The sequence below is a fragment of the Kribbella sp. NPDC048928 genome, assembly GCF_043197975.1.
Lineage (GTDB): Bacteria > Actinomycetota > Actinomycetes > Propionibacteriales > Kribbellaceae > Kribbella.
In genome coordinates, this window is the sequence record NZ_JBICUC010000012.1 from 218623 (window position 1) to 274166 (window position 55544).

Annotated in this window: 53 protein-coding genes (2 of these 53 only partly in view); 38 read left to right on the top strand and 15 right to left on the bottom strand. The window is 69.4% G+C overall.

What is annotated here, in order from left to right; translation table 11 throughout:
* Positions 1-358: the 3' portion of a helix-turn-helix transcriptional regulator gene (locus ACGFI6_RS39330; RefSeq protein WP_393127777.1), read on the top strand. 608 nt of this gene lie to the left of the window's left edge; 358 of the gene's 966 nt are visible here — the last part of the coding sequence; its start codon lies beyond the left edge, outside the window; it ends in the stop codon at positions 356-358.
* On the opposite strand, the gene ACGFI6_RS39335 is transcribed toward ACGFI6_RS39330, so the two are convergent.
* Positions 349-831 carry a MarR family transcriptional regulator gene (locus tag ACGFI6_RS39335; protein ID WP_393127778.1) on the bottom strand — a complete coding sequence of 161 codons (483 nt, stop codon included), beginning with the start codon at positions 829-831 and terminating at the stop codon, positions 349-351. The two genes, ACGFI6_RS39330 and ACGFI6_RS39335, sit on opposite strands and share 10 nt — an antisense overlap.
* A 66-nt stretch (positions 832-897) precedes the next feature.
* On the opposite strand from ACGFI6_RS39335, the gene ACGFI6_RS39340 reads away from it, so the two are divergent.
* The gene (locus ACGFI6_RS39340) at positions 898-1536 is read left to right on the top strand and encodes an NAD(P)-dependent oxidoreductase (protein WP_393127779.1); all 639 of its coding nucleotides are present in this window, start codon (positions 898-900) and stop codon (positions 1534-1536) included.
* Positions 1536-2060, top strand: a complete 525-nt coding sequence (locus ACGFI6_RS39345) for an anthrone oxygenase family protein (RefSeq protein WP_393127780.1) — start codon at positions 1536-1538, stop codon at positions 2058-2060. The genes ACGFI6_RS39340 and ACGFI6_RS39345 overlap by 1 nt, the downstream gene beginning before the upstream one ends.
* On the opposite strand, the gene ACGFI6_RS39350 is transcribed toward ACGFI6_RS39345, so the two are convergent.
* Positions 1965-2942: a P1 family peptidase gene (locus ACGFI6_RS39350; RefSeq protein ID WP_393127781.1), complete on the bottom strand. Its 978-nt coding sequence runs from the start codon at positions 2940-2942 to the stop codon at positions 1965-1967. The genes ACGFI6_RS39345 and ACGFI6_RS39350 overlap by 96 nt on opposite strands.
* Between ACGFI6_RS39350 and ACGFI6_RS39355 the strand changes: the two genes are divergently transcribed.
* Genes ACGFI6_RS39355 through ACGFI6_RS39370 form a run of 4 tightly spaced genes read left to right on the top strand, consistent with a single transcriptional unit; the run spans position 2943 to position 5318 of the window.
* On the top strand, positions 2943-3629 hold the full coding sequence (locus tag ACGFI6_RS39355; RefSeq protein WP_393127782.1) for an MBL fold metallo-hydrolase: 687 nt from the start codon (positions 2943-2945) through the stop codon (positions 3627-3629).
* 49 nt (positions 3630-3678) lie between these two features.
* Positions 3679-3942, top strand: a complete 264-nt coding sequence (locus tag ACGFI6_RS39360; RefSeq protein WP_393127783.1) for a phosphoribosyl-ATP diphosphatase — start codon at positions 3679-3681, stop codon at positions 3940-3942.
* Positions 3943-3990: 48 nt separating this feature from the next.
* Positions 3991-4839, top strand: coding sequence for an ATP phosphoribosyltransferase (gene hisG, locus ACGFI6_RS39365; protein WP_393127785.1), 849 nt, complete (start codon positions 3991-3993; stop codon positions 4837-4839).
* Between the two features lie 14 nt (positions 4840-4853).
* Complete coding sequence (locus ACGFI6_RS39370; protein ID WP_393127786.1) at positions 4854-5318, top strand: PH domain-containing protein; 465 nt, start codon at positions 4854-4856, stop codon at positions 5316-5318.
* Here the strand turns inward: ACGFI6_RS39370 and ACGFI6_RS39375 are convergent.
* Positions 5296-6183, bottom strand: a complete 888-nt coding sequence (locus tag ACGFI6_RS39375; protein WP_393127787.1) for an aldose 1-epimerase family protein — start codon at positions 6181-6183, stop codon at positions 5296-5298. The two genes, ACGFI6_RS39370 and ACGFI6_RS39375, sit on opposite strands and share 23 nt — an antisense overlap.
* Positions 6184-6362: 179 nt before the next feature.
* On the opposite strand from ACGFI6_RS39375, the gene ACGFI6_RS39380 reads away from it, so the two are divergent.
* Positions 6363-6716: a YciI family protein gene (locus tag ACGFI6_RS39380; protein ID WP_393127788.1), complete on the top strand. Its 354-nt coding sequence runs from the start codon at positions 6363-6365 to the stop codon at positions 6714-6716.
* An 11-nt stretch (positions 6717-6727) separates the two neighbouring features.
* A complete protein-coding gene (locus ACGFI6_RS39385) occupies positions 6728-8395 on the top strand; it encodes a DUF6596 domain-containing protein (RefSeq protein ID WP_393127789.1) in 1668 nt (555 codons plus the stop codon).
* Here the strand turns inward: ACGFI6_RS39385 and ACGFI6_RS39390 are convergent.
* Both ACGFI6_RS39390 and ACGFI6_RS39395 read right to left on the bottom strand, forming a co-directional pair.
* Positions 8374-9045 (bottom strand): uridine kinase, encoded by a 672-nt coding sequence (locus tag ACGFI6_RS39390; protein WP_393127790.1) that lies wholly within the window; start codon positions 9043-9045, stop codon positions 8374-8376. The two genes, ACGFI6_RS39385 and ACGFI6_RS39390, sit on opposite strands and share 22 nt — an antisense overlap.
* Complete coding sequence (locus tag ACGFI6_RS39395) at positions 9032-9526, bottom strand: hypothetical protein (protein WP_393127792.1); 495 nt, start codon at positions 9524-9526, stop codon at positions 9032-9034. Before ACGFI6_RS39395 ends, ACGFI6_RS39390 begins: the two co-directional genes overlap by 14 nt.
* Before the next feature lie 176 nt (positions 9527-9702).
* On the opposite strand from ACGFI6_RS39395, the gene ACGFI6_RS39400 reads away from it, so the two are divergent.
* Positions 9703-10200 carry an SseB family protein gene (locus ACGFI6_RS39400; protein WP_393127793.1) on the top strand — a complete coding sequence of 166 codons (498 nt, stop codon included), beginning with the start codon at positions 9703-9705 and terminating at the stop codon, positions 10198-10200.
* Here the strand turns inward: ACGFI6_RS39400 and ACGFI6_RS39405 are convergent.
* The 3 genes from ACGFI6_RS39405 to ACGFI6_RS39415 are packed head-to-tail and all read right to left on the bottom strand — an operon-like array spanning position 10186 to position 13832.
* Complete coding sequence (locus ACGFI6_RS39405) at positions 10186-12657, bottom strand: FtsX-like permease family protein (protein WP_393127794.1); 2472 nt, start codon at positions 12655-12657, stop codon at positions 10186-10188. The genes ACGFI6_RS39400 and ACGFI6_RS39405 overlap by 15 nt on opposite strands.
* Positions 12658-12660: 3 nt before the next feature.
* Complete coding sequence (locus tag ACGFI6_RS39410; protein ID WP_393127795.1) at positions 12661-13410, bottom strand: ABC transporter ATP-binding protein; 750 nt, start codon at positions 13408-13410, stop codon at positions 12661-12663.
* A complete protein-coding gene (locus ACGFI6_RS39415; RefSeq protein ID WP_393127796.1) occupies positions 13407-13832 on the bottom strand; it encodes a DUF1707 domain-containing protein in 426 nt (141 codons plus the stop codon). The genes ACGFI6_RS39410 and ACGFI6_RS39415 overlap by 4 nt, the downstream gene beginning before the upstream one ends.
* A gap of 165 nt (positions 13833-13997) precedes the next feature.
* Here ACGFI6_RS39415 and ACGFI6_RS39420 point away from each other — a divergent pair, with 165 nt between their 5' ends.
* On the top strand, positions 13998-14714 hold the full coding sequence (locus ACGFI6_RS39420; RefSeq protein WP_393127797.1) for a TetR/AcrR family transcriptional regulator: 717 nt from the start codon (positions 13998-14000) through the stop codon (positions 14712-14714).
* Here the strand turns inward: ACGFI6_RS39420 and ACGFI6_RS39425 are convergent.
* Together ACGFI6_RS39425 and ACGFI6_RS39430 are read right to left on the bottom strand one after the other, a co-directional pair.
* Positions 14711-15880: a glycosyl hydrolase gene (locus ACGFI6_RS39425; RefSeq protein WP_393127798.1), complete on the bottom strand. Its 1170-nt coding sequence runs from the start codon at positions 15878-15880 to the stop codon at positions 14711-14713. The two genes, ACGFI6_RS39420 and ACGFI6_RS39425, sit on opposite strands and share 4 nt — an antisense overlap.
* 61 nt (positions 15881-15941) lie before the next feature.
* Entirely contained in the window at positions 15942-16958 is a 1017-nt protein-coding gene (locus tag ACGFI6_RS39430; protein WP_393127799.1) for a LacI family DNA-binding transcriptional regulator, read from the bottom strand.
* Between the two features lie 86 nt (positions 16959-17044).
* On the opposite strand from ACGFI6_RS39430, the gene ACGFI6_RS39435 reads away from it, so the two are divergent.
* The 3 genes from ACGFI6_RS39435 to ACGFI6_RS39445 all read left to right on the top strand — a co-directional run bounded on the left by ACGFI6_RS39435 (position 17045) and on the right by ACGFI6_RS39445 (position 20264).
* Entirely contained in the window at positions 17045-18337 is a 1293-nt protein-coding gene (locus ACGFI6_RS39435; protein WP_393127800.1) for an ABC transporter substrate-binding protein, read from the top strand.
* 15 nt (positions 18338-18352) lie between these two features.
* Positions 18353-19231 (top strand): carbohydrate ABC transporter permease, encoded by an 879-nt coding sequence (locus tag ACGFI6_RS39440; RefSeq protein WP_393127801.1) that lies wholly within the window; start codon positions 18353-18355, stop codon positions 19229-19231.
* A gap of 118 nt (positions 19232-19349) precedes the next feature.
* Entirely contained in the window at positions 19350-20264 is a 915-nt protein-coding gene (locus ACGFI6_RS39445; RefSeq protein ID WP_393127802.1) for a carbohydrate ABC transporter permease, read from the top strand.
* 42 nt (positions 20265-20306) lie between these two features.
* Here ACGFI6_RS39445 and ACGFI6_RS39450 read toward each other — a convergent pair whose 3' ends face one another.
* Positions 20307-20681, bottom strand: a complete 375-nt coding sequence (locus ACGFI6_RS39450; RefSeq protein ID WP_393127803.1) for a hypothetical protein — start codon at positions 20679-20681, stop codon at positions 20307-20309.
* Positions 20682-20803: 122 nt separating this feature from the next.
* A complete protein-coding gene (locus ACGFI6_RS39455) occupies positions 20804-21442 on the bottom strand; it encodes a TetR/AcrR family transcriptional regulator (protein WP_393127804.1) in 639 nt (212 codons plus the stop codon).
* 110 nt (positions 21443-21552) lie between these two features.
* Between ACGFI6_RS39455 and ACGFI6_RS39460 the strand changes: the two genes are divergently transcribed.
* Entirely contained in the window at positions 21553-22548 is a 996-nt protein-coding gene (locus ACGFI6_RS39460; RefSeq protein WP_393127806.1) for a hypothetical protein, read from the top strand.
* Positions 22549-22551: 3 nt separating this feature from the next.
* Here the strand turns inward: ACGFI6_RS39460 and ACGFI6_RS39465 are convergent, their stop codons facing one another.
* Positions 22552-23418, bottom strand: a complete 867-nt coding sequence (locus ACGFI6_RS39465; RefSeq protein ID WP_393127807.1) for a phosphotransferase — start codon at positions 23416-23418, stop codon at positions 22552-22554.
* An 87-nt stretch (positions 23419-23505) separates the two neighbouring features.
* Here ACGFI6_RS39465 and ACGFI6_RS39470 point away from each other — a divergent pair, with 87 nt between their 5' ends.
* The 5 genes from ACGFI6_RS39470 to ACGFI6_RS39490 all read left to right on the top strand — a co-directional run bounded on the left by ACGFI6_RS39470 (position 23506) and on the right by ACGFI6_RS39490 (position 29104).
* Positions 23506-24186: a TetR/AcrR family transcriptional regulator gene (locus tag ACGFI6_RS39470; RefSeq protein WP_393127808.1), complete on the top strand. Its 681-nt coding sequence runs from the start codon at positions 23506-23508 to the stop codon at positions 24184-24186.
* Positions 24183-25238, top strand: coding sequence for an FAD-dependent oxidoreductase (locus tag ACGFI6_RS39475; RefSeq protein WP_393127809.1), 1056 nt, complete (start codon positions 24183-24185; stop codon positions 25236-25238). Before ACGFI6_RS39470 ends, ACGFI6_RS39475 begins: the two co-directional genes overlap by 4 nt.
* 77 nt (positions 25239-25315) lie before the next feature.
* Positions 25316-27817, top strand: coding sequence for an FtsX-like permease family protein (locus ACGFI6_RS39480; RefSeq protein WP_393127810.1), 2502 nt, complete (start codon positions 25316-25318; stop codon positions 27815-27817).
* Positions 27807-28262 (top strand): hypothetical protein, encoded by a 456-nt coding sequence (locus tag ACGFI6_RS39485; protein ID WP_393127811.1) that lies wholly within the window; start codon positions 27807-27809, stop codon positions 28260-28262. Before ACGFI6_RS39480 ends, ACGFI6_RS39485 begins: the two co-directional genes overlap by 11 nt.
* Entirely contained in the window at positions 28259-29104 is an 846-nt protein-coding gene (locus ACGFI6_RS39490; RefSeq protein WP_393127812.1) for a hypothetical protein, read from the top strand. Before ACGFI6_RS39485 ends, ACGFI6_RS39490 begins: the two co-directional genes overlap by 4 nt.
* Here the strand turns inward: ACGFI6_RS39490 and ACGFI6_RS39495 are convergent.
* A complete protein-coding gene (locus tag ACGFI6_RS39495; RefSeq protein ID WP_393127813.1) occupies positions 29083-29475 on the bottom strand; it encodes a DUF1844 domain-containing protein in 393 nt (130 codons plus the stop codon). The genes ACGFI6_RS39490 and ACGFI6_RS39495 overlap by 22 nt on opposite strands.
* 334 nt (positions 29476-29809) lie before the next feature.
* Between ACGFI6_RS39495 and infC the strand changes: the two genes are divergently transcribed.
* The 8 genes from infC to ACGFI6_RS39535 all read left to right on the top strand — a co-directional run bounded on the left by infC (position 29810) and on the right by ACGFI6_RS39535 (position 36394).
* On the top strand, positions 29810-30487 hold the full coding sequence (gene infC / locus ACGFI6_RS39500; RefSeq protein ID WP_393127815.1) for a translation initiation factor IF-3: 678 nt from the start codon (positions 29810-29812) through the stop codon (positions 30485-30487).
* A 92-nt stretch (positions 30488-30579) separates the two neighbouring features.
* Positions 30580-30774: a 50S ribosomal protein L35 gene (gene rpmI, locus ACGFI6_RS39505; protein ID WP_130383713.1), complete on the top strand. Its 195-nt coding sequence runs from the start codon at positions 30580-30582 to the stop codon at positions 30772-30774.
* 74 nt (positions 30775-30848) lie between these two features.
* Entirely contained in the window at positions 30849-31241 is a 393-nt protein-coding gene (gene rplT, locus ACGFI6_RS39510; protein WP_131367113.1) for a 50S ribosomal protein L20, read from the top strand.
* A gap of 35 nt (positions 31242-31276) precedes the next feature.
* Entirely contained in the window at positions 31277-32077 is an 801-nt protein-coding gene (locus ACGFI6_RS39515) for a TrmH family RNA methyltransferase (protein WP_393127817.1), read from the top strand.
* Positions 32074-32982: a CehA/McbA family metallohydrolase gene (locus tag ACGFI6_RS39520; protein ID WP_393127818.1), complete on the top strand. Its 909-nt coding sequence runs from the start codon at positions 32074-32076 to the stop codon at positions 32980-32982. The genes ACGFI6_RS39515 and ACGFI6_RS39520 overlap by 4 nt, the downstream gene beginning before the upstream one ends.
* 55 nt (positions 32983-33037) lie before the next feature.
* Entirely contained in the window at positions 33038-33613 is a 576-nt protein-coding gene (locus ACGFI6_RS39525) for a hypothetical protein (protein WP_393127819.1), read from the top strand.
* Between the two features lies 1 nt (position 33614).
* The gene (locus tag ACGFI6_RS39530; protein ID WP_393127820.1) at positions 33615-35492 is read left to right on the top strand and encodes a hypothetical protein; all 1878 of its coding nucleotides are present in this window, start codon (positions 33615-33617) and stop codon (positions 35490-35492) included.
* Between the two features lie 188 nt (positions 35493-35680).
* Positions 35681-36394 carry a hypothetical protein gene (locus tag ACGFI6_RS39535; protein WP_393127821.1) on the top strand — a complete coding sequence of 238 codons (714 nt, stop codon included), beginning with the start codon at positions 35681-35683 and terminating at the stop codon, positions 36392-36394.
* On the opposite strand, the gene ACGFI6_RS39540 is transcribed toward ACGFI6_RS39535, so the two are convergent.
* Positions 36384-37091 carry a TetR/AcrR family transcriptional regulator C-terminal domain-containing protein gene (locus ACGFI6_RS39540; RefSeq protein ID WP_393127822.1) on the bottom strand — a complete coding sequence of 236 codons (708 nt, stop codon included), beginning with the start codon at positions 37089-37091 and terminating at the stop codon, positions 36384-36386. The genes ACGFI6_RS39535 and ACGFI6_RS39540 overlap by 11 nt on opposite strands.
* 55 nt (positions 37092-37146) lie before the next feature.
* Here ACGFI6_RS39540 and ACGFI6_RS39545 point away from each other — a divergent pair, with 55 nt between their 5' ends.
* The 10 genes from ACGFI6_RS39545 to ACGFI6_RS39590 form a co-directional block, all read left to right on the top strand.
* On the top strand, positions 37147-38670 hold the full coding sequence (locus ACGFI6_RS39545) for an MFS transporter (RefSeq protein WP_393127823.1): 1524 nt from the start codon (positions 37147-37149) through the stop codon (positions 38668-38670).
* A gap of 25 nt (positions 38671-38695) precedes the next feature.
* Entirely contained in the window at positions 38696-39622 is a 927-nt protein-coding gene (locus ACGFI6_RS39550) for a hypothetical protein (protein ID WP_393127824.1), read from the top strand.
* Entirely contained in the window at positions 39615-39959 is a 345-nt protein-coding gene (locus tag ACGFI6_RS39555; RefSeq protein ID WP_393127825.1) for a hypothetical protein, read from the top strand. Before ACGFI6_RS39550 ends, ACGFI6_RS39555 begins: the two co-directional genes overlap by 8 nt.
* Positions 39960-40073: 114 nt before the next feature.
* Positions 40074-41039, top strand: a complete 966-nt coding sequence (locus ACGFI6_RS39560) for a hypothetical protein (protein WP_393127826.1) — start codon at positions 40074-40076, stop codon at positions 41037-41039.
* Positions 41040-41212: 173 nt separating this feature from the next.
* Positions 41213-42322, top strand: a complete 1110-nt coding sequence (gene pheS / locus ACGFI6_RS39565) for a phenylalanine--tRNA ligase subunit alpha (RefSeq protein WP_393127827.1) — start codon at positions 41213-41215, stop codon at positions 42320-42322.
* A complete protein-coding gene (locus ACGFI6_RS39570; RefSeq protein ID WP_393127828.1) occupies positions 42322-44895 on the top strand; it encodes a phenylalanine--tRNA ligase subunit beta in 2574 nt (857 codons plus the stop codon). The genes pheS and ACGFI6_RS39570 overlap by 1 nt, the downstream gene beginning before the upstream one ends.
* 5 nt (positions 44896-44900) lie before the next feature.
* Positions 44901-46442 (top strand): gamma-glutamyltransferase, encoded by a 1542-nt coding sequence (locus tag ACGFI6_RS39575; RefSeq protein ID WP_393127829.1) that lies wholly within the window; start codon positions 44901-44903, stop codon positions 46440-46442.
* A 47-nt stretch (positions 46443-46489) separates the two neighbouring features.
* Complete coding sequence (locus ACGFI6_RS39580; RefSeq protein ID WP_393127830.1) at positions 46490-47512, top strand: glycosyltransferase family 2 protein; 1023 nt, start codon at positions 46490-46492, stop codon at positions 47510-47512.
* Positions 47509-49719 carry a hypothetical protein gene (locus ACGFI6_RS39585; protein WP_393127831.1) on the top strand — a complete coding sequence of 737 codons (2211 nt, stop codon included), beginning with the start codon at positions 47509-47511 and terminating at the stop codon, positions 49717-49719. Before ACGFI6_RS39580 ends, ACGFI6_RS39585 begins: the two co-directional genes overlap by 4 nt.
* Positions 49720-49868: 149 nt before the next feature.
* Positions 49869-55544: the 5' portion of an Ig-like domain-containing protein gene (locus ACGFI6_RS39590; protein ID WP_393127832.1), read on the top strand. Its footprint extends 24 nt past the window's final position; the window shows 5676 of its 5700 coding nt (coding positions 1-5676); its start codon is at positions 49869-49871; its stop codon lies off the right edge, out of view.

Here is a 55544-nt window from a genome sequence, read left to right on the forward strand (position 1 = left end):
ACTGACGCCGACCGATGAGGAGTTCGAGCGCGACGCCGACTTCAGCCTCGCGCAGTTCTGGCAGGACCATCTCGAGGGGTTCGACCGGATCCGCTACACCGGCGAGGCTGTCCTCAAGGTCTCGCCCCGCCTCGCAATGAAGATGTACGACGTCTCGTTCCCCGCTCTGGTGAAGGCGGTCGCGGCCGCCGTACCGGAGCCCGGCGGCAGTGTCGTCGTGACGATCCCGATCGAGTCGGTCGCGAACGCGGCGACCACTCTGAGCCGTTTCGGCGACGCAATCGAAGTACTGGAACCCGAAGAGCTGCGCACCGAGCTGAGAGACCTCGGCCAGAGGATCCGCGACCTCTACTCCTGAGCCAGTTCCCCGTTGGCCTGCTCGCCGGCCTCGGTACTGCGGCGCAGGAACTCGGCGATCAGCGCGAGCTCCGCCTCGCTGTAGTCCGCGAGGACGCCGTCCATCGCGCCGATCATCGGCTGGTACAGCCGGATCACCTCGGTCCCACGCTCCGGCAGCACCCGGATCGTCACGCTGCGGCGATCGGCCCGCGCGCGGTCCCGCGCGACCCAGCCGCCGCGCTCCAGCCGGTCGAGGATCCCGGTCAGCGTGGCCGGGTGCAGGCCGGCCTGGCGGGCCAGGGCGCTCGGCGTCAGCGGTCCGCTGCGGGCGAGGACGTCGAGGCAGTCCAGGTCGACGTCCTTCAGCGCCAGCTTGCCGCCGATCTGGTGGTTCATCAGTGCGAGCTGGATCCGCAGGTCGCGGAGCGCGGCCTTGATCTCGTTCCCACTCCGGCGACGGTGGCGCGCGTCACCCAATTCTGTCTGTTCCATATCTTATGATTTCCGTACTATATGAGTTGCAGAGCAGATTCAGAGTAGCGCACAGGAGGGGTTCCGATGAGGATCACGGTGTTCGGCGCGACCGGTGGGATCGGCGGTCAGGTCGTACGGCAGGCGCTCGACGCGGGCCAGAAGGTGACGGCGGTCGTCCGTACGTCGTCCGCGTTCGAGCTGGAGCATCCGTCGCTGGAAGTGGTCCGGGTGCCCGGGCTGGACGCGGCGGACCCGCTGCGCGAGGCGATCGACGGCAGTACGGCGGTGATCTCCGGCGTCGGCGCCCGCGGTCGCAAGGTCGGTCCGGTCGCGTCCAGCAGTACGAAATCGATCTTGGCGGCGATGGACGCGGCCGGGGTACGGAGGTTTGTCGCGGTCAGTGCTGCGCCGCTCGGACCGGTACCGCCGGACGAGAGCGTCCTGAACCGGCGCATCGTGCACCCGATGATCAACGCGTTCGCGGCCGATGTGTACGCGGACCTGCGGCTGATGGAGGCGGAGATCATGAGCAGCGCCGCGGACTGGACGATCGTGCGGCCGCCGAAACTGAACAGCAAAGCGCTGACCGGTAAGTACCGGACGGAGGTCGGCGGAACCGTGACCAGGGGGTATCTGGTGTCGCGCGCGGACGTCGCGCATCTGATGCTCAAGGTCCTCGACGAGCCGTCGACGATCTGCCAGCCGGTGGGTGTGGCGTACTGATGACACGGATCGTGCGTGGTGTGAGCCTGGTGTTCAGCGGGCTGTTCGCCGGATTCCTGCTGTGCGTGCTCGTACTGGAGCACTCGTTGCGCGCGTTCGACGCCTCGGTCTACACGCAGGTACGGCTGGTGGAGCTCGACTCGCTGGACAAGCTGGCGTCGGTGACATTGATCCCGGCGATCATCACCACCGTCCTGCTGGCGATTCGCAGCCGGGGGACCGGCCGGCGGGTCGTGGTGGCGGCCGTGGTGCTGCTCGCGGTGGTGTTCGTGACGACGTTCGTGGTCAACCTGCCGATCAACTCGGACCAGGCCGCGTGGTCGGTGCAGCAGCCGCCGCCGGACTGGGCTGCCGTACGGGATCGCTGGCAGGTGGCGCATCTGGTCCGGACCGTGGCTGCGATGTTCGCTTTCGGGGTGCTGGTCTGGTCAGCTGGGCGGACGGATCCGGTCGTGCGGGACGGCGTACGCGGTGTGCCCGTTGAAGCCGGTCGTGGTCTCGGCGGCCGTGAGCGAGTTCAGTAGGGCTTCTTCGACCGATTCCATGACGGCCTGGAACGGTGCGCGGAGGTCGCGGTCGGCGTAGCCCGCCGTACGGCTGGTGGTGAAGGCGATCGCGTAGTCGCCGCTACCGGGTGCGTAGTCGGAGCCGACGCGGGCCATCGCGAAGATCGCGCGCCGTGCCAGCCGGCTGAGCTGGCGGGAGTCGAGCGGGAGATCGGTGGCGACCACGATCATGCACGAGTTGCCGTCGGCATCGATCGGCTCGGCGGGGATCGGTCGCCCCAGCACGGTCAGCAGGCCGGAGAAGTTCGCCTGCACGAGCGCACCGACGGTTCCTTGGTCGAGAGCGCGGGACGCCGTACCGATGCCGGCTTTGAAGCCCAGGGCGGCGGTGCCGGTGCCTGCCCCGCAGCAGCCCTCCGCCGGGAGATCGGCGGAGGCTGTGTCCAGGGCGTCGTGGACGTGGGCGGGTGTGATCGGCCGGCGGCGGATGTCCGAGAGATGGCCGTCGTTGGTCTCGCCCACAATCGGATTGAGGCTGGTGGCGCTCGGATTGCGGTCGAGGATCCAGGTGATCAAGGCGTCGGCCACGCGGAACGTGCTGAGCGTCCCGGTCAGCAGGATCGGCGTCTCGATCACCCCGACCTCGTCCACCTGCGTACTCCCGACCAGCTTCCCGTATCCGTTGCCAACAGCAACTGCTGCCGGCAAGGCCGACTCCCAGCCGTCCGGGACGATCGCGGTCACCCCGGTGTTCAGCCCGTCGCCGGTGAGCGTGGTGTGCCCGACGCGTACGCCCGGAACGTCGGTGATCGCGTTCAGCGGCCCGGTCGGCAGGCTTCCGACGACGACGCCCAGCTCGCGAACTCTCGCAGGACTTTGCTCCCGGCTATCGTCGGCCACATGCTCCAGCATCTCACCGGCCGGGTATTCATCTACCCGCATGACCCCGATCCGGACGCGATCCGCCCGTCCGTCGCTCTCATCGCGGACGATCGCGGCAGCGTCCTCGTCGACGCCGGCAACAGCCCCGAGCACGCGAGATCCATCCGTACAGCGATCAACGCCGCCGGACTGCCCGCGCCGAAATGGCTGGTCTACACACATCACCACTGGGACCACACCTGGGGCGCCTGCGCCTGGCCCGACGTCACGGTCGTCGCGCACTCCTCAGCCGTCGACCATCTCGCACCCGACACGCCGTGGAGCCACCGCTACCTCCACGACCAGGTCGAGGCGAACCCGAAACTCGGTCCAAGCTTCCGCGCCCGAGCCCTCGCCGTCCCGGACTGGACCGACTTCCGCGTCGTCGTACCGCACCAGACCTTCGACGACACCCTCACGCTCCCGACCGGCGTCGAACTACGCCATGTCGGCGGCAACCACGCCCCGGACTCTCTGATCGCAATCGCAGACGGCGTGGCACTCCTCGGCGACGCCTTCTACCCACCGCCGTACCACCTCCGCACCCCCGAAGACACCGCCGACCTCGCGATGATCAAGCGCCTCCTGTCCGAGCGCCACCCCTGGTACGTCGACGCCCACTCCCCGCCGCGCCGCCTCGCGGACGCCGTCCGAGAGTCCGGGTAGCGGACCTGGGGATCGATCTGCCCGCCGGGCCCCGTAGGCTGGGCGCGCGATGAAGACTTTTGACGAGCTGTTCGCCGAGCTGGGTGAGAAGGCGCGGACGCGGCCGGAGGGTTCCGGGACCGTGGCGGCGCTGGATGCCGGCGTGCACTCGATCGGCAAGAAGCTGGTCGAGGAAGCCGCCGAGTCCTGGATGGCCGCCGAGCACGAGGGCAAGGAGCGGGCCGCGGAAGAGATTTCGCAGCTGCTGTACCACGCCCAGGTGATGATGCATGCGCTCGGACTGGACCTCGACGACGTGTACCGACATCTGTAGGAGCCCCTGCACAGATCACCGGTTCACCTCATTCGAAAGGGCAGTGCCATGCTGCGCGTCGCAGTACCGAACAAAGGCTCGCTGAGCGAAGCCGCCACCGAGATGCTCACCGAGGCCGGCTACAAGCAGCGCCGGAGCACCAAGGACCTCACGCTCACCGACTCGGCCAACGAGGTCGAGTTCTACTACCTCCGCCCGCGGGACATCGCCGTGTACGTCGGTGAGGGCACGCTCGACGCCGGGATCTCCGGCCGCGACCTGGTGCTCGACTCGCACGCCGATGCCGACGTGGTGATGAGCCTCGGGTTCGGCTCGTCCACGTTCCGGTTCGCCGGCCGTCCCGGCGTCGCGAACTCGGTCAAGGACCTCGCCGGCCAGCGGATCGCCACCTCGTACGCCGGCGTCCTCCAGGACCACCTCGCCGAGAACGGCGTCGATGCCTCCGTCGTACGCCTGGACGGAGCGGTCGAGTCGGCCGTCCAACTGGGCGTGGCGGACGTGATCGCGGACGTCGTCGAGACCGGTACGACGCTGCGCCAGGCGGGGCTCGAGGTGTTCGGCGAGCCGATCCTCAAGTCCGAGGCGGTGCTGATCAAGCGGCACGGTGCGGAAATCCCACCGAACGGCCTGCACCAGCTGATCCGCCGGCTCGAGGGCGTCCTGATCGCGCGCAACTACGTGATGATGGACTACGACATCCGCGCCGAGGCCGTCGACGCGGCCACCGCCGTCGCACCGGGGCTGGAGTCGCCGACGATCTCGCCGCTGCACCGTCAGGGCTGGGTCGCCGTCCGGGTGATGGTCCAGCGGGCCGAGGCGCAGCGGCTGATGGACCAGCTCTGGGAGGTCGGGGCGCGGGCGATCCTGACCACGGACATCCACGCGTGCCGGATCTGAGCCCGGGAGTTGCGATGGCCGCCCGGGACCGCCTGCTGACGTTCCATCCGCGGATCGTGTCCGCGATGTCCGCAGGGATGGGGCTGTCGCTGATCGCCGTGTTCGGGGTGGTCTGGTTCCGGTTCACGCCCGAGACCCGCGATCAGTTCGACTTGTTCCAGCGGCTCACGCTGCTGGCGTTCTTCGGTGCGGTGCTGTGGATCCTTTACCGGATGGCGACGCTGCGCGTGACGGCGTACGCGGACCGGATCCGGATCCGGAACGTGTTCAAGTCGTACACGCTGCAATGGTCCGAGATCAGCGCGCTCCGGTTCCGGCCGGGCGACGCCTGGCTGCAGCTGTTCGATGCCGAGGACAACAGGATCGGGATCCTTGCGGTACAGGCTTCAGAGGGCTCACGGGCGAGCCGCGCCGCGAAGGAGCTGGCGGCGGTCGCCCGCGAGCACGGGGCCGGTCCTAAACGGAGACGTGAAAAGTAGTCGTGTGTGACTCGCCCGGCTTCAGGACGATCAGGTCCTGACCGGTGCGGAACGCGTCCGGCGGGCAGGTCATCGGCTCGACGGCGAGTGCCGTACGGCCGACTGCCTCGCCGGTGAACAGTTGCATCCAGGGGGTGTTGCTGGTCAGCGTTGAGCGGGCGCCGCTGTCGGGGTCGGTGAGGGAGACCGACCATTCGCCGTTCAGGCCGGTGAAGGCGTTGTCGATGGTGGTGTCGCCGATCGCGCGTGCTGTGCTGAAGTCGTACTGCGATCCGGCGACCGGGGTGAGGCCGGTCGGGGTCAGGCGGTCGGGTGAGACCTCCAAGCGGTGGTCCGCGGTGAATTCGAGGACGCATTCGTCGATCGGGCGGCCGACGCTGAGGTACGGATGTGCTCCGTAGCCGTACGGCGCCGAGGACTTGCCGATATTGGTCGCAGTTGCCGTGACCGTCAGTTGGGTGGCGGTGAGGTGGTAGGTCAGGTTGAGGTCGAGTTGGTGCGGGTAGCCGGGTTGGCCGTGCAGGCGGTGGGTGGCGGTGAGGGTCGACTCGTCGGAGCCGTCGTCCGCACGCTCCCAGTTCGCCCAGCGGGTGAGGCCGTGGATCGCGTTCCGCCGGGCCGGCTCGGTCAGGTACAGCTGCTGATCGACGCCGTCGTACGTGTACTCGCCGTCCGTGATCCGGTTCGGCCACGGGAACAGGTGCTGCCCGATCCCGGCATGCGCCGACTCGTCCTCGCCGTACGCCAGCAGCACCGGCCGCCCCTCGTACGAGAGGCCGCGCAACCCACCACCAACACTCACCACGGTCGCCTCGTACCCCTCGGCACGGATGGTCCACTGCTCTCCGGATGGCAACACAGTCATGTCCCTATCCTCACCGATGCACCGCTAACGACAGGAGGTAGTCCACGCCGAGGCCGCGGTGCCCGCCTGGATGCTCCGGCAATCGCCGCTGATTTCCGACTACGTCCTGTCGTTAGCGCTGTCCATCGGCGCCGGACCCGTTCGTGGTGATGGTGTAGACACGCTGACAGGAGGAACCGATGAAGTACATGCTGCTGATCAACGCCGGTGAGCTGGACACTGCGAACGCGCCCGTGGGCTGCGAGCCGGAGGACTGGATGCGGTTCGACAAGGAGATCCAGGACGCCGGGGTGGTCGTCGCGTCCGAGTCGCTCGCCGATCTGGTCGCCGCGACCCGTGTCCAGGTGGCGGGAGACGGCCGGCGGACGGTCGTCGACGGGCCGTTCGCGGAGACCCGGGAGGTGCTCGGCGGGTTCTACGTGATCGACGTACCGGACCTCGACGTCGCGCTCGACTGGGCCGCGAAGTGCCCGGGCTCGCGGGCCGGGGGCTCGGTCGACGTCCGGCCGGTCGCGGAGTTCCCCGGAGCCTGAGGGTGGATCAGGTGGGGGAGGTGTTCCGGGAGGAGCGCGGCCGGCTGCTGGCCGCGCTCGCCCGGCGCTTCGGCGACCTCGATCTCGCCGAGGAGGTGACATCGGAGGCGATCGAGACAGCGCTCATCCGCTGGCCCACCGACGGCGTACCGCCGAACCCCGGCGGCTGGCTGATGACCACCGCCCGCCGCAAGGCGGTCGACCGGCTCCGGCGCGACCAGGTGTACGCCGCCAAGCTCGCGATCCTGCAGGTCGAGTCGGATCGCCCCGTACCGCAGGCCGCCGGGGACGAACTGCCCGACGAGCGGCTGCAACTGTTCTTCACCTGCGCGCATCCCGCGCTCGCGCCCGAGGACCGCGGCGCGCTGACACTGCGCTGCCTGGCCGGGCTGACGACGCCGGAGGTCGCGCGGGCGTTCCTGGTGCCGACAGCGACGATGGCGAAGCGGATCGTCCGTGCGAAGAAGAGGCTCCGCGAGGCACGGATCCCGTTCCGCGTCCCCGGTCCGGACGAGCTGCCAGACCGACTGCCCGGTGTACTGCAGGTGATCTACTCGGTCTTCACCGAGGGGTACGCCGCCAGCTCGGGCCCGTACTTGCAACGCCTCGACCTCGCCGAGGAGGCGATCCGGCTGGCGCGCATCCTGCATCGGCTGCTCCCGGACGCGCGCGAGGCAACCGGCCTGCTGGCGCTGATGCTGCTGATCCACGCGCGCGGCGACGCCCGTACCGGGCCGGACGGCGAGATCGTCCTGCTCGAGGACCAGGACCGCAGCCGCTGGGACCACGTGATGATCGCGGAAGGTCGCGCCCTGGTGGTAGCCGCGCTCACGGGCGGGCCCTCCGGACCGTACGCCGTGCAGGCCGCGATCAACGCCGTCCACGACGAGGCGCCGCGCTTCGCGAGCACCGACTGGCCGCAGATCGTCCAGCTGTACGACGTACTGCTGGAGCTCGATCCGTCGCCCGTGATCGCGCTCAACCGGGCCGCCGCGATCGCGTTCCGCGACGGCCCCGAGGCAGGGCTGGCGCTCCTCGACGAGCTCGCTACGGAGCCGCGGCTGCAGGACTACCATCCGTACGCTGTCGCGCGGGGCGATCTGCTGCGCCGGCTCGGCCGTTTGCCGGAGGCAATCACCGCGTACGAATGCGCCCTGACGCTCGCGGGGTCCGAACCGGAACGTGTGCACGACCGTGACCAGCTCGCCGAGATGCGGCAGACTGCCGATATGGAGACCGTTTACGAGGCGGCGGGTGGGGCTGAAGGAATGCTGCGGCTGGCGGCTGCCTGGCACGAGCTGGTGATGGCCGATCCGGTCGTCAGCCACGCGTTCCACGGTGGGGCGAAGCCCGATCACACGGAACGGCTGGCGGCGTACTGGGGTGAGGCGCTCGGCGGGCCGTCCGCGTACACCTCGACGTACGGCACCGAGGCAGAGGTCCAGCGACTGCATGCCGGGAACGGTGAGCACGACGAGATGAACCGGCGGGCGATCGACTGCTTCGACCAGGCGATGACGAACGCGGACCTGACCGATCCGCGGGTCCGTGGGGTCCTGCACGACTACTTCGCCTGGGCGACGTTCAACACCATGTACCGGCATCGCACCGACGACATCGACGACGGGCCGATCCCGCAGTGGTCGTGGGACGGGCGTCAGGACGCAGCGGAGTCGTGAGGCGGTAGCGCCACCGACGTCGTGACCAGCTCGAGCGCCGCGTCGAACGGAGTCACCGGGTCGCCGTCGACGATCACGTGGGCGCGTGAACGGGTCGCCTGTTCGGCGAAATGATCGCGCTCCCAGCGCATCCACTCGAGCCAGTGGTCACGGAGCGCCTCGCCGTCACGCTCGATGCCGCGATCCAGGCGGACCTGGTTCGACGTCTCGACCCACAGTCGCAGCGACTGCCAGTGCGCCGCGTCCCGGTCGCAGGCGGTGACACCCTCGACGATCAGCAGCTCCACGGTGCTCGGTACGACGTGCAGCTCGTCGTACGCACCCTTGTACCAGTCGTAGCGGCGATAGCGTCCCTCACGGCCGTCGGCCAGCCGTTGCAGGACGTGGTCGCGAAGCAGGGCGAATCCACGCTCGGCTCCGGCCCAGCCGTCGTACAGGTCGTCCATGTGGATGACGTACGTGTTCAGGTCGCGCAGCTTCGCGCGGGCTTCGAGGCGGGCGGCGACGGTGGTCTTGCCGGAACCGGCAGGCCCGTCGATACCGATCAGTCGCGTCCGGCCCAGTTGAGGCGAGCCGGCCTGGACGTTGTCCAGGAGCGAGTCGATGGTCAGGGGGGAACCGTGGTCAGCGGTCTTCTCAGTTGATTCCATGGCGTTTCAGGATGTCCTCGATCTCGTCGAACTCCGACGATTCCGGCTGCTTCGCCTTCCCCTTTGACGGCTTGGCAGCTTTAGCGGTGGTGGCTGAGGCCGGCTCGGGGCCGGTCTGAGTCAGCTCTCCCGCGGGCGAGGCGGGTTGTTTCTTGGGTGCCTTCTTCTCGTTCCCACCACGGCCCCGGGCTACACCCGCGACGACGTACAGCACGACGGAGACGCCGAACAGGGCGAAGCCGGACCACACGGTCGGCGAGAAGATCAGGTGCGTGACCCAGCTCACGGCGGAGCGGACGACGTCCCAGACCAGCTCCAGCAGACCGGTCAGGTACAGCGAGACCGGCAGCAGCGACCAGGCCACGCCGCGGGTGCCGGCGGCGATCCCGCGGCGGCGCCAGGCGAACCACGAGCCGATCAGGCCGAGCAGCGTGAGGCCTACGCAGAACGGCAGCAGCGTCAAATCGTTGAAGTCAGGCACATACCCAGGCTCGCACAGTCCCGGCCGGAACCAAGCGGGGAAGAGCCCTGAAGGCACCCTGAAAACGAGAGGCGGATCCCCAGGCCATCACAATCCCGGGCGGCGTGGCCGCCTGAGCGGGGACCGGGTGCAGGCGGGGTGATTGTGATGGCCTGGGGATCCGGGACAATGGGACCGTGCAACCAGAGCGGCGTTTGGCGTTTACCGGGTTCGACAACGACGACGGGGCGGCGGATCCGGCGCTCGCGGCGGCGCTGGCCGCGGGGGACGACGGTGCGGTGCTCGCGGCGCTCACCAAGGCGCGGCTGCTGGTGCCGGTGGTCGCGATGCTCGGTGAGGTGGAGCTCGACGAGAACGGCCTCGCGCACGACAAAACGTCCGACATGGCCGTTGCGCTGCTCCAGGGTCAGGACGGGCGGAACGCGCTGCTCGCCTTCAGCGGCACCGAGAGCCTGGCCCGCTGGAGCCCGGAGGCGCGCCCGATGCCGGCGCAGACCCAGTTGGTCGCCGCCGCGGCGATCCAGGAGGGCGCCGCCGCGATCGTGCTCGACGTCGCCGGCCCGGCCCCGAGCGTCATCGAGACCGACGACGTACAGCGCCTGGCCGCCGGCCTCCAGGTGGTGCGCCTGGAAGACGGCGGCTACGCGTGGGTCGAGACCTCAGCCGACCGGTGAGCTGAGCGCGTCCATCGGCTTGGAGCGCATCGCGATCCGTCCGGTGATCGCGGTGGTCGGCAGGACCAGGAGCAGTACGACGGCCACCCAGCCGAGCAGGATCCACGCCGGGCCTGACGGCAGCGGCCAGCCGCGGGTCGCCAGCGCGATCGGGAACACGGTGAACGCGGCCGTGACCAGCCCGGTCACCATTCCGAGCGCGGCGATCAGCAGACCCTCGAGCGTCAGCATCCGTGACACCTCGCGCCGCGTCGACCCGGTCAGCCGCTGCAGCCCGAACTCACGTCGCCGGTCCAGTACAGCAACCGCGATCGTGTTGATCGAGGCAATTGCCGTGTACGCGACCGCGATCGCCGCGAGCAGATAGGCGATCCATGCGTCCACCCCGAGCCCGGTGTCCAGTCCGTCGGCGAGCAGGTCGCGCCCGCCGATCGACGTACCGGGCCACTTGGACAGATCCGTCTTCAGGGCGGCCTTCTTGTTCGTCGTCTTCAGCACGAGCTGGCTGGGGAGCCCGGTGGTCGTGTGGGCGGCGAGCAGGCGCGCCGGCAGCAGGAGGGATTCGTACCCGGACGGTCCTTCGGCGAGGGCGACCACCTTGACCTTGACCAGGGCGTCATCGCCGAGCCGTACGCCGATCTCCGAGCCGACGCCGACCTTGAGCTTCTTCGCGGTACCGGGCGGGAGCGCCACGGTGTCGCCGGTGAGGTCGTCGAGCGATCCCTTCTTCACCTTGCCTTTGTAGATCGGGCCGCTGACGCCGAGCACCGGCCAGGCGTCGCTCGTGTGTGACTTGTCGTACGGCTGCTCGATCCAGCCCTTGCTGCGAACCAGCTCGGAGACCGCCGTCACGCCGGGCATCGAACGCGCCGCCTCGGTGAGGGACGCCGGGACACCGCCCGCGGTGGACGTGATCACGACGTCGCCGGCCAGGTTCTGGGTGAACGCCTCGACGGCGGCCTTCTGCTGCGTGCTCTGCGAGTAGATGTTGCCCATGGCAATCGCGGTGGCGATCGTGATCGGGACCAGGATCGCTCCGAACTGGACCGCGCGGACCCGGAGGTTGATGACCGCGAGCGTCCCGGCGGTCCCGCGCTGCTCGACCAGCCGCGTGATGCGGGGGATCAGTGCGCGCTGGATCACCAGCGGGGCGAGGACCGCGACGGCGATCGAGCCGGTCAGCCCGGCCGGTCCACCGATCGCTGCGGCGTTGGTCGGGCCCATGAACGGCGTGGAGAGCGCGATCGCGACCGTCGCACCGGCGAAGACCAGGCCGATGAGGATCCGGATCCGGCTCAGCGCGACGTTCGGCACGGCGGCCTCGGCGAGCGCCTGGATCGGGCGGATCTGGGCGGCGCGGCCGGCGGCGAGACCGACGGTGATCCGCAGGACGGCGAAGGTCAGGAGGGTTGCGCCGGCGAACGGCAGCGGGCCCTGGTCGAAGCGGAGCTGCGGCGGCACGACCCCGCCGTCGGCCAGCAGCCCGAAGATCCGGGTACCGGCGAACCGGCCGCAGAGCAGGCCGAGCACGAGCCCGAGGACGCCGACCACCATCGTCTCGGCGATGACCATCTTGCCGACCTGGCCCGGGGTCGCGCCGCTGGCGCGGAGCAGGGCGAGTTCGCGGCGGCGTTGCCGGACCGAGAGGCCGATCGTGGCCGAGACCACGAGCGCCATCACCACGGCCACCATCCCACCGAAGACGCCGGACATGATGATCAAGGGCAGGCTGGTGGCGATTCCGGAGAATTCCGCGACACCGCGCTCGTCGCCGGTGTAGGCCTTGATGCCGGTCGGGAGGTCGAGGCGCTTCGCGAGGTCGCGTACCGACGTACCGTCCGCTGGGAAGACTCCGATCGCGTCCACGCCGGCCGGGACGTCCGCGGCGGCGAAGAAGATCGGCGGTACGTCGACCTGGTGCCGGGCGGTCGCGATACCGGCGAGGGTGAAGGTCCGCGGCTCGCCGCTGACGGTGACGCTCAGGCTGTCGCCGGGCTTGGCGGTTCCGGCGAGACGCTGGTCAAGGACCACCTCGCCGGTACGGGGCGCGCGGCCGGCGGTCAACGTGTACGGGGTGAGCGACGCGGACGTCCAAGCATGGCCGGCCAGCCCGTTACCTCCTGCTTCGGCAGCGTTGATGATGGCGGGGAAGGAACGGTCGGGGACAGCGTTGGCGACGCCTGGGGTGCTGGTGAGTTTGGTGACCAGGGCCGGGTCGACGCGGTGGCGTTCGGGGAAGGCGGCGGAGCCGCTGCCGTTGGGCGGGTGGTACGCCGGGTCGCCGGTGACCACGATCGGGGCCGCGGAGAGTCGTTGAGGTGGAGCGTTCAGGCGCAGCCCGGTCTCGAGCAGACCGCCGGCGGCGCTCAGCAGGGCCCCGCCGAGCAGGACCGCGACGAAGATCGCGAGGAACGCGGCGGTCCGGTAGCGCAGGGTGGTGGCGGCGAGGCGCAACATGAGTCAGATCCCTCTCGGGGCGAGCCGGCCGGCGCTCAGGTGTGCGAGCTCTGCTGCGACGGTGTCGGCGGTGGGGTGGGTGGCTTCGGAGACGATCCGGCCGTCGACGAGGAAGACGACGCGATCGGCGTACGAGGCGGCGACCGGGTCGTGGGTGACCATCACGATGGTCTGACCGAGCTGGCGGGACTGGTCGCGGAGCAGCGTGAGGACATCGAGGGCGGTGGTGGTGTCGAGTGCGCCGGTCGGTTCGTCGGCGAACGTGATCGCGGTCCGGCCGGCGAGCGCGCGGGCGATCGCCACCCGCTGCTGCTGACCGCCGGACAGTTCGCTCGGGCGGTGCTTGATGCGTTCGCCGAGACCGACGCGGCCGATCACCTCGGTCACCCAGGCGTCGTCCGGCTGCTTCCCGGCGAGCGTCATCGGGAGGACGACGTTCTGCCGGACCGTGAGCGCGGGCATCAGGTTGAACGACTGGAAGACGAAGGCGACGTGCTCACGGCGGAGCTCGGTCAGCGCGGTCTCGTCGAGGCCCCGCAGCGACCGGCCGGTCAGTTGGACCTCGCCGGAGGTCGGGGTGTCGAGCCCGGCCGCGCAGTGCAGCAGCGTGCTCTTGCCGGATCCGGACGGCCCCATCACCGCGGTGAAACTGCCGGCGGCGAAGCCGTAGGTGACACCGGCCAGCGCGTCGACCGCGCCGGGCCCGGTGCCGTACACCTTGCGGACGTCGGTGAGCTGGACCGGCGTGTTCATGCGACGACCAGCACATCGTTCTTGCGGTGGTACGACTCGTTCGTCCACCACAGGATCGCGACGATCGCGCCGAGACCGAGGTCCGACCAGAGCCACCACGGGCCGTCGAAGTGACCGAAGACCGCCAGGGCCAGCCAGACGACGAACTGGACGACACAGGCGACCAGCCAGACACCGGTGAAGGCGCTCAGGGCCACCGTCAGTCCCCGCGGCGGCGCGGCGTTCGGGACGCCGGACAGGGCGGTGCGGAGCTCGCCACGGGTACGGGCCGCGAGCACCTGCAGCTGACGGTCGGAGGCCTGCGACGGGGCGAGTGCTGCCTGCCGTACGGCGCTGTCGAGCTTGGCGATCGCGGCGGACCGGTCGGCGTCGGTGAGCTGGACCTGGTCGGGGGTCAGGAGCGGTGCGAGCAGCGTGTGCATGATCGTCTTCTTTCGGGGAGATCCGGGTCTTGCTGACACCAAAAAGCGTAGGGGTTGAACAGTTTCTTCTGCGCGGTGTCCAGGACCCGTTTCGGGGGTGGTGCTAGCACCCCTCTTCGTGCCGTTCGGCCCGATCTACGTCCGGCGTACGTCAGGATGGGAACCATGACCGAGGACCGCGGAGACCTGCCGCCGGGTCTCGCCCTGTCGTGGGGCGTGCTGCCGGTGCAGCGCCGCGGGCCGAAGCCGGCGCTGACGGTCGAGCAGATCGTGGCCACCGGCATCGAGTTCGGCGACCGGTACGGGTTCGAGGCGATCTCGCTGCAGCGGATCGCGGCGCATCTGGGCGTCACCACCAACGCGATGTACCGCTACGTACGGTCCAAGGAAGAGCTGATCGTGCTCGTCCACGACAAGGCGATGGGTGCGCCGCCAGAGCTACCGGCGGGCTGGCGCGCGGCCGCGATCGCGTGGGTCGACGCGCAGGTCAAGCAGTACGCCGAACGCCCGTGGATGCTCGACGTGCCGATCCGTGGCGCGCCCGTGACACCGCGCGTGCTGCGCTGGGCCGAGGCGATGCTCGCGGCCCTCGCGGAGACCGGGCTGAGCCAGCACGACAACCTCGGCTGCCTGCTGCTGCTCGACGGGTACACGCGCAACTATGCCGACCTCGCGCGGCAGCTCGGTCGCAGCGAGAACACCCCGGTGCAGGCCGAGCAGGTCGGCCGCTTCCTCGTCCCGCGCCTGGTCGAGGGCGGCTACCCGACCCTCGCCTCGCTCTACCTCAACTCCGAGTACGAGGACGAGCTCGACGACGACCTGGAGTTCGGCCTCGCCCGGATCCTCGACGGCATCGAAGCCCTGATCGCCAAGCTGCCCTAGGGCTGGACGATCCGGACCGGGCCCTCGGCGCGGGCCTCGACCCATTGCCGGTGGAAGGCGCTGCCGGGGGCTACCTCTGGGCGGCCGGACGGGTTGGTGCGGAGGTTGATCGGTGCGGTCAGGGTGGCGGTCGACGGTTGCTGCGGTACGCCGTTGGCGCGGACGTCGGCGATCACGTCGGCGAGCGCCTGGGCGGCCGGTTTGCGCTGGTGGTCGACCGTGAACAGGCCGAGGTCGTACTCACGGTCGGGGAAGTCGAGTAGCTTGCGGTCGATGTCGTGCGACGACCACCACGTCACGCCGTACAGGGCCGGGTTCGTCAGTACGGTGCCGACCGTACGGCGGGCGAACTCGGCCTGCAGGTCGACGGGAATGTCCGGCCCGGGGACGCCGATCTCCTGCAGCCAGACGGGTCGCGCCGGGTCGAGGGAGGTCGCCTTCGCGAGCTCGATCAGGTAGTCGGCGTGTGTGAGCGTCGCCGGGCCCAGCGGACCGTCCACTCGTGAGACCCCGTTGAAAACCCACGAGTGGACAGTCGTCAGGTCACCCAGGTCGACGGCGTCGACGGGGTGGAACGGGTGGTCGGCCTTGTACCAGGCGTCGTCGAAGACCGAGTGCAGGGCGAGGACGTCGGGCGCGGCCTTCTTCAGCGTGGTCAGCAGCTCCTGCGCCCACGCGGTCGACGCCTCCGGCGTGGTCGGGCTGTCCGGCCAGAGGTTGTTGACCTCGTTGCCGAGTGTGATCGCGAAGACGTTCGGCTTGGTCGCGACCGCGCGCGCAACGGTGTCGACGTACGTCGCGAGGCCGTCGCGGACCGTCGGGTCCTCGAAGAGACTCGCTCGGTGCCAGGTCAGCACCCACGACGGCAGGAAGTCGAAGCTGGACAGGTGTCCCTGCAGCAGATCGACCGCGACCGTCAGGCCGTGCTCCGCGGCGGCGTCGATGGTGTCCAGCAGGTCCGCGATCGCCCGCTCGCGGAGGATCGCGCGGTTCGGCTGGATCCACGGCCAGACACCGAACACCCGTACGTGGTCCAGACCCATCCCGGCCAGGTCGGCGAAATCCCGCCGGACGGCGGCCGGGTCGTAGTCGAGCCAGCTGTAGAACCATCCCGCCGAGGGAACGTAGTTCGCACCGAACCGGGGCGTGACGGTCTGCAAAGCCATGCGGAGGATGCTAAATCGGTTTAGGCCGTCAGGGCAACACTAAGCCAGCATCGGCGCCGCGTCAGGCCGGCGGCGCGGTCGATTCGCGGACCGTCAGCACCGGGTCGGCAGTGCGCCGGTTGATCACCGTGCCCGGGTCGGCGATCGTCTCGAGCAGCACCTCGGCGGCCTGCCGCCCGAACTCGAACGTGTCCCGCGACAGCGCGGTCAGCGCCGGATGCATGAGCTGGGTGAGGATCGAGTCGTCGAACGCCACGATCGACAGCTCCGCCGGAACCGCGACGCCCATCTCCATCGCGACGCCCAGCCCCGCGACCGCCATCACGTCGCTGTCGTAGACGATCGCGGTCGGGCGACCCGACTGGGAGAGCAGCTTGCGGGTGATGGCCGCGCCCTCCGCGTCGCTGAAGTCCGTGGGTAGCGACGGGGCGTCGAGCAGCCCGAGCCGTGGTGCCGCATCGCGGACCGCGCGGATCCGGCGCTGGGTGTGCTGGAAGTTCGGCGTACCGGCGACGTGGGCGATCCGGCGATGGCCGAGCGCGGCCAGGTACTCGACGATGGCCAGCATGGCGTCCCGGTCGTCGGCCCAGACCGAGGCGAGCGCGCCCTTGCCGCCACGGCCGCCGATCACCACGGCCGGCAGCTCGAGCGCCTTGAGCGCGTCGACCCGCGGATCCTTCACGGTCAGGTCGACCAGGATCACGCCGTCCACGCGGTGCTCCGAGGCCCACCGCCGGTACACCTCGATCTCGGCCGCGGTGTCCTCGACGATCAGCAGCTGCAGCGAGATCGACTCCGCCGAGAGGCCGGACTGGACGCCGGACAGCAGATGCGCGAAGAACGGCTCGACGCCGAGCGTCCGGGCCGGCCGGGCGATCACCATGCCGACCGAGTCCACCCGGGAAGCGCCGAGCGCCCGCGCCGCGCTGTGCGGCCGCCAGCTCATCTGCTCGGCGATCTTCAGGATCCGCTCCCGGGTCGCGTCGCTGACACCGGGCCGTCCGTTCAGCGCGAACGACACCGCGCCCTTGGACACCCCGGCCCTGGTTGCGATGTCCGCGATCGTCGGTCTGGCCACGAGCCACCTCCCTTCACCCTTGACAGCGGATTCTACGATGTGGATAGTTCGGGAGCTATACCGGTTTATCAATTCCAGGAGATCCCATGCGTAGACGCCGTCCGGCGATCGTGGCAGTTCTTGCCGCCGCCGCCCTCACCCTCGCCGGCTGCGGCCTCGGTTCGGAGGATTCCGGCAGCAGCGACGCGAAGCCGACCGTGGACGCGAACGCCCAGGTCACCGGTGAGGTCAGCTTCCAGACCTGGGCGCTGAAGCCCAAGTTCACGTCGTACGTCGAAGGCGTGATCAAGGCGTTCGAGGCGAAGTACCCCGGTACGCATGTCACCTGGCTCGACCAGCCCGGCGACGGTTACGACAAGAAGGTGCTCAGCCAGGCCTCGGCCGGCCAGCTCCCGGACGTGACGAACCTGCCGCCGGACTTCGCGCTGTCGCTGGCCAAGCAGAACATGCTGCTCGACGTCGCGGCCGCCGACCCGAAGATCAAGGACGAGTACGTCGAGGGCGGCGTGCAGGCGTACCAGTACCAGGGGCTGAACGGAACGTTCGGCTACCCGTGGTACCTGAACACCGACATCGACTACTGGAACGCGACCAAGTTCGCCGCGGCCGGCCTGGATGTGAAGAACCCGCCGAAGACCTTCGACGAACTGCTCGCGGCCGCGAAGGTGATGCACGACAAGACCGGCGGCAAGGAGTACCTGATGAGCCGGCTGCCGGGCATCGGCGACTTCACCAACGCCGGGATCAAGATCCTCTCCGACGACGGCAAGAAGTTCACCTTCAACACCCCCGAGGCCGCGGCGCTGCTGGACAAGTACCGCGACGCCTACAAGGCCGGGTACATGCCGCGCGACATCCTGACCAACGAGTACCTGGGCAACTCGAAGCTGTTCACCCAGGGCAAGGTGGCCTGGACCACCGGCGGTGGCAACGCGATCCAGGACTTCAACAAGGACAACCCGTCGCTGAAGGGCAAGGTCGTCCCGTCGCCGGCGCTGGACACCCCGCCGCTGTACGTCCAGGGGCTGTCGGTCTCGGCGAAGACCAAGAACCAGGCCGCGGCGATCGCGCTCGCGCGGTTCGTCACGAACGCCGAGAACCAGGCCGCGTTCGCGAAGATCGTGAACATCTTCCCGTCCACCAAGGCCTCGGCCTCCGACCCGTACTTCTCGAAGTCCGACGGTACGCCGGAGAGTGACGCGAAGGTGCTGGCGTTCCAGTCGCTGGCGAAGGCGAAGAACCTGCAGCCGCCGGTGATCAGTGGCGCGACCAACGACTTCATCGGGCAGCAGATCTCGCTGGCGATCGCCGGCAAGATCTCGTCGAAGGCAGCCCTCGACGCCGCGGTGGCCAAGGCCGACCAGCTGCTGACTTCCTGAATGAAACGGCACAGCATGCGTTACAACCGTTGGTTCACCCCGTGGGTGCTGGTGATTCCAGCACTCGCGTGGTTGCTGGTGTTCAACCTGTGGCCGTCGATCAACACCGTCATCCTGTCGTTCACCAACGCCAGGCCGATCGGCGGCGGCCACTACGTCGGGCTGAAGAACTTCGAGACCCTGCTGCACGACGAGCAGTTGCGCTGGGCCCTGCTCAACAGCCTCATCTACATGGTGGTCTGCCTGCCGTTCCTGACGGTCTTCCCGCTGCTGCTCGCCGTACTGGTGGAGAAGAAGCTGCCCGGGATCACGTTCTTCCGGACGGCGTTCTACACGCCGGTGGTCGCGTCCGCGGTCGTGGTGGCGCTGATCTGGCAGTGGATCCTGGACGACCGGGGCCTGGTGAACGGGCTGGCCGAGAAGCTCGGCGTGATCTCCGGGCCGCTGCCGTTCCTGTCCGACCAGTGGCTGCTGTTGCTGAGCGCGATCAGCCTGACGATCTGGAAGGGCCTCGGGTACTACATGATCATCTACCTGGCCGCCCTCGGGAACGTCGGGCGGGAGCTGCACGAGGCGGCCGCCGTCGACGGCGCCGGGCCGATGCGCCGGTTCATCCACGTGACGATCCCCGGCGTCCGCGGCACGATGATCCTGATCTCGATCCTGATCTCGGTGTCGGCGTTGCGGGTCTTCTCGGAGCTGTTCATCCTCAGCGGCGGCAAGGGCGGTCCGGGCGGCCGCGACAACTCCGTGGTGATGCTGATCCAGCAGTACAGCCAGGGTTTCGAGGGCAATCTCGGGTACGCGTCCGCCCTGTCGATCGTGCTGTTCTTCGTCACGGTCGTACCGATGCTCGTCCTGGCCCGGCTGAACCGTCGAGGGGCGGAAGCATGAGCTGTATTGAATTGCCGCGACTCCGTCGCGGCGGGTCATGGGGCTGGAACTCCCGGTCTTCCCTCGTCGCTCCGGTCGCTTCGCTCCCTCCGCTCCTCAGTCCAGACCGGGAGGCCCCATGACCACGGTGACCGACCCCGCCCGTCCGGCGGTCTCCCCGGAGGCGCCGAGCAAGCCGCCGCGGAAGAAGGGATCGTTCGGGTTCAACAGCGTTTCGCCGCGCGAGAAGGTCGTGCGGTACGCGCTGCTGGTGTTCGTCCTGCTGATCACCATCGGGCCGTTCCTGTGGCAGCTGTCGACGTCGCTGAAGGGCACGGGGGAGGACATCTACACCCGGATCCCGCGGCTGCTGCCCGCGCAGCCGACGTTCAGCCACTACAAGGAGGTCACCGACACGATCCCGGTCTGGGACTACGCGCGGAACTCGCTGGTGGTCGCCGTACTGGTTGTCGGAGGCAACATCATCGGTGCGTCGCTGGCCGGGTTCGCGATCTCCCGGCTGCAGTTCCGCGGCCGCAAGATCGTCCTCGGGCTGTTCCTCGCGACGCTCGTGCTGCCCGGCGAGGTGACGATCATCTCGCAGTACGTGACGGTGCGGGAGTTCGGCCTGGCGAACACGCTGTTCGGGGTCGCGCTGCCCGGCATGATCGGCGCGCTGAACGTACTGCTGATGTACAACGCGTTCCGTTCGCTGCCCATCGAGGTGGACCAGGCAGCGGTCGTGGACGGCGCGAACGCGTGGCAGCGGTTCATCTACATCGGCCTGCCGTCGGTGCGCGGGACGATCAGCGTGATCGCGATCTTCGCGTTCATCGGCGCCTGGGACGACTTCCTCTGGCCGCTGATCGTGCTCACCGATCCGAACAAGTACACGCTGACGGTCGGCCTGCAATACCTGTCCGGCACCTTCAGCAACAACCCGCGGCTGATCGCGGCCGGCACCATGATCGCGTTCATCCCGATCGTGATCGTCTTCGCCAGCCTGCAGCGGTTCTTCTTCAAGGGCGTCGAGGAAGGCGCGGTCAAGGGATAGCGACAACCCGCTCCGGCCGGAGCCGGAGCGGGTTCTGCCGGACTACTTCACGAGCACGATCGAGTTGATCTTGGTGAAGTCGTGGTTCGGGTACGCGCCGGTGTAGCGGTAGACCGGGCCACAGTTCGTGCCGCCGTAGTTCAGGCACATCTTGAAGCCCGCACCGCCGGTCTGGGCGTTGATCAGTACCTTGTAGCCGATCACGTTCGACAGGTTGTGCGCGCCGTAGCTGTACCAGATGTTCTTGCTCAGGATGCTGCCGTTCGGCTCCCGCAGACAGACGGCGCCGGACGGGCAGGCCGTCGCCGTCACGGCGTCCGTCGTGTTCGTCGCTGCGCTGGCGCTCGGCGCCATCGCCACCCCGGTACCGACCACGGCGGCCGCGATCCCAGCAGCAGTCATCGCAAACTTGCGCATCGTTTCATCCCCTCCGAGTGGTGGCCCCCGATCGAAGGCCTCACCGTCGAAACTAGGCGCGTCCAGCCTGTGTGGGCAGGGGGTTCAGGCAGGTTTCGGCCTGCACCGAATGGGGTTGCCCGCTATCGGTCGAGCAGCATCCGCAGTGCGTCGACGAACCCGTCGGTGTCGGTGAGTTCGAACGCCGCGCACTGCAGGACGTAGCCGTGCAGCAGCGCCATCAGGACGCGGGCCGCGTTCTCGGGATCCAGGTCCGCGGGCACCGATCCGGATGCCTGGCCTTGGCGGAGGCCTTCCGCGATCCGGCCGCGTACCGCGTCGAAACCGGCCAGCGCGCGGGCACGCATGTCGTCGTGGCGCATCAGCTCGGCCCAGCTCTCGATCCCGCAGCGGATCAGCTCCTCGACCGGCACGTCCGCGCCGTCGATGCGCCGGACGGCGTCCCGTGAGAACCGCTCGGCGGCCGCCGCCGCGAACCCCGCCGGACTGATCGGCCCGGGCTCCCCGGCGGCCGCGTCGGCTGATTCGTCGGCTGATTCGTCGGCACCGAACAAGGCCTGGAATGCCTGGCCGGAGATCTCCAGCACCAGGTCCTCCTTGCCGGCGAAGTGCCGGTACGCCGCCCCGACCGACAGGCCGGCCTCCGCGGCGATGTTCGCCATCGAGGTCTGGTGAAAACCGTCCCGGGCGAAACATCGCCGGGCGGCGGCGACGATCTCGGTACGGCGGGCCACCCGGCGGGCTTCGGTCAGTCGTGGCATCGGTCCTCCAGCGCTCTCCCGAACCAGCATAGTGAATACTCGTTCGCGTTGACAACCGGCTCCTGGCGTCGTTACATGGTGAACGATCATTCGCTATGAGGAGGTTGCTGATGACCGTGAAGGTGTGCTGCTACCGCTACGACACCACACAGGCGCTGCTCGACGGCACCGTCGGGATCGACGGGTACGACACGACGTTCGAGGCCGCGCCGACGCTGGTCGACGTGTTCGAGCGGACCCTGCGCACGCGGGAGTTCGACGTCTCCGAGCTGGGACTGACGTATCTGCTGCGCGCGCTCGAGAGCGACGTCCCGCCGTTCGTCGCGCTGCCCGTCTTCCCGAACCGGATCTTCCGGCACAGCTGCATCTTCGTGAACCGGCACAGCGGGATCCGCGGGCCGGCGGACCTGACCGGCAAGACGATCGGCGAGTTCGGTCTGTACGGGCAGGACTCGGGAATCTGGGCGAAGGGCGCCCTCGCCGACGACTACGGGTTCGACCCGGCCGCGAACCGCTGGGTGATCGGCGGACTGAACGAGCCGATGCCGCCGTTCGCGTTCACGTCGCATCCGCGGCCGGACGGTATGGAGATCCGCGACGCCGGTCCGGACGAGGCCCTCGACGCGATGCTCGAGGACGGCCGGATCGACGCCCTGTTCACCGCGAACGTCCCGCAGAACGTGCTCGACGGTACGGCGGACAACATCGTCCGGCTGTTCGACGACTATCCGGCCGTCGAGCGGGAGTACTACCGGCGGACGCAGATCTTCCCGATGATGCACACGATCGTGATGCCGCGCGAGGTGGCCGACGAGCATCCGGAGCTGGTGCGGGCGACGTACGACGCTTTCGCCCGGTCCCGTGAGGTGGTGATGGAGCGGTATGCCACGGATCGCAGGGTCTTCGAGGTGAGCACGATGATCCCGTGGGTCGCGGAGTTGTTCGAGACGAACCGCGAGCTGTTCGGCCCGGACGACTGGTGGCCGCAGTACGGGCTCGAGGCGAACGAGCTCGTGCTGGACACGTTCCTGCGGTACTCCCACGAGCAGGGCCTGACCAAGCGGCGCTGGACGCCTGAGGAGATCTTCTTGCCTCTCGGCAGCTGACCCTCAGTCGATCCGCGTTTCCACGAAGGTCAGCCAGTAGTCGGTGTCGGCGGGGGTGTGGTGGCGGATCGACCAGTCGACCTGGCGGAGCGTCATGTGGGCCCAGTAGAGCCGCAGGACGGCGGGGGAGAGGACGCTCTCGAGCAGCTCGTCGAACCATGCGAGGTCCGTGCCGGCCAGCCGGACGCTCGCGTCGAAGCGCAAGGTGACCAGGCCGAACAGCCGATCGCCGCGGCCGATGCCGTCCCAGTCGACGATGCCGGTGATCGCGCCGGTCTCGTCGACCAGCACGTTGCCGGTGTGGAAGTCGAGGTGGACGAGATCGTCGCCGGTCATCCCGGCGGGCTCGCTGTGCCCGACCTCGTGGATCCACCTCAGCAGTCTCCGGGTGCGGTCGTCGTACCGTTCGAGCGACTCGTGCAGGCAGAAGCCGGGGCCGCTCTCGAGCAGGTACATCGACGGGACCGGCAGATCGGTGCGGTCGGCAACGATTCCGGCGAACCGTGCGTTCAGGTCGATCATCGCCTCGAGCAGCTTGCGGTCGAACACGGCCGGCTCGTTTCCAGGCAGCCGTTCCTGGACGACGCCGACGTCGCCGGGCAGTTCGGCGAGCAGGTCGTATCGCGGAACCGGTAGCCCGAGAGTGCGAGCCGCCTCCAGTACCTCCGCCGTCCGCCGGAGGTCCTGGACCGATCCGAAGCCGCGGGTGAGGACGCCGTCGCGCCCGTCGGGCCAGCGGACGAACGCGGCACCGACCTGGCCCGCTGCCGCCTGAGCGACGAATTCCAGCCCGGCACCGGTGGTGCGGTTCACCTCGCGGAGGAGCTCGCGGGCGTCGAGCTTCGGGACGGGCGGCGGCAGATCGGTCATAGCGCCCGACCGTACCGGCCGGGGTGCCGTCGGCCGAGTGGATATCACGAACTTGTTCGTAACGAACATGTTCGTTACGCTGTCGAGGTGACAGAGGAACCCAGGAGCAGACGGGAACGGCCGGCCAAGGCGCCGTTGACGCGGCGCGGCATCGTGGCGGCCGCGGTGCAGGTGATGCGGTCCGAGGGGATGGACCGGGTGACGATGCGACGGCTGGCGAAGGAGTTGGACACCGGTCCGGCCTCGCTCTATGTGTACTTCCGGAACACGGCCGTCCTGCACGGCGCCGTGCTCGACGATCTGCTGGCGGCGGTGGACCTGGGCCCGGTCGGCGCCGCGGGCGACTGGCGGCTGCGGATCGAGGCGGTGCTCGCGTCGTACATGGACGTCCTGTTCGAGTATCCGAGCCTTGCGCAGTCGGCCGTGTCGGCGCGACCCGCGGGTGAGAACTACTTGCGCCTCCTCGAGGGCCTGCTGGCGTTGCTGGATGAGGGTGGCGTGCCGGCGGATCAGGCCGCGTGGGGCGTCGACATTCTCTTGCAGCTGGCGACGGCTGCGGCTGCTGAGCACGCGGGCGGTGACGACCCGGAGGCGTGGGGCGCCGCACGCGCCGCGCTGCTCGCGGTGAGCCCGGACACCCATCCGCGGATCGCTGCCCTCGGCGAGGGCCTGTTCAGCGGATCGGGGGAGGAGCGGCAGTCCTGGGGGATCCGCGTACTGATCAACGGGGTGCTCGGCACTCCACGCACAGGAGGTGAATCGGCATGATCGCAATCATCGGTGCCGGGCTCGGTGGACTGATGCTGGCCCGGATTCTGCATGTCAACGGCGTCGAGGTCGTTGTCCACGAGGCGGAGGCGTCGCCGACCGCACGCACGCAGGGCGGGATGCTCGACATCCACGAGGACTCCGGTCAGGTGGCGCTGCGCGCGGCCGGGCTGTACGACGACTTTCTGTCGCTCGTGATGCCGGGTGGCGAGGCGATGAAGATCTACGACAAGCACGCCGTGCTGCGGCACGCGGACGACGGCGGCAGCGGACGGCCCGAGGTGCAGCGCCGGGCGCTGCGGGACCTGCTCGTCAACAGCCTGCCCGACGGCACGATCCGCTGGGGGTCGAAGGTCGTCGATGTCACAGGCGGGCTCCGCCTTGCCGACGGGAGCACGGTCTCCGCGGACCTCGTGGTCGGTGCCGACGGCGCCTGGTCGAAGGTGCGGTCACTGGTGTCGGACGCGGTGCCGCAGTACGCCGGGATCTCGTTCGCGGAGCTCGACCTGCTCGATCCGTACGTACGGCATCCGCAGAGTTCCGAGCTGATCGGTGGCGGATCGATGTTCGCGCTGTCGGAGGGCCGCGGGCTGCTGGCGCACCGGGAGCCCGATCGGCTGCACGTGTACGCGGCCTACCGCGCGGAGGAGGGCCGGCCGATCACGCGGGAGGTGCTCGAGGCGGAGTTCGCCGGATGGGACGAGTCGCTGCTGCGGTTGATCCGGGAGGCCGACGGGGAGCTGACGCCGCGACCGATCTACGCGCTGCCGATCGGGCACCGGTGGGAGCGGGTCCCGGGCGTGACGCTGCTCGGCGACGCGGCCCACCTGATGTCGCCGTTCGCCGGCGAGGGCGCCAACCTGGCGCTGCACGACGCCGCCGAGCTCGCCGCCGCCCTGCTCGCCGATCCTCTCGAGACGGCCCTGGCCCGCTACGAGTCGGCGATGTTCCCGCGCGCCGAGGAGTCCGCTCAAGGATCCGCAGATAACCAGGAGGTCCTGTTCGCCCCGGATGCGCCGGACACCCTGGTCAGCTTCTTCGCCGGGGTCTAGCGCTCCCGGGGAGGCGTATTAGCTGCCGGAGCAGCTGAGTTTGCGCGATGGATACCGGGTATGCATACTCAGTATCTATGTCGATCAAGCACTGGGTTCTTGCGCTGCGGCTCGCGCGGCGTACGGCCCGCCGCACGCTCGGGCGCACCGTCCTGATCGCGGCACTGGTCGGACTGCCCGTGCTCGCGGGCAGCTGGTTCAGCGTCGTGCACCGCGCCACCCATCCGACCGGCGAGGTGCTCGCGCGCACCGTGCTCGGCTCCGCCGACGCCCGGCTGACCGTCCCGTCGGCGCGGACCGACGTACGGCGCGTCTTGCCGAGCGGTTCGCAGTACGTCAGGGCTCAGGCGCCGGTCGGCGATATCGAGCTGCGCGGGGCCGGTGCCGATCTGACTGCCGCGCTCGTCACGGGTGACTTCACGAGCGCGTTGGCCGCCGGTACGTACCGGCTCGACGACGGGCGGATGCCGGTCGAGCCGACCGAGGTAGCGCTCTCGCCCGCGCTGGCTGATCATCTGGGGCTGCATTCGGGTGGAGTGCTGACGGCCGCGAACGGTACGGCGTACCGGATCGTGGGGATTGCTCGCACGCCCGACTTCGCGACGGGCCGGGAGGTGTTCGCAACGCCGTCGGTGGGGGATCCCGATGCGCAGGCGGAGTACCTCGTCGATCTGCCGGACGGGACGGACGTCGACGGTCTGGCGGACAAGCTCAGCAAGCAGGAGATGACGCTGGTATCGCGGGCGGCCGTCATCGATCCGCCGCCCACGCCACGCGATCCGGTCGGCGCAACTGCGGCACGAGTGCTCGTGGTCGGCTTCGCCGTACTGGAGCTGGTGCTGCTCGCGGGTACGGCGTTCGCGGTCGTGGCTCGGCGGCAGACCCGTGAGCTCGGCCTGGTCACAGCTGTCGGTGGTACGACGGCCGACGTACGGCGGTTCGTGCTGGCGCAGGGGCTGTACGCCGGACTGCTCGGCACCGGGGGTGGACTCGGGATCGGAGTCGCGGCCGCGCTGCTCGGGAAGTCCTGGTGGGAGAACGCGACCTCGACGTTGATCACCCAGTGGCAGCTGCCGTGGTTGCAGCTGCTCGGAGTAGTTGCAATCGGACTAGTTGCAGGTCTGGCGGCGGCGCTGATTCCGGCGATCGGGGCCGCTCAACGCCCTCCGCTCGCGGCCCTGGCCGGCCGGTTCACCGCCGTTGCGGGCGCCGTTCGGCTTCAGCGCGTGGCATTGACACTAGTTGCATTCGGCCTAGTTCTGTCGGTCGTCGGCAACCTCCAGCTCGCGGCTGCCCTCGACACAGCCCGCGCGGAGCGATCCGCTGCCGACCCGACCCAGCTCTCGCGCGTCGCCTCGGCCTCGCCGACGCTGCCGGTCGCCGTGGTCGTCGTCGGCATCACGCTGGTCGTGGCCGGCCTGGTCTGGATGCTCCCCGGCCTGGTGGGCAAGGTCGCCGGGAGTGTGCGCAATCTGCCGCTCAGTCTGCGGCTGGCGCTGCGGGACGCGGCACGGCACCGCCATCGCACCGGTCCGGTCACGGCGGCGATCATGATCGCGGTCGCGGGGACGACAGCGCTCGCCTTCGCGGTGGTGAACGAGTCGGCCGCGAAGGCCCAGAACTACGAGCCGGCCGGGCGGATCGGTGACGCGGTACTGCAGTTCCGCGGCGACATCCCGTACTCGCCCGGCCTGGTCGACCGGGTCCAGAACCTGCTCCCGGCGGCGCACCGCTACGAGCTGAGCCGGGTCGCGTTCCGGACGACCAAGAGCGAGCAGGGCTACACACCCGGGATCAGCGTCTACTCGACGGGCTACTCACTGCTTGCGGTTGACCCGGCGTACATCGCCCGCTTCGGCGACTGGGGACAGCGGGCCGCGGCCGCACTACAGCGCGGCCAGGTCGTCGTACCGCTGCCGACGATGCTGCACGACGGCCAGGTGAAGCTGGCCGGCGGCGACGACCTGGACGGCCGGAAGGCTTTCCTGCGCCCAGCCGCGGTCGTGACCTCGCCGCCGCGGATCGGCCTGCTGCCCCGGTCCGGGTTGATCAGTACGGACGCCGCTCGCCGCCTCGGCAACGTCACGGTGAACGAGGTGCACTTCAGCCTGCGCGAGCAGCCCACTGCGCCTCAGCTGTCCGCGGTGGCGAAGCTGCTCGGCCATGAGGACGAACTGAAAGTCGAGCACGGGTATCAAAGTCCGGTACGGAGGGCGTCCATCGGCCTGCTGGTCCTGGGGGCGACGGCGACGTTGCTCGGTGTCGCGATGTCGGTCGCCCTGTCGATGTCCGAAGGGCGCGCGGACTTCGCGACGCTCGCCGCGGTCGGTGCGCCGCCGCGTCTGCGTCGCGCGCTCGCGGCCGCACAGGGATGGTTCCTCGGGCAGTTGGGCTGCGTGCTCGGGCTGGTGGTCGGTGCCCTGTACGGGTTCACCGCGCACACCGTCGTCGGTTCGCCGACAGTCGTCGTGCCGTGGGCGGTGCTTGCCGGCATCGCCGTACTCGTGCCGCTGTTCGCCGGCGCGGTGCCTTATGTGGTGACTCGTTCGCGGATGGAGATGGTGCGTCGTGCCGACTGAACGCAGGCTGGGTCGTCCCGGCCGTTGGGTACGGGTCGCGGTCGCGGTGATCGGGATCGTGTTGCTGGTCAACGGGTCGGTACGGGGCAGCGACGACCTGTGGCCGTTCGGCCCGATGTCGCAGTACTCGATGGTGGTCGCCGACGACGAGTCGATCGTCTTCACCCGGATCAGCGCGGTCACGGACGCCGGTACGACGGTCGACGTACCGCTGAACATCGAAGGCGCCGGCGTCGCGCGGGCCGAGATCGAAGCGCGCGCCGGGGAGATCGTCAAGGACCCGTCCTTGCTGCAGCAGGTCGCCGACGGGTGGGCGCGCAAGCATCCGGACCAGCCGAAGTACGTCGGCCTCGAGCTGATCCAGGACACCACGACGCTGGTCGGCGGACGCGTGTCCGGACCGCCGACCCCACGAGTATTGACCACCTGGAAGGTGCGCCCATGAGCTGGTTCACGCCGTCGATCGCGCTGGGGCGGATCGCCTGGCTGCGAACGGTCCTGTACTTGTTCGTGATCCTCGACATGCATGCGTTCGTCCGCGACACGTTGCTCAAGGGACAGCACCCCGGGCTGTACCAGCCGCTGCTCCTCGCCCGGCTCTTCGACCTCCCGAAGCCGACGGTCGCGAACACGACCACTCTGTACGTCGTCCTGATCGCGGCCTGTCTGCTCGGCGCGACGAACTACCTCCCGCGCGTGGCCGGCTGGATCGTCGCCCCGGCGTTCACGTGGTGGGTGCTGATCGGGATGAGTGACGGCAAGGTCGACCACGACCACCTCGCGCTGGTGATCGCCTTGTGGGTACTGCCAACGGTCCCGGCCGGCAGGCGGGGCCTCGCGGCGTACGGCGACCAGACCCGGTCGGACGCGGCCGGCTGGGCGATCCGGTGCATCCAGCTCTGCGTGATCGCGACGTACTTCCTGTCCGCGCTCGCCAAACTGCGCAGCGGCCACTGGACGCTCGCGTGGCCGAGCAGCGCCGTACTGACCTGGGCGATCGTGCGGCGGCCGCATCTGGTCGGGGAGTGGCTGCTGCAGCATCCGTGGATGCTGCACGTCATGCAGTGGGTCGGGATCGTGGCCGAGTTCTGCTCGCCGGTGATCCTCTGGCTGAAGGGGCGGTGGCAGCTGTTCGGAGCCCTGTTCTTCCTCGGGTTTCATGCGGCCACCACTGCGATCCTGCTGATTCACTTCCTGCCGACGGTCGTCTGCTGGCTCGCGTTCGCGCCGCTGGAACGGATCCGGAGCCGCAGGTCGCGCTCGGACTACTTGCTCGCCGCGGGGTAGACGGCGCCGGTGTACTTCTCGCCGGGGGCCTGGCCGGGCTCGTCCTGGATCGTGCTGGCCTCGCGGAACGCCAACTGGAGGGAGCGCAGACCGTCCTTCAGTGGGGCGGCGTGGTGGTGGCCGAGGGAGGGCGCGGCGGCATCCATCAGGCCGGCCAGCGAGTCGATCAGCGAGCGGGCCTCGTCGAGGTCCTTGTGCTCGGGCAGGTCGGCGGCCAGTCCGAGGTTGACCGCGGCCGCGCTCATCAGGTGAAGTGCCGCGGTGGAGATGATCTCCACGGCGGGGACCTCGGCGATGTCGCGGGACGCGGTCGAGAGCGGATCAGGCTGCGCGGCGTCGTCTGGCTGCGAAGTGGCATCTACGTCGGTCATGCTGCTACTCTTGCATGGCGACCGACCCGGTCCGTTGGTGACCCCTGAGTGGAATACTCGAGGGCCCCCGGTGGTTCGAGTCTAAGCGGAGGGCCACCTCCCACCCAGTCGATGAACAGTCGGCGGGTCCCGGTCACGCTGAGAGATTCTGGAGGACATCCGGAAGATCACAGCGACAGTACGACGTACCAGCCGCAAGGTTGGCCCGGCGTACATCTGGGAATTGGGCCTTCGTGTGATCGCACGAGGGCCTTTTTGTGTTTCCACGGCCCGCGGCGGATCGCGAGGTGGCATCCAGTACTAGTTCAACCCAGGAGGACCCATCACCACTGATTTGCGCGTCAACGAGCGCATCCGCGTTCCCGAGGTGCGGCTGGTCGGACCGAACGGTGAGCAGGTAGGCATCGTCCGGATCGAAGACGCACTTCGGCTGGCCCAGGAAGCCGATCTCGACCTGGTCGAGGTCGCCGCGACCGCCCGGCCTCCGGTCTGCAAGTTGATGGATTTCGGCAAGTACAAGTACGAGACCGCGCAGAAGGCGCGCGAGTCCCGCCGGAACCAGACCAACACCATCATCAAAGAGATGAAGCTGCGGCCGAAGATCGACCCGCACGACTACGAGACCAAGAAGGGTCACGTGGTGCGGTTCCTGAAGGCCGGGGACAAGGTCAAGATCACCATCATGTTCCGTGGACGTGAGCAGTCCCGGCCCGAGCTCGGGTTCCGGTTGCTGCAGCGGCTGGCCGAGGACGTGACCGAGCTCGGCTTCGTCGAGTCCTCGCCGCGTCAGGACGGCCGGAACATGATCATGGTGCTCGGACCGCACAAGAAGAAGTCCGAAGCGCGCGTGGACGTGGAAGCCGAGAAGGCGCAGCGGAAGGCCGAGCGGGAGGCCGACGAGGAAGCGGAGCGCGTGGAACGCGCCGAGCAGGTCCAGGCTCACGAGGCCGAGCGCGCCGCCGGTGTCACCAAGAAGCCGAAGGGTCCGGCCGACAACCTCGACCCGGAGTGACGAACCGCTCCGGCCGCGAACTGAACCACCGGCGGCCGGAGCCGTCACACCGACGATCGAGTCAACGAAGAAAACTCAGGAGCAGAACTGCCATGCCGAAGATGAAGACCCACTCGGGGATGAAGAAGCGGGTCCGGGTCACCGGGTCGGGCAAGATCCGTCGTGAGCAGACGGGTGTCCGCCACCTCGCCGAGGCCAAGTCCTCGAAGCGCAAGCGCCGGCTGTCCGGCACCGTCGAGGTCGCCCCGGCGTACGTGAAGAAGGCCAAGAAGCTTCTCGGCATCTGAGCCCCTCCCACCCGAACATCCCCCGCTGTGGGCCCTTGCGGTCCGTGGCGCAGAAATACAAGGAGTAACACCTCATGGCACGCGTGAAGCGGGCAGTCAACGCCCACAAGAAGCGCCGGGTCGTACTCGAGCAGGCCAGCGGTTACCGCGGCCAGCGCTCGCGGCTGTACCGCAAGGCCAAGGAGCAGGTCACCCACTCGCTCGTGTACGCCTACCGTGACCGCAAGGCGCGCAAGGGCGACTTCCGCAAGCTGTGGATCCAGCGCATCAACGCCGCGGTCCGCGCCGAGGACCTGACGTACAACCGCTTCATCCAGGGCCTGCGGCTGGCCGAGGTCGAGGTCGACCGGAAGATCCTCGCCGACCTGGCCGTCAACGACCCGGCCGCGTTCTCCGCGCTCGTGCAGGTGGCCAAGGCCGCCCTGCCGGCGGACGTGAACGCGCCGAAGAGCGACGCCGCGGCCTGAGCCGCCGTACCTGTCGAAAAGTAGTAAGCACCCGAGTGGCGAGTCCTGGTCTGCTGACCGCGCAATCCGCGCGGATCAAGCAGGCGCGGCGGCTCGCCACTCGTGCGTTCCGGCGCAAGGCCGGCCGCTTCCTGGTCGAAGGCCCACAGGCCGTCCGCGAGGCGCTGGAGCATCGTGAACTGGTCGTCGAGGTATACGCCGAACCGGCCGTCGCCACCCGGCACCGCGATCTGCACGACCTGGCCGCGGCGGCCGGCGTCCCGTGGTTCGAGGTCGACCGCGCCGCGATCGAGGCGCTGAGCGAGACCGTCACCTCCCAGGGCGTCGTCGCCGTCTGCTCCCTGGTGACCGTGCCGCTCGGCAGCACCGGCAAGCTGATCGCGGCCGGCGTCCAGGTCCGCGACCCGGGCAACGTCGGCACCTTGATCCGGACGGCGGACGCAGCCGGAGCGGATGCCGTCGTACTGTCGGCCGAATCCGTCGACCCGCACAACCCGAAGGCGGTCCGCGCCAGCGTCGGCAGCATCTTCCACGTGCCGATCAGCACCGACGTCGAGATCGTCACCGCCGTCCAGGCCTGGCGTGCGCAGGGCCTGCAGGTGCTCGCCGCGGACGGGTACGGCGCCACCGACCTGGACACCTGCATCGACGACGGCACCCTCGCGAAACCGACCGTCTGGCTGTTCGGCAACGAGGCGCACGGCCTCCCCGACGAGATCAACGCCGTCGTCGACCACTCCGTCAAGGTGCCGATCTACGGACGCGCCGAGTCGCTCAACCTGGCCACCGCCGCGGCCATCTGCCTGTACGCATCCGCCCGGGAGCAACGACGATGATCTTCGACCTGCCGGGCCGGTTCTGGCGCGGGAACCTGCACACCCACTCGAACCTGTCCGACGGGTACCTGTCCCCGGCCGGGACCGCGCAGGTGTACCGCGACGCCGGGTACGACTTCGTGGCGATCACCGACCACTTCCGCGGTGAGTACGGGTTCCCGATGACGGACACGCGGGACCTGCGGACGGACGGCTTCAGCACGCTGATCGGTGCCGAGCTGCACGCACCGCTCACCGAGGCCGGACAGGAGTGGCACATCATCGCGGCCGGGCTGCCGCTGGACTTCGCGCCGCCGTCGGCGGGGGAGACCGGACCCGAGCTCGCCCGCCGCGCCCGGGCCGCGGGTGCGTTCGTCGGCATGGCCCATCCGGCCGCGTCGCTGCTGACCGCGGTCGACGCCGAGAGCCTGGACGCGGCGCATTCGATCGAGGTCTACAACGCACTCTCCGACCGCGAGGACCGTGGCGACAGCTGGCACCTCACCGACGTCCTGCTGAACCGCGGTCATCGCATGACGACGTACGCCGCCGACGACGCGCACCTGCAGCCGCAGGACCCGCCGCCGTGCAAGGCCTGGGTCCACGTCCGTGCGGAGTCCCTTGACCCCGACGCCCTGCTGAGCGCGCTGAAGGCCGGCCACTTCTACTCCAGTACCGGCCCGGAGCTGTACGACGTACGTATCGAGGGCAACGTGGTCGTGGTCCACTGCTCGCCTGCGACGAAGATCCTGCTCAGCGGCGGCCATCCCGGTGCAGAGGTCAAACAGGGCACCGACCTCACCGAGGCATCGCTCCCGCTGGGCCTGTTCCGCGGCCTGCACTGCCGGATCACGGTCGAGGATGCCGCCGGTGGTCGCGCCTGGACCAACCCGATCCACCTGCCTGTGGACAACTCAACGCACTGAATGCCCTCGGTGTGTCAGCCTTTCGTCACGTACCGCTGACGAAAGGACCTCCGACATGCTCTGGCCCGCGCTGCGCGCCCACTCCGTTGGCAAGCTCTCCGAAGCTCAGGTCACCTGGCTGCGGGAGCGCTTCGGCCTCACCGAAGGCCCGCGGACCGAGGGGCCGGCGGCCGACGGCAGCCTGGCGCACCGCAGGCTGACCGACGAGGAGGGCATACCGCTCGTCCTCGATCTGACCGCGATGGAGCGCGACGGCTGGTTGTTCACGCTGTTCCAGGTGACTGCGGACAAGCCGACGGCCGACTTCGTCGCGAAGCAGCGCGCCGAGTTCCGGGCCGCGGTCGACCACCTAGGGCTCAAGCTGCTGGAGATCGAGCCGGCCGCGACCGCCGACGAGGTCTCGCTCATCACCCTCTCCGCCGAGGACGAGCAGCTGGACGCCTTCGACGGGGTCTGGGATCTGCCCGACGACCTGAATCGGATCTGGTTCCACCTCGGTCTGCTGCGGGACTCGCCGCGGGAGGTCCAGGAGGTCAAGCTGCGCCACTTGATGGGGACCTCGGGCTGGCGTCAGGCGCCCGAGCGGGTTCGCCGGCAGGCGCAGGAGTTCCTCGACGGGGACGGCCGGTGAGATGACTCCTGACGTGCTGCCACCACGTGGCTCGGGCGAGCGCCGGCAGTACGAGCGTCTCGGCGGAGCCCTGCTGAGCGACGACGGCCGGATCGTCGCGCCGCCGCAGGCGAAGACGATCGCGATCGAGGCACTGGCCCGGCGGATGCGGACGCCCACCATTGAGCTGGTGCTCGCCGCGACCGGGCTGATCGTCGGGAGCGACATGGCGGGGCGGCTCGGCGACGGCCGGTACGTACTGGTTCCGTTCGACGAGCACTACCCGTCGAAGGGCGCCGACCTGCTGCACGCCGACGAGCTCCGCTCGGAGCTGTACCGGCCGCACGCGCATCGGGCGATCCGGATGGACACTGCGGAGGCGGAGCGGCTGGTCCGGACGATCGCGACCAGCGAGCTGATGCGTGCTTGGTCGTACGGTTCGAGCAACAACCCTCGGTCGCTTGCGCTGCAGGAGGTCGCCCGTGACGAGTTCGCGCTGCACAGTGTGCGGGGGCGGCACCTGGACGGCAGCACGCGATCGGCCGTGGATCTCGAGCTCAAGTACAACCGGAATGCGCTGACCGAGTTCCTCCGCACGCAGTACGCGATGACGCAGGAGGTGCTGCACGCGCGGGGCATCTCGGAGCTGATCTCGTACCGGGCCTACATCTGGACGCCGGATGGGAAGCGGCCGGCGTGGGCGGGTCATGAGGGGACTGTCGTCGAGACTCGGCAACGGCCGCTGGCGAGCTGGTCGCCCGATCGGCAGATGATCTCGGCCTGGCTGCGGGAGCGGCCGGACCACGGCGTGATCCTCGCTGCCCGGCATGCGGCTCAGGACATCGTCTCGCTCCCAGTGACCGGGATGGGCCTCCTGGACCACAAGCGCTGGGTAACCCTCCCCGGCAACCACCGCGCCGTCGTCGACAGCACCATCTCCGACCCACACATCGCTGAACCGGCTTCACCGGCGCGCATCCTCACAGCTGTTCCTGATCATCGTGTCGCTGGGTGGGGGCCAGTGGGTGTTGCGGCGCGGGTTGGCGCGCCGGATGCGCTGGACGTTCGGATCGGGCGGATCCTCGACGGGCGGGAGGAAGCGCCGTCGTGGTGGCTGCGGGACGACTCCGGCTACGCCATCACGCGACGGGACCTGGAGTTCCTCCGGATCGAGCCGCAGCAGGTGCGCTGGATGCTGAACCGGCAGGCGCCGATGGGCCTGACTCCCAGGCTCTACCACCAGTTCGGCAGCGAGCTCGGGGACGCGCTGCAGCTCGACCGGGTCACAGGGAGCCAGGTCGACATCCGGCTCAAGGGCACCGCCGCCGGGTTCTTCTCCGGCCTGCACAAGACGCTCCCGAGCGAGGCCGAGCTGGCCGGCAAGCCGGCGGCGCTGCGCCGGCTGCGCCAGTGGTTCGGCGACGACGAACACCGGCCGCTGCGCCGTCCGTACGACGCGATGTACCGGCTCGGCCTGGAGCGCGAGCCGAGCGACTACGACCTTGACATCAACAGCACGACCGCGGTGCGGGCAGCCCGTGGGTACTGGCGAGACCACTACCGCGACCGCTATCCAGGGGACTTCATGACCGGCCACGGGTACCTCGACAAACAGGCCGTACGTGGCGCGCTCCCGCATGTGTCCGACTGGGCGACCCGCTGGGAGGACAAACTCGGCCGGCCGTTGTCGCTCGGGGTCTTCGAGTCCACCGGCCCGTTCGACGAGGCCTCCTTCGGCCGCACGATCTCGGAGCACTTCAGAGACTCGGACTGGATCGTTCACCACCGTCAGGAGGTCGCCGGACCGAGCCTCGCACGGCCTCAGCACATCGTCTCCAGCACTCGGCCGGAGCATCTCCGCCGCGCGTCCGGCAAACACCACGCGGTGATCCGCAGCTGACCGCCGTGCCGAGGACGTTGTTGACGGTCGGGCGCGTGGCGTGTCAGCGTTGGCGCAGCGCGTACCAGGACGCCTCCTCTCCGCGGCAAGCACCGAGTGCACCTGGACTGCAGGACCTGACAGTCGGCCGGTGAACTCCCTTCGGGACGGCCTGATCAGCGGAGCGGGCTGCCCTGGAAGGACCGTCGATGTCGACCACACCGCTGCCCGCGAAGGCCAGCCTCAGCCAGCTCCGCGCGAGCGCGAAGGACCTCCGCAGGGCCGTCGGCAAGCAGCGCCCCGACGCCATCGAGCGGGTCCGTCGCCACCATCCGTCGTACGACGGGAACGCGGCCGGCTTCACGTTGCGGGACGCGCAGCTGACGATCGCCCGCGAGTACGGCCTGGCGAACTGGCCGGAGCTGATGGAGAAGGTGGCCACCGAGCTGGTCGAAGGCCGCGAGCTGCACCGGTACTTCGGCGTCGAGCTGAACAACGAGACCTGGGACCTGCTCGACGAGATCGACGAGACCAGCCCGTTGGCGGACCAGGAGCGGCTCCTGTACGGCGCGTACGCGGCCTGCCTGCACTGGCTCGAAGCGGGGAACGAGGCGAACCACGCGCGTGGTGAACACCTGATCGCCCGGGTGGCGCTCCGGATCGGCCGCGTCGAGACCGGGCTGCACCATGCTCGCCGTTGTCTCGAGCTCGTACAGACCTACCCGGACAGGATGGGGGACTGGGACGAGCCGTTCGCCCGGGAGGCGCTGGCGCGGGCGCTCGCCGCGAACGGGCAGCCGGGTGCTGCACGCGCGGAGCTGGACCGGGTCCGGGAGCTGGCCGGGCACATCGCCCGGGAGGGGGACCGCAAGGTGCTGCTCGAGGAGCTCGCGAAGGGACCTTGGTTCGGGCTTACTCCTTGACGCGGGTCGCGAGGCCGTCCAGGAGGGCGTCGAGGCCGAAGACGAAGCTCTCGGTCAGGCCTGCATCCAGGTCGGTCGTGGTTCGGCGGCTGACGGAGCGGCGCATCTCCGGGTACTCGTCGGAGGCGACGGCCTGGGCGTGCTCGAGCAGCTCGCTCACCCAGGTCTCCTCCGAGCGGCCGGACTTGCGGACCATCTCACGGGTCGCGACCTCGGCGCTCACAGTGCCGAGCACGTACGACATCACGCTGCCCATCGCCAGGTCGACCGCGTGGTCGGAGAACCCGGCGGCCGCGAACAGCACCAGGCCGCGTTCGCCGAGCGACATCGCGTGCGGGCCGATGCTCGGGCGGGTGTACATCACCTCGGGCAGCCAGGGATGCCGCAGTACGGCGGACCGCAGACTGTGACCGAACAGCAGGGCCCCGCTGCGCCAGCCCGCCAGCTCCGGCTCGGGGACGTCGATCTCGCCCCAGACCTCGTCGATCAGCAGATCGACGAGGTCGTCCTTGGTCGGCACGTGCCAGTAGAGGCTGGTCGCGCCGGCGCCGAGCTTCGCGGCGAGTTTCCGCATGCTCAGGCCGGACACGCCGTCGGTGTCGAGGAGCTCCATCGCCGCGGTCACGATCTGGTCCCGGCTCAGCGTCTCGCGGGCGGGTGGTGCCTTGCGTTCGCGGGTCCAGATCGAGTCGGTCATGGATCCATCCTACAAAGGACTCGCACACCGTACGAGTTCGTCGTACAGTGTGCGAGTGACTAGTACACCGTTCGAGTCCTCCTCCGACGCGGCGACCGGGCATCCCCGGCGCTGGTGGATCCTGGGGATCCTCTGCCTGAGCCTGATGGTCCTCGTCGTCGACAACACCGTCCTGAACCTCGCGATCCCGTCGCTGATGCGCGACCTGGACGCGACGCCCGCGGACATCCAGTGGGTGATCGACGCGTACATCCTGGCGTTCGCCGGGCTGCTGCTGACCGCCGGAAGCCTGTCCGACCGGTTCGGGCGGCGGAAGATGCTGCTGCTCGGGCTGGTGATCTTCGGGGCCGCGTCCCTGCTCGCCACGCTGGCGGTCAACCCGGGGCAGTTGATCGCCTGCCGCGGCCTGATGGGTGTCGGCGGTTCGCTGCTGATGCCGAGCACGCTCTCGCTGCTGTTCACGGTGTTCCCGCCCGAGGAGCAGCGCAAGGCGATGGCCGGCTGGTCGATGGTCGCGATGGTCGGTGTGGTGGCCGGGCCGACGGTCGGCGGCGTGCTGCTGAACCACTTCTGGTGGGGCTCGATCTTCCTGCTGAACGTGCCGATCGCCGCGCTCGCGATCATCGGCACGCTGGTGCTGATCCCGGAGTCGAAGGGCCCGGCGCGGAACGTCGACCCGGTGGGGGCCGTCCTGACGATGGTCGGGATGGCGTCGGTCGTCTGGGCGATCGTCTCGATCCCGCTGTACGGCTGGGGTTCCGCCCGGGTGCTCGGCGGGCTCGCGGTCGGGGTGGTCGCGCTGACCGCGTTCGCGTTCTGGGAGAAGCGGAGCGCGCATCCGATGGTGCCGCTGGCGCTGTTCAAGGACCGGCGGTTCAGCGGGACGAGCTTCTCGATCGTGCTGCTGTCGTTCACGGCCGGCGGGTTGCTGCTGGCACTGACGCAGTACCTGCAGTTCGCGCTCGGGTACTCGCCGCTGAAGGCCGGGCTGGCCTTGATCCCGTACGCACTGTCCGCGGCGCTGTTCAACGGTCTGGGCGCGACGCTCGGGAAGAAGGTCGCGGACCGGACGCTGATCTCGCTCGGCCTGCTGATCATCGCGGGCAGCTTCGCGATCCTCACGCAGGTGTCGGACTCGTCCGGGTACGGGCTGCTGATCATCGGCCTGCTGGTGATGGGGATCGGCGGCGGGCTGGCCGGTCCGGCGGCATACACGCTGTTGATGCAGGCCGTTCCGGCGGAGCATCGCGGCGTCGGCTCGGCGATGAACGACACCGTCCAGCAGACGGGTGCTGCGCTGTCGGTCGCCGTACTGGGCAGTGTGCTCGCGGCCGCGTACTCCTCGGCGCTGCCGGACTCCGTCCCCGAGGCGGCCCGGAAGTCGATCGCCGACACGCTTGCGCTCGGCCCGGACTTCCTCGCCGCCGCCAAGCATGCCTTCGTCGACGCCATGTCGATCGCGATGACGGTCGGCGCGATCGGCGCGGTCGCCGGTGCGGTCGTCGCGTTGACGGTCCTCCCGAAGGGCGAGAAGAAGGTGCAGGACGCCGGGGTCTCCGTGGACGACCCGGTCCACTGACACCATGCACTGACAGCATTCGGGCATGACGAGACGGTGGCTGATCGACCTGCCGACCCGGATCCATCTGTGGTCCGCGGAGTTCCAGATCCGCCACCGTTCGCCGTCCCCGAACCCGGCCAGGTTGCGGAACCTCGACGTACTGCGGGCGTACCGGAAGTCGCGTGCCTTCCCACGCAACGACACCGGCCTGCCGAGGACGCCGTACTTCGTGGACGCTGCCGGCCGGCACTGCGCGGTCGGCCACCTGATGCGCGAGTCGGGCGCAACGGATGCCGTACGGCGGATCGCGGCCGACACGAACCTGGCCCGGATCGACGACATGAACCGCGCCGTACTGACCGACTGGACGGCACGCTCCGGTCTCACACAACGCGAATTGGCCCGAATCCAGCCCAACTACCCGAACGACTCGCAATGGGCGGTCGTCCTGCTGCTCTGGTCATCGCTGGTGATGATCCCGCTCGCGCTGCTGTCGGTCGTTCTCCATCGGGTACGAGCCGATCGCACCGGTGTGCGGAGCGTACTGACGGTTGCCGGTCTGGGGTTGTGCACGGTACTGACGTGGTTCGTGTGGAGCCTGCTGTCGGAGGCCGGCGAGGGGCCCGGCTTGATCGCGACGGCCGGATGGGGCATCGTGCTCGTCGGGCCGATCTTCGCCGCGGTGGTGACAGCGTTCCTCGTCCGCGACGGGCGGATCGCGGCCGGCCTGGTGACGCCCGCCTCCGGCGTGCTCACCGGTGGATTGATGACGCTGCTGGCGACCGTCTACCTCATCCTCGACGTCGTCGTACCGAACCCGAGTGACTTCGACCCGGGCGTGATCAGCATGAGGCCGGACCACCCGATCTTCTGGTCCCCGCCCGCGTTCATCGCACTCGCGCTGGGCCTCCTGACCCTCGCCTGGTCCCTACCCGCCCTCCACCGAACCGTCGCGGACCAGCGTGCCTGAGTTCCAGCAGCTCGCCAACCTCGTCCTGATGGCGATGCTGATCCTGCTCCCGTTCGCGCTCGGCACGATGCTGTTCGGGCGATCACGCGGCAACCGCAAGGTCCTGAAGTGGGCGCGCGTGCTCGCGATCGCCGCGCTCGTCCTCGCGATCGGCTACGACGTGGCCGGCGGGGTCTGCCTGATCCTCGCCGAACCCACTCCCGACCATCCCCCGTGGAGCAACCCCACCCTGGTCACGCAGTACCCGTCCTTCTACCTCGCGATCGGCACCGGAGCCTTCCTGGCCGCCCTCGGCGTACTAGCCGCCGTCATCCGAGCCCGCCACCGCACCGGCTGAACCACCTTGGGGAGGATTTCCCTCCCGGATCGGGACGAAATCCTCCCCACCCCTCGTCCACAGCCGAGGAAGTGGCGTGTCGGCCGGCGGCGTGGCGCGTGCATGTTCTTGGGGGTGGAGGAGACAAAGGCGAGTTCGTTCGTGGAGTTGCGCCGACAGCAGGCAGGTGCGTTCAGCCGGGCACAAGCGCTGGCACATGGAATCAGCGACAAGGTGTTGCTCGGGCGGCGCCGCGCTCGGCAGTTGCAGCAGGTGCACACCGGTGTGTACGCCGACTTCACCGGGCCGCTCCCGTGGGAGACCAGGATGTGGGCGGCATGGCTGGCTTGTGGTGCGGGTGCTGTGCTGACTGGTACGACGGCGCTCCGCCGGTACGGCGTTGCTGTGGAGTCGCGGGATGAGCGGATCCACGTCGCAGTACCGCACTCGCGCCGGGTCGAGCCGAAATCGGGTGTCGTTGTCACCCGGCACCGGCGCCTGTCGTCGCTCGTGCAGCCGTCTCGCGATCCGGCGACAGTACGGCTGGAGGTCGCGCTGCTCGTGATCGCCGCCGGGGAAGCGGACGTGTCGCGGCAGGCAGCCGTCCTGTTCGACGCGTGCCGGCAACGCCGGACGATGCCGGCCCGGTTGCTGACGGAACTCGAATCTCTTCCGGAGCTGCCGGGCCGCCGGATCCTTCGGCGGATCCTGTCCGAGGCGGCCGAAGGCGTTCAGTCGTTCCTCGAGCAGGTGTATCTGCGCCGCGTCGAGCAGGCACACGGGTTGCCGCGGGCGCGGCGGCAAGTGCGCGTCGAAGACGATGGCAAGGTCAGCTACCGGGACTCCGAGTATTCGCCGTACGAGGTGATCGTCGAACTGGACGGTCAACTCGGTCATGCCGACGCGGCGAGTCGGTGGCGTGACATGACGAGGGACAACGCAGCCGCGACGAGTGGGAAGGTGACGCTGCGCTTCGGCTACCAGTTGGTCAGCGACCCGTGCGGCGCAGCCGTCCAGGTCATCGCCGCCCTCCGCTTCCGCGGCTGGACAGACACCCCGCACCCCTGCTCCCCAACCTGCCCGGTAACCCCCACCCGCTAGCCCCCAGCCCCTAGCGAGGCTGGGGAGGATTTCGTGCCGATTCGGGGGCAATATCCTCCCCAACCTCCACTTTGGACCGGGGTGGTGGCGGGGGTTGTGGATGGGCGATTCACGGTCTTGGGGGTTGGGTTTCTAGACTGCAATCCGCAGTAGTTCCGAATCGAGAGCGAGCCATGTCCGGTCCCAACACTGATTACGACCCGGTCGAAGTGACGCCGCTGCATGCCGAAGAGGTGGAGCGGACCCGCGACGAGGCCCTGACGGCGTTTACCAAGGCGGCCGATCTGGCCGCCTTGCAGGAGGCCAAGACCGTGCACCTCGGCGACAAGTCGCCGATCGTGCTCGCCAACCGCGAGATCGGCGCGCTGCCGCCGCAGGCCCGGAAGGAGGCCGGTCAGCGGATCGGCGCCGCCCGGAAGGCGATCAACGAGGGCTTCGCGGCCCGGCTCGCGGTGCTCGAGGCCGAGCACGAGGAGCAGATGCTGGCCACCGAGCGCGTCGACGTGACGCTGCCGTGGCACACCCCGCAGCTTGGCGCGCGGCATCCGCTGTCGCTGATCTCCGAGCAGGTCGCGGACGTCTTCACCGCGCTCGGCTGGGACGTCGCCGAAGGCCCCGAGGTCGAGGCCGAATGGCTGAACTTCGACGCCCTGAACTTCCAGCCCGACCACCCCGCGCGGCAGATGCAGGACACCTTCTTCGTCGAGCCGGAGGGTTCCGGCCGGGTGCTGCGGACCCACACCTCGCCGGTGCAGGCGCGCTCGATGCTGACCCGGAAGCCGCCGATCTACGTGATCTGCCCCGGCCGCGTGTTCCGCACCGACGAGCTGGACGCGACCCACACGCCGGTCTTCCACCAGGTCGAGGGGCTCGTTGTCGACGAGGGCATCACGCTCGCGCACCTCAAGGGCACGCTCGACCACTTCGTCGTCTCGATGTTCGGCGAGGGCCTCGAGGCCCGCCTCCGGCCGAACTTCTTCCCGTTCACCGAGCCGTCGGCCGAGGTGGACCTGAAGTGCTTCGTCTGCCGGGGCGCCTCGGTCGGCAACCCGGACCGCCCGTGCCGCACCTGCGGCAGCGAGGGCTGGATCGAGTGGGGCGGCTGCGGCGTGGTGAACCCGCGGGTCCTGCAGGCCAACGGCATCGACACCGAGCGGTACTCCGGTTTCGCGTTCGGCATGGGGCTGGAGCGGACGCTGATGTTCCGCAACGGCGTCGAGGACATGCGGGACATGGTCGAGGGTGACGTGCGGTTCAGCCGCCAGTTCGGGATGGAGATCTGATGCGGGTCCCACTGTCATGGCTTCGTGAGTACGTCGACCTGCCGGGCGACGTCACCGGCCGCCAGGTCGGCGAGCAGCTGATCCGGGCCGGCCTCGAGGTGGAGACCGTCGAGGAGTCCGACCTGACCGGTCCGCTCGTGGTCGGCAAGGTGCTCACCTACGAGAACGAGCCGCAGAAGAACGGCAAGACCATCCGCTGGTGCTCGCTCGACATCGGCAAGGACGACCCGCAATGGGTGGTCTGCGGTGCGCACAACTTCGAGGTCGGCGATCTCGTGGTCGTGGTGCTGCCGGGCGCGGTACTGCCGGGTGGGTTCGCGATCGCCGCGCGCAAGACGTACGGCCACGTGTCGAACGGCATGATCTGCTCCAGCGCCGAGCTCGGTCTCGGCGACGACGGTACGCACGGCATCGTCGTACTGGAGCCGGGTGAGGCGACCCCTGGCGACGACGCGATCGACCTGCTCGCGCTGAAGGACGACGTGCTCGACATCGCGGTGACGCCGGATCGTGGGTACTGCCTGTCGATCCGTGGTGTCGCCCGCGAGGCCGCGACGGCGTACGGCGTATCGCTCAAGGATCCGGCGGAGCTGGCGCTCACCGGCTCCGGCGCAGATGGATATCCGGTACGGGTGGACGATGCCGCCGCGTGCAGTGCGTTCGTCACGCGGACCGTCACCGGGATCGACCCGAAGGCACTCTCGCCGCGCTGGATGCAGAAGCGGCTGCTCGCGTCCGGGATGCGGCCGATCTCGGTCGGCGTCGACGTCGCGAACTACGTGATGCTCGAGCTCGGTCAGCCGATCCACACCTACGACAAGGCCGGGCTGTCCGGTCGGATCGTCGTCCGGCGCGCGAACGCCGGCGAGAAGCTGATGACGCTCGACGACCAGACCCGTGAGCTGGACGCCGAGGACCTGCTGATCACCGACGACTCCGGGCCGATCGGTGTCGCCGGGGTGATGGGTGGGGCGTCCACCGAGATCTCGGACGCGACTACCGACGTGGTGATCGAGGCCGCGCACTTCGACCCGATCGTGATCGCGCGGGCGTCGCGGCGGCACAAGTTGTCGTCGGAGGCGTCGCGCCGGTTCGAGCGCGAGGTCGACCCGGCCCTGCCGCGGTACGCCGCGCAGCGGGTCGCCGACCTCCTCGCCGAGTACGCCGGCGGCACGATCCTCCCCGGCGAAACCGTCGTGGACACCCACCCGGCCCCGTCCCCGGTGACGATCCGCGCCGACCATGCGGCCCGCGTCGCCGGCGCCACGATCACCCTCGACGAGACGATTCGGCATCTGGAGTCGGTGGGGTGCATCGTCGAGGCTGCGGCGGCGGACGCGGCTGCTGCCCCGTTGGCTGCCGGTGCGCACGCGCCTGCGCTCGCCGAGGCCGGCACCACCACGATCGGTTCCACCCACATCGAGGGCGACGATCTGGTGACGGTGACGCCGCCGTCGTGGCGGCCTGATCTTCGGGATCCCAATGACTTCGCCGAAGAGGTCATTCGGCTGTTCGGGTACGACAACGTGCCGTCGGTGCTGCCGTCCGCGCCGGGTGGGCAGGGGCTGACCGTGGCGCAGAAGCGGCGCCGGAAGGTGGCGACCGCGCTGGTCGGCGCCGGCCTGACCGAGGTGGTGTCCTACCCGTTCATGGGCGAGGCCGACTTCGTCGCGATGGGCATCCCGGCCGACGACTCCCGCCGTACGACGGTCAAGCTCGTCAACCCGATCTCCGACGAAGAGCCGTCGATGCAGACCACCCTGCTCGCGACCCTGCTCCGGACCGCCGAGCGCAACGTCGGCCGCGGTGCGAACGATCTGGCGATCTTCCAGACCGGCCTGGTCTTCCTGCCCAAGCCGGACCCGAAGCCCGCGCCGCTGCCGTCGGTCGAGCACCGGCCGAGCGACGCCGAGATCCAGGCGCTGTACGACGCCCTGCCGGACCAGCCGCTGCATGTCGGTGCGGTGCTGACCGGTTCGCTGACCCCGACCGGTTGGTGGGGCAAGGGTCGTCCCGCGGGCTGGGCCGACGCGGTGCAGATCGCGCGACTGATCGCGACGGCGATCGGCGTCGAGCCGGTCGTCACGAACGCGGAGCTGGCGCCGTGGCACCCCGGCCGGTGCGCGGAGCTCAGCGTCGACGGCAGAACGATCGGGTACGCCGGTGAGCTGCACCCGAAGGTCTGCCAGGCGTTCGGTCTGCCGGCCCGGTCGAGTGCGGTCGAGCTTGATCTGGACGCGCTGATCGCGGCGGGTCCGGAGTCGATCTCGGCGCACCCGTTCTCGTCGTACCCGGTGGCCAAGGAGGACGTCGCGCTGATCGTCGGCGCCGACGTACCGGCCGCCGATGTGCAGGTGGCGCTGGCCGAGGGTGCGGGCGAGCTGCTGGAGTCGGTGCGGCTGTTCGACGTGTACACCGGTGAGCAGATCGGCGACGGCAAGAAGTCGCTCGCGTTCGCGCTCCGGTTCCGCGCGCCGGACCGGACCCTGAAGGAGAACGAGGTCGCCGACGCCCGGCAGGCCGCCGTACAGGTCACCGTCGACCGTTTCAACGCGGTCCAACGGGTCGGCTGAAAGACATGAGTGCGGGTCACCCGCGGGTGGCGGTCGCCGCGCCGAATGTGGCGGCGGCCGATGCCGGCGTGCGGGTGGCTGCCGAGGGCGGCAACGCGGTGGACGCTGCGATTGCCGCCACGCTCGTCACGATGGTGAACGAGATCGGCGTGGTGTCGCCGGCCTCGGGCGGTTTCGTCACGTTGCAGGTGGCCGGGGGCGACCCGGTCACGATCGACGGCTGGGTGGAGATGCCCGGCCGCGGCCTGCCGATCGACCGGTTCGGCCGCGCCGTCTGGGACGTCACCACCGACTACGGCGGCGGCACGACGACCACGGTCGGCCACGGCTCGGTCGCCACCCCGGGCGGGATGAAGGCCCTCGACCTCGCGCATCGCCGGTCCGGCAAGGCGCCGTGGCGCGAGGTCGTCCAGCCCGCGATCGAGGTCGCGCGGAACGGGTTCGCGCTCAGCCGGACGTCGGGCTACTACCTGCGGTTCACCCACGAGATCATCTTCGGCTGGCACCGGCCGAGCCACGGCGTCGTGCACGACGAGGACGGCGAGGTGATCAAGGCCGGTACGACGATCGTGATCCCCGAGCTCGCCGAGGCGCTCGAGCTGATCGCCCGCGACGGCGCCGAGACGATGTACACCGGAGCCCTCGCCGAGCTGCTGATCCAGGACATGGCCGCCAACGAGGGCATCCTCACCGCAGAGGACCTGGCCGCGTACGAGGCTGTCGTCCGCCCGGCCCTGGTCATCAAGCAGAACGGCTGGCGCCTCGCCACCAACCCGCCGCCCGCGGTCGGAGGCGTCGCGGCGGCGGCGATGCTCGCGCTGCTCGACGGCGTACCGGCCGACGGCAGCTGGAGTCAGCTCGAGCTGGAGCGCCTTGTCGAGGTGCAGCACGCCGTCCTCGGGCAGCGGCTCGCCGAGCTCGACGAGGAGGACGTACGCACGCTGGAAGCCCGGAAGCTTCTCGACCTGGCCGCGGCCGGCGACCTGCGGGCGTTGACCTCACCCAGTACGGCGACGGTGTCGGTCGTCGACGACGAGGGCGACGCGTGCGCGATCACGGTCTCCTCCGGGTACGGCTCCGGCGTCCTCACCCCGGGCACCGGCATCTGGCTGAACAACGCGCTCGGCGAGCAGGAGCTGCTGCACGGCGGTCCGCACAGCCTCGCCCCGGGCACTCGGCTGACCTCGAACATGGCCCCGAGCGTCGCGCGCCGGGAACGCGACGGCGCCGTCCTCGCGATCAGTTCGCCGGGATCGGACCGGATCCCGACCGCGCTGGCCCAGGTGTACGCGCTGCACACGCACGGCGGGCTCTCGTTGCGCGAGGCGGTCGAGCACCCGCGGCTGCACGTCCGGGTCCGCGAGGACGTGGTCGTCGACTACGAGGACGACCTGCCGGTGTCCGGTTCGACCGCGCTGCCGACCCGCCCGATGCCGCCGCACTCGATGTACTTCGGCGGCGTCGCGGCCGCGCTGTGGGATCCGGTGGACGGCCTGAGCGCCGTCGGCGACCCGCGGCGCACCGGAGCAGTGGCGATCTCCCCGTGAGCGGTAATGTCAGGCCTCTGACCCGACAGGACCCGGAAAGGCAGCCGATGCGGGACATGGACCCCGAGCTCTCCGTTGTCGTGCCGATGTACGACGAGGAAGAGGTGCTGCCGATCTTCTTCCGGCGGATGCATCCGCTGCTCGACGGTCTGGGGATCAGCTACGAGTTGCTCGTCGTCGACGACGGCAGCCGGGACCGGACCTCCGCGCTGCTCCTCGACGCCGCGAAGGACTGGCCGCAGTTGCGCGTCGTCCGGTTGCTCCGCAACAGCGGTCATCAGGCGGCGCAGTCGGCCGGCTTCCGGCGGGCCCGCGGTCAGTACGTCGTCACGATCGACGCCGACCTCCAGGACCCGCCCGAGGTGATCGCCGAGTTCCTGCGGGTCGTCCGCGAGCAGGATGTGGACGTCGTGTACGGCGTCCGCTCCGATCGTTCGAGTGACTCCTGGGCGAAGCGAACGACCGCCCGGCTGTACTACCGCTTGATGTGCCGCCTGGTCGGCAAGGAGATCCCGTTCGACGCGGCCGACTTCCGGCTCGTCACCCGGCGCGTGGTCGAGGCCGTGAACGCGCTGCCCGATGACGGCCGCGTGTTCCGGCTGGTGATCCCGTGGCTGGGCTTCCCGAGCACCAAGGTCTCGTACGTCCGCGCTGAGCGAGCGGCCGGCTCCACGAAGTACAACGTCTCGAAGATGGTGCGTCTCGCGTTCGACAGCGTGACCGCGTTCTCGGCGGCGCCGCTGCGACTGGCGACCTGGCTGGGGTTGCTCGGCGGCGTGATGTCCGGGCTGTTCGTGGTCGGCGCGCTGGTGATCAAGCTGACCGGCCGGGGCATTCCCGGCTGGACGTCGACGGTGCTCGCGGTCAGTGTGATCGGGGCGATCCAGCTGCTCTGCCTGGGCCTGCTCGGGGAGTACGTCGCGCGCCTGTTCCAGTCGAGTCAGCGCCGGCCGCAGTTCCTCGTCGGCTACGACAGCCTTGAGGACCACGGCCACCAAGAGCCCACCCACGAAAGCACGCCGACGCAGGGCAGCACGCCCACTCAGGAAAGCACGCCGAACCAGAGATGAAGCGGTTCCTTCCGTGGCTGTTGCCGATTCTGGTGGCGGCCGGTGGGTTCGGGGCGCTCGGCGATGTCGGCGTCGGGCCGCTGCTCAAGTACGCCGTGTACTTCGCCGGCGCGATCGCCTTGCCCGGCACGTTGTTGTTGCGTGCGGCGTGGCGCAGTACTGGCAACTGGGCGGAGGACCTCGGGCTCGGATCGGTGGTCGGTGCGACCTGGCAGCTGATCGGCTGGGCGCTCTTCACCGCGCTCGGGTGGCAACGTTGGCTGATCGTCTGGCCGGCGCTGGTGCTGATCGGGTTCGCGCTCGTGGGACGGCAGTACTTCCGGATCGCCGAGCCCCAACCGCTGCCGGTCGCGTGGAGCGTTGGGCTGGCGGTGTCTGCGGCGGTGATGATCGGCGCGGCCACGCTGGGCGTGATGGCGTACCACCCGATGCCGCCGAACGGTCAGGCGTACTACCCGGACCTGCTGTACCACCTGTCGATGGTGCAGGAGTTGACGCGCCAGGTGCCGCCGCAGATCCCACAGGTCGTGGGGGAGCGGCTGGAGTACCACTGGTTCGCGAACGCGGACATGGCCGCGGCTGTGGACGTCACGCGGCTGACACCGCTCGTCGTACTGTTCCGGCTCTGGATCATCCCGTGGCTGATCGTTGCGCTGCTCGTCTGCGCAACACTCGCCAGAACCGTCAGCCGTACGTGGTGGACCGGCGTACTCGCCGCACTCGCACTGGCCGCGCCGCAACTGTACTTGCTCGTCGACACGAGTGTGAACCTCGCTGCGCCGGTCAGCCTGCTCAGCCCGTCACAGACGCTCGGCATGATCGCGGCTGTCGTGGTCGCGGTGTTCCTGATCGACCTGCTGTTCAAGGACGGCAGCCACCGGCTCTGGCTGCTCATCGTGCCGGTTGCCATTGTCGGCGGCGGCTCGAAGCCGACCGTCCTCCCACTGCTCGTCGCAGCAGTTGGTGTGGCCGCGCTGTACCTTCTACTGACCACGCGCCGGCTGCCGTGGCGTCTGATCGGTACGGCGGCCGTGCTGCTCGTTGCCGGCGCTGTCACCTTCCTGACCGTGGCCGGCAGCACCAGTGGGTCCCGTCTGCAGTTCCTGGCGATCCTGAAATCGCTGCCCGTGTACTCAGCGGCCACGGGCGACAGGACACCACCTGGTGCCGGCGGACTGATCCTTCCGGCGCTCGCACACGGCGAGGTGCTCGGCACGTTGAGCCTGTTGCTCGGACTGCTGCTTACGTTGCAGGCGATGTCCTGGGCGGGCTTCGGGGTTGCTTGGCGCAAGGACCCGATCGCGTGGTTCCTGGTCGGCGCGATGGTCGCCGGCTGGGCCGGGTACCTGCTGATCGACCATCCGTCGGTGAGCGAGTCCTACTTCATCTACACCGCCGCGCCGTTCAGTCTCGCCGGAGCAGGCTGGTTCGCGGCGGCCAGCGCCCGTGCGTCACGACGACCGGTGCCGATCGCGGTCGCGGCGTTCGTCCTGTCGATCGCGTACGCACTGCTGCTCGTCTGGGCCCGCGGAGTGCCGGCCGCGACCACCGGTCGTCAGCTGTGGCTCAGTACCCGGATGTTGCTCGTGGTCCTCGGGATCACGCTGTTCCTGCTGCTCGTCTGGCGGCTGACCTTGCGGCAGGCGGGCGGCGGCATGCTCGTCGTACTGGTGCTGCTCTCGACCGCACCGATCAGTTCGTTCGTACAGAGCGCCGCCCGCGGCGACATGGAGAAGGCGCCGACGTACCGGTCCGCGCACTGGTGGGTGTATCCGGACGAGACCGAGGCCGCGCTGTGGCTCGGGCGGAACTCCGCGCCGACCGACGTGGTCGCGACCAACACCTGGTGCCGCCCGGCCGGTTCGACCGCGCCCGGATGCGATGCCCGCGGCTACCTGGTCAGCGGCATGGCCGGTCGCCGTACGTTGATCGAGGGCTGGGCGTACACGAACCAGGCGATGGCCGGACAGGGCAAGGGCGGCCGGCGCTACACCGAGCAGCCGTCACCGTGGCCGGACCGGGTTGCCCTCACCAACGAGGCCCTCACCGCACCGACCGCCGACCTGCTGCGCAGGCTGCGCGACGAGTACGGCGTTCGCTGGCTGTACGCCGACACGCGCAACGGCCCCGCCTCGCCGGCGCTCGACCGGCTCGCGGTCCGGCGACACAGCATCGGCAAGGTGCGGATCTACGAACTCGGAGAGTGAATCTCCCGTAACATTTAGGTGGTGTCTGGCGATACCACCTAGTCAGTAGGGCCTGCCCGCCCGCGGCCCACGCGTCATTGTGATTGCTCGGGAGGGCGGGATACATGCGGGCAGCCCGACCGGCGGCCATTCTTCTTGTCACCGGCTTGTTGAGCCTCGGAACTGTCGGCGCCACTGGCACCGCGACCGCCTATCAGGTGCCGGCGACGCCGTTCACCGACTCGGCGACCACGGTGATGCCGGGCTCGGGCCTGCGGCAGACGATCACCGCGACCGGGCGGACCGAGCTCGGCGATCCGGCGACGGCCGGCTTCCGCGGCCTCGGGCCGGCCACCTACCAGCCGGCGATCACGACCGGTACGCCCGCGCAGGACGTCGTGGTCAACACCGGCGACTGCGCGTCGACCGGCGGCTGTGGCGACCGCGGCACCGTGACGATCGCGTTCTCGCAACCGGTCCGCAACCCGGTCCTGCACCTCGGCGGCATCGGCGGATCCGTCACCCGGACCGTCAGCGGCCGAACGGTCGCACAGTCCGAACTGCACTCGATCCTCAAGCTCGGCACGGCCGGCCTCAGCCTCACGAAGCTCGGCCAGGGCAACAACCTCGCGGTCACCAGCGACACGATCGCCGCCACGAACCACGATGCCGGCCCGAACTGCGTCAATACCAAATCGCCGTCCGGCCTCGACACGTCCGCGACCGCCGCCTGCGGTTCGGTCCGCGTGAACGGCATCGTCAGCACGGTCAGCTTCGACGTCACCGCACAGTTCACCAAGCACCCGAAGCTGCCGGCGCTGAACAACGGTTCGTCGGGCGACGCCTTCTCGATCGTCGCGTCCACTCCGGAGGACTTCGGCGATGCGCCCGCGTCATACGGCGCCGCGTGGTCGGTGCTCAGCGACGTACAGCTCGGTAAGGATGTGACCGAGGACAACGCCACCGTCGCGAACGGTACGACCGGTCCGGCGACTCCCGATCAGGCCGATGACGGTGTCGTGTTCAAACCACTGCACACCGGTCAGACCTCGTACGCCGCCGAGTTGCAACTCTCCGGTACGTCGAAGGCCGGGCGGGCCTGTGCGTGGATCGACGCGAACGTCAACGGTGCCTTCGATCAGGGCGAGCGGGCCTGCGCCGCGTTCGCCGCGAAGCAGACGACCGTGACGTTGCGTTGGGCGGAGCTCGCTCCGAAGGTGGGAGCGTCGTACGCGCGAGTGCGGGTCGGCTACAACGCCGCGCAGGTGGACAAGCCGACCGGTGCGGCGGACGCAGGTGAGGTCGAGGACTACCAGTTCGCGATCACGCCGCCGCCTCCGCCAGTGCCGGCCGACGACACCGTGACGACCGGGTTCAACACCGCCGTCGTAGTCAAGGTGCTCGGCAACGACAAGCCCGGTTCGGCCGACGCGCCACTCGTACCGGACACGCTCTGCCTCATCAGCGGTCGTCAGTGCGTGCAGATGGTGAACGTCGTCGGCCGGGCGAAGTACGTCGCCAACGACGACGGCACGGTCCGCGTCGAACCCGTACCGGGTTTCGTCGGTGTCGCGAAACCGGTGACGTACCGCATCGCCGATCGCAACGGCACGACGGCGACCGCGAAGCTGACCGTCACGGTGTCGCTCCCAGATCGCCCGGTCGCCAAGCCCGACACTGCTTCGACGCCGCAGAACATCAGCGTGACGGTCAAACCGCTAGCCAACGACAACGCCGCCACGGGTGTGCAACTCGTACCCGGTTCCGTCGTACTGCGTGATCCCGCCGATGCGACGTTCAAGAAGGCGGTGGTGATCGCGGGCGAGGGTGAGTACGTGGTGAAGCCGGACGGCGGCGTGGACTTCGTCCCGAAGCCGCAGTTCACCGGCGTCGGTACGTCGATCGGCTACCGCGTCACGGACACCACCCACCAGACCGCCGAGTCCACGCTCGCGGTGACGGTCACGGCCGTGACGCCGATCGCGAACGGCGACTCGGTCTCGACCGCGTTCGACACCGACGTCGTCGTACCGGTGCTCGACAACGACCTGCCGGGTTCGCCGGACGCGCCGCTGGTGCCGACGACGCTGCGGCTCGTCGACCCGGTCAGCAAGAAGATCGTTGACAACCTGACGATCGCCCGCGAGGGCAGGTACGTGGCGGCGGCCGGCAAGGTGACGTTCCAGCCGCTGCACGGCTTCACCGGTGTCGGCACCCCGGTGACGTACCAGGTGCTCGACAAGAACGGGACCGCCGCACGCGCCGAGCTGACGGTCTCCGTCGCGGCCCCCGGCCCGCCGGTCGCGAACCCGGACACGATCAGTACGCTCCAAGGCCGCTCCGTGGTGGCGACCGTCCTGGCCAACGACGAGCCCGGCCCGACCGGCTCCGCGCTGAAGCCGGCCACGTTGCGCCTCTTGACCGCGAACCAGCCGGTGGTGTCGCTCATGGTTCCGGGCCAGGGGAAGTACACCGTGAAACCCGACGGCAAGCTGGTGTTCGATCCGCTGCCGGGCTACAGCGGTACGGCGACCGCGGTCGGCTATCAGGTTGCCGATGGCAACGGTGCGATCGGGCGGTCGACGCTGACGGTCCGGGTCACGAAGGTCCAGCCGGACGCGTCCGACGACACGGCGCAGGCGGCGTACGACACGAATGTGACCGTGCCGGTGCTGGCGAACGACGATCCCGGCGACCCGTCGGTCCCGCTGGTGCCGAGCACCGTACGGCTGATCGACCCGGCCACCCAACTGCCGACGGCGACGCTCGTGATCGACGGCCAGGCGAAGTACACGACGACACCGGACGGGACGATCGAGGTCGACCCGGCGCCCAAGTTCACCGGCGCCGCGAAGCCGGTCAGCTATCGGGTCGCGGACGTGAACGGGACCACGACCACGGCCGCCCTGACCGTCACCGTGGCGAAGCCGGCCCCGCCGACCGCCGAGCCCGACACCGTCACGGGCAAGCAGAACGTCCCGGTGCGCGTGAGTCCGCTGCTCAACGACCTGCCTGGTGTCGGGACTGTGCTCGACCCGCGCAGCCTCACGTTGGTGGATCCGGTCGACGGCTCGCTGAAGAAGCTGGTGCGGATCGCGGGCCAGGCCGCCTACCAGGTCAACCCGGACGGCACGATCGGGGTCGACCCGCTGCCGACGTTCACCGGTACGGCGACCAAGGTGACGTACGGGATCTCCGACGAGTTCGGGCAGACCGCGCGCTCGACGATCACTGTCACGATCGCACCGGTCACCCCGGTCGCGGCCGACGACACTGCGCGCACGCCGTACGGCAAGACCATCACGGTGAACGTACTGGCGAACGACAAGGCGGGCGATCCGACGGCGCCACTGGTCGCCGGCAGTCTGCAGCTGATCGATCCGGCCGACGGGGTGGCGAAGGAAGCGGTACGGATCCCGAACGAGGGTGAGTACAGCACCGCCGGGGGAGCCGTGCAGTTCGATCCAAGTGCGACGTTCCGCGGCCCGGGGACGCCGATCACCTACCAGGTGGCGGACGCGAACGGGACGACCGCGACTGCACAGTTGACGGTCACCGTGGGGCAGCCGCCGGTCGCGGTCGCCGACACCGCATCCACCCTGCAGAACGTGACCGTGACGGTGAACGTGCTGTCGAACGACCGTCCGGGCACCGACGCGACGCTGGACCACGGCTCGGTCGGCCTGAACGGGACGGCGAAGAAGCTCACGGTTGCGAAGCAGGGGACGTACGAGGTGCAGGCGAGCGGCGCGATCGAGTTCGATCCGCTGCCGGCGTTCCGGGGCAAGGCGACCGGGATCAGCTATCGGGTCACCGACTCCAACGGGAACGCCGCGGTCGCGACGCTGACCATGACCGTCGTACCTGTCGATCCGGTCGCTGTCGACGACTCGGCGATCACGCCGTACGGCCATGCGATCTCGGTGCAGGTCCTGGCGAACGACAAGCCCGGCGACCCGTCCGCGCCGCTCCGGCCGGCCACCCTGATGCTGAAGGACGCGACCGGCCACTACGCCAAGAAGCTGACGAGGGCAGGCGAGGGAACGTACGCCGTCGACGCGTACGGCGCCGTGACGTTCAAGCCGGTCAAGGGATTCCAGGGCGTGACGACGCCGACGACGTACCGGATCGCAGACTCGAACGGGACCACCGCGGACGGTCTGCTGCTGCTGACGGTGGGCCAGGGACCGAAGGCAATCGCGGATCCGGTGAACACCAAGCAGAACGTCACCGTCACCGTCGATCCGCTCGCGAACGACCAACCGGGCACCGGCGCCAAGCTCGATCCGGCGTCGCTCCAGGTCTACGGCGTGGCGTGGGGGCCGACCGCAACGATCCCGGGGCAGGGCGTGTTCACGGTGAAGGCCGGCAAGCTCACGTTCGACCCCGAGCCGGCGTACCGCGGGGTCGTGTCGATCGCGTACCGCGTCACCGACTCCACCGGGAACCAGGCGAGCGCATCCGTGACGGTCACGGTCGCGTCGGTCGTTCCGGTGATCAAGAACGATGCCGCTAGCACTCCGTACGAGACCGCGATCACCGTCGACGTGCTGGCGAACGACCGGCCGGGTGATCCGAGTGCGCCGCTCGGCAACGTGCGGCTCATCGATCCGGTAACCGGTGCGCCACTGCCCGCGCTCGTCGTCGCGGGGGAGGGGACCTTCACCGTGCAGCCGTCCGGGGCGATCCGATTTGCGCCGGTCGACGGGTACGCCGGGGTCGCGGTCCCGGTCGGGTACCAGGTGGCCGATCGCAACGGCACGACCGGCGCAGGTTCGTTGACGGTCACGGTGCAGGCCCGGCCAGTCGCCGTACAGGACGAGGCGCGTACCAAGCAGCACGTTGCCGTCACCGTCGATCCGCTCGCGAACGACAAGCCGGGGCCGGGCGGTCGCCTCGATCCGGTGTCGCTCCTGCTCGTCGGGCCGGACGGTGCCCTGGTCAGCCACGTGACGATCGCGGGCCAGGGTGCGTACGTGGTTGCGAACGGCAAGGTCACTTTCAGCCCCGAGTCAGTGTTCTCGGGAACGGCGCAATCCGTTGCCTACGACATCAAGGACAGCAACCGGAACGCGGCCCGCTCGACGATCACCGTGACGGTTGTGCCCGTGCGTCCGGTGATCGTCGACGACAGTGCCAATACCAAGTTCGGTACGGCGGCAGTCGTCAACGTGCTCGGCAACGACAAGGCCGGTGATCCGTCCGCGCCGCTCCGGCCGGGTTCCGTCGTACTGCGGGATGCGGCCGACGGGCACGAGAAGAAGTCCGTAACCGTCGCGCGCGAAGGCACGTTCGTGGTCGGAGACGGCGGAGCGGTCACGTACACGCCGGCGAAGGGCTTCGTCGGGACCACGCGGGCGCTGGCGTACCGCGTCACCGACGCGAACGGTACGTCGGACACCGCGCTGCTCGACGTGACGGTCGCCGGCCCGGTGCTCGCGAAGGCCGCGCCGGACTCGGCCACCGGTACGCCGGGCAACCCGGTCGCGGTGAACCCGCTGCTGAACGACAGCGGCACGATCCAGCCGAGCTCGGTCTGTCTCCGGACGGGCAGCACGTGTACGAAGCACGTGACGAACGGCGCGGGCACCTGGTCGGTCGGCACCGACGGAACGGTCACGCTCAAGCCGGTTGCCGCCTTCACCGGCACCGCCAAAGTCACGTACGAGCGGACCGACGAAACCGGCGAGACGGTCACCGCACCGGTCAAGTTCACCGTCGGCGCCGAGCCCGGCGAGCAGCCCCGCATCCTCAACCGCGCCGAACTGCCACCGACCGGCGGCCCACCGTCCGTCGTCGTCACGCTCGGCGTCCTGCTCGCCGCCCTCGGCACGACGCTGATCGCG

Excerpts from the sequence above, each read along its gene's own strand:
- ACGFI6_RS39335 (WP_393127778.1), bottom strand. The coding sequence starts at position 831 with ATGGAACAGACAGAATTGGGTGACGCGCGCCACCGTCGCCGGAGTGGG.
- ACGFI6_RS39340 (WP_393127779.1), top strand. The coding sequence starts at position 898 with ATGAGGATCACGGTGTTCGGCGCGACCGGTGGGATCGGCGGTCAGGTC.
- ACGFI6_RS39345 (WP_393127780.1), top strand. The coding sequence starts at position 1,536 with ATGACACGGATCGTGCGTGGTGTGAGCCTGGTGTTCAGCGGGCTGTTC.
- ACGFI6_RS39355 (WP_393127782.1), top strand. The coding sequence starts at position 2,943 with ATGCTCCAGCATCTCACCGGCCGGGTATTCATCTACCCGCATGACCCC.
- ACGFI6_RS39360 (WP_393127783.1), top strand. The coding sequence starts at position 3,679 with ATGAAGACTTTTGACGAGCTGTTCGCCGAGCTGGGTGAGAAGGCGCGG.
- hisG (WP_393127785.1), top strand. The coding sequence starts at position 3,991 with ATGCTGCGCGTCGCAGTACCGAACAAAGGCTCGCTGAGCGAAGCCGCC.
- ACGFI6_RS39370 (WP_393127786.1), top strand. The coding sequence starts at position 4,854 with ATGGCCGCCCGGGACCGCCTGCTGACGTTCCATCCGCGGATCGTGTCC.
- ACGFI6_RS39375 (WP_393127787.1), bottom strand. The coding sequence starts at position 6,183 with ATGACTGTGTTGCCATCCGGAGAGCAGTGGACCATCCGTGCCGAGGGG.
- ACGFI6_RS39380 (WP_393127788.1), top strand. The coding sequence starts at position 6,363 with ATGAAGTACATGCTGCTGATCAACGCCGGTGAGCTGGACACTGCGAAC.
- ACGFI6_RS39390 (WP_393127790.1), bottom strand. The coding sequence starts at position 9,045 with ATGGAATCAACTGAGAAGACCGCTGACCACGGTTCCCCCCTGACCATC.
- ACGFI6_RS39405 (WP_393127794.1), bottom strand. The coding sequence starts at position 12,657 with ATGTTGCGCCTCGCCGCCACCACCCTGCGCTACCGGACCGCCGCGTTC.
- ACGFI6_RS39410 (WP_393127795.1), bottom strand. The coding sequence starts at position 13,410 with ATGAACACGCCGGTCCAGCTCACCGACGTCCGCAAGGTGTACGGCACC.
- ACGFI6_RS39415 (WP_393127796.1), bottom strand. The coding sequence starts at position 13,832 with ATGCACACGCTGCTCGCACCGCTCCTGACCCCCGACCAGGTCCAGCTC.
- ACGFI6_RS39420 (WP_393127797.1), top strand. The coding sequence starts at position 13,998 with ATGACCGAGGACCGCGGAGACCTGCCGCCGGGTCTCGCCCTGTCGTGG.
- ACGFI6_RS39425 (WP_393127798.1), bottom strand. The coding sequence starts at position 15,880 with ATGGCTTTGCAGACCGTCACGCCCCGGTTCGGTGCGAACTACGTTCCC.
- ACGFI6_RS39435 (WP_393127800.1), top strand. The coding sequence starts at position 17,045 with ATGCGTAGACGCCGTCCGGCGATCGTGGCAGTTCTTGCCGCCGCCGCC.
- ACGFI6_RS39440 (WP_393127801.1), top strand. The coding sequence starts at position 18,353 with ATGCGTTACAACCGTTGGTTCACCCCGTGGGTGCTGGTGATTCCAGCA.
- ACGFI6_RS39445 (WP_393127802.1), top strand. The coding sequence starts at position 19,350 with ATGACCACGGTGACCGACCCCGCCCGTCCGGCGGTCTCCCCGGAGGCG.
- ACGFI6_RS39450 (WP_393127803.1), bottom strand. The coding sequence starts at position 20,681 with ATGCGCAAGTTTGCGATGACTGCTGCTGGGATCGCGGCCGCCGTGGTC.
- ACGFI6_RS39455 (WP_393127804.1), bottom strand. The coding sequence starts at position 21,442 with ATGCCACGACTGACCGAAGCCCGCCGGGTGGCCCGCCGTACCGAGATC.
- ACGFI6_RS39460 (WP_393127806.1), top strand. The coding sequence starts at position 21,553 with ATGACCGTGAAGGTGTGCTGCTACCGCTACGACACCACACAGGCGCTG.
- ACGFI6_RS39465 (WP_393127807.1), bottom strand. The coding sequence starts at position 23,418 with ATGACCGATCTGCCGCCGCCCGTCCCGAAGCTCGACGCCCGCGAGCTC.
- ACGFI6_RS39475 (WP_393127809.1), top strand. The coding sequence starts at position 24,183 with ATGATCGCAATCATCGGTGCCGGGCTCGGTGGACTGATGCTGGCCCGG.
- ACGFI6_RS39480 (WP_393127810.1), top strand. The coding sequence starts at position 25,316 with ATGTCGATCAAGCACTGGGTTCTTGCGCTGCGGCTCGCGCGGCGTACG.
- ACGFI6_RS39490 (WP_393127812.1), top strand. The coding sequence starts at position 28,259 with ATGAGCTGGTTCACGCCGTCGATCGCGCTGGGGCGGATCGCCTGGCTG.
- ACGFI6_RS39495 (WP_393127813.1), bottom strand. The coding sequence starts at position 29,475 with ATGACCGACGTAGATGCCACTTCGCAGCCAGACGACGCCGCGCAGCCT.
- rpmI (WP_130383713.1), top strand. The coding sequence starts at position 30,580 with ATGCCGAAGATGAAGACCCACTCGGGGATGAAGAAGCGGGTCCGGGTC.
- rplT (WP_131367113.1), top strand. The coding sequence starts at position 30,849 with ATGGCACGCGTGAAGCGGGCAGTCAACGCCCACAAGAAGCGCCGGGTC.
- ACGFI6_RS39520 (WP_393127818.1), top strand. The coding sequence starts at position 32,074 with ATGATCTTCGACCTGCCGGGCCGGTTCTGGCGCGGGAACCTGCACACC.
- ACGFI6_RS39525 (WP_393127819.1), top strand. The coding sequence starts at position 33,038 with ATGCTCTGGCCCGCGCTGCGCGCCCACTCCGTTGGCAAGCTCTCCGAA.
- ACGFI6_RS39530 (WP_393127820.1), top strand. The coding sequence starts at position 33,615 with ATGACTCCTGACGTGCTGCCACCACGTGGCTCGGGCGAGCGCCGGCAG.
- ACGFI6_RS39535 (WP_393127821.1), top strand. The coding sequence starts at position 35,681 with ATGTCGACCACACCGCTGCCCGCGAAGGCCAGCCTCAGCCAGCTCCGC.
- ACGFI6_RS39540 (WP_393127822.1), bottom strand. The coding sequence starts at position 37,091 with ATGACCGACTCGATCTGGACCCGCGAACGCAAGGCACCACCCGCCCGC.
- ACGFI6_RS39550 (WP_393127824.1), top strand. The coding sequence starts at position 38,696 with ATGACGAGACGGTGGCTGATCGACCTGCCGACCCGGATCCATCTGTGG.
- pheS (WP_393127827.1), top strand. The coding sequence starts at position 41,213 with ATGTCCGGTCCCAACACTGATTACGACCCGGTCGAAGTGACGCCGCTG.
- ACGFI6_RS39570 (WP_393127828.1), top strand. The coding sequence starts at position 42,322 with ATGCGGGTCCCACTGTCATGGCTTCGTGAGTACGTCGACCTGCCGGGC.
- ACGFI6_RS39575 (WP_393127829.1), top strand. The coding sequence starts at position 44,901 with ATGAGTGCGGGTCACCCGCGGGTGGCGGTCGCCGCGCCGAATGTGGCG.
- ACGFI6_RS39580 (WP_393127830.1), top strand. The coding sequence starts at position 46,490 with ATGCGGGACATGGACCCCGAGCTCTCCGTTGTCGTGCCGATGTACGAC.
- ACGFI6_RS39585 (WP_393127831.1), top strand. The coding sequence starts at position 47,509 with ATGAAGCGGTTCCTTCCGTGGCTGTTGCCGATTCTGGTGGCGGCCGGT.